We start from the raw sequence: 57671 nt of genomic DNA, 5'->3' as shown, positions 1-57671 counted from the left end.
ACGGGCGCCACGAGCAGCGCGAACGCCGCCGCGACGACCCCCGCGAGCCGGAACCGTCTCTTCCTGTGCTCAGTCATGCCACTCCACTTTGAAGACCCACGCGAGCCGACCAGCCTTCCGGGCCGCCGCGGGAACGTCGATGACCAGAGCGCCGTTGCTCACGGTCCAGTTCAGGGGCCGGCCGTGGCCGAGCATCGTCACCTTGTCGCCGGCCCGGATCGGCACCGGGGCCTCGACGGTGAGTCTGCCGCCCGGCTCGGCCAGGCTGTGGATGTAGAACGCCTTGTCCGGGCGGACGGTGAAGCGCAGGTCGTCGCCGAGCTCCGCCATCCTCGACCAGTACGTCGTCCCGTGGATCGCCTCGCCGTTGACGCGCAGCCAGCGGCCGGTCTCCCGCAGCCGGGTCTGCATGATCTCCGGGATGGTGCCGTCGGCGCGCGGCCCGATGTCGAGCAGGAAGTTGCCGTTCTTGGAGACGATGTCGACGAGGGAGTGCACGACCTCCTCCGTCGTCATGTAGGCAGAGTCGGGGGTCAGTTGGTTGTAGCCGTAGCTGCGGGGGTCGAGCCCGCGGCTGGACTCCCACTTGGCGACGACCGTGTTGTCGTACGTCGTGTACTCGGGGGTCGTGAAGTCGTGGAAGCCGATGCCCGAGCGGTCGTTGACGGTGACCTCGATCGGACGGGCCCGGTTCTTGGCGTGGTTGAAGTACTCGGCGAGGACATGGAGGCTGTCGTTCGCGCCGCCGATGTCGCACCAGATCAGCTCCGGGTCGTAGCCGTGGATCAACTCCAGCATCTGCGGGGCCTGGTAGTCCCGCACGAAGTCCTTGCCGCTGGTGTAGCCGGTGTAGGGCAGCGGCTCCAGCGTGTACGGGTTGCGCGGGGCGTGGCCCATCCACGGGTTGTCGGGGTTGAACCACTCGGGCATCGAGAAGTAGAGGCCGCGGTGGAGTTCGGGCGTGTACCGCTTGGACGCCTCGAAGAGCTCCTTGACCAGGTCGCGGCGCGGGCCCATCTTCACGGCGTTGCGGTCGGAGACCTTGGTGTCCCACAGGGCGAAGCCCTCATGGTGCTTGGAGGTCAGCACGTGGTACTCGGCACCCGCGTCCCGGAACAGTTCGACCCAGGCCCGCGGGTCGAACTTCTCGGCGGTGAAGCGCGGGATGAAGTCGTCGTACGCGAAGTCCGCGCCGTAGGTGTCCCGGTGATGGGCGTACGTGGGGTTGTTCGGGTCCTGCATCTGGTCCCAGTACCACTCGGCGTACTGGACACCGACCGGCGCCCAGGCGGGCACCGAGTAGACGCCCCAGTGGATGAAGATGCCGAACTTGGCCTTGTTGAACCAGTACGGGGCCTGGTGGCCGGCGAGGGAGGTCTCGGTGGGCTGGTAGTCGGCGACGCCGAGAGTCAACGGGCCTGTCCTGGCGGCGACTTGGGAGCCTCGGCCGCGTACGGCCACCGTGCCGTCCCGCTCGGTGCCGGGTGCCGTGCCGGTGCGGTTGCGGATGCCGACCCGTACGCGTGCCTGCTCGCCCGGGTCCAGGCGCCGTACCCGGGCGGGTTCGACGGTGCGGGCGCCCGGCACGTCCACCCGGACGGTCACGTCGTCGCCGGCCAGGATCGCGACCGTGCCCGCGTTGACGACGGTCGCCTCGACGCTCTGCGCGCCGCTGGACTCCAGGAGGGAGTTCGTGGAGTGGGCGTCCCGCAGGGTCAACGCTCTTCCCTGGGCGACCGGTTGGAGGGAGAGGGCGAAGACGTGCAGGGAGGTCTTGTTCGCCTCGGCCGGGTTGGTGACCGGCAGGGTGATCGCGACCGCCTCGCGCCGCGGGTCGGTCCACACCTCCGAGACGCCGATCCCGACGGTGTGCTGGTCCTTGCCGCCGTCCGGGGTGTAGCGGTAGGGCGCGGAGAGCGGACCGCCCGCGGAGTACCAGTCGGAGCCGCCGAGACCGCCCGTGGTGGTCGAGCCGTCGGCGTAGTGCACGGTGGCCTGCCCCGAGGCGTTGCCGTAGCTGCCGGAGGTGAGGAAGAAGGCGGACAGATAGCGGCCCTTGGGGAGTTCGACGCGCTGGCCGAGCGCGACGACGTTGTTCTTGGCGCCCGCCGTCGCGGCCGGGAAGAGGAAGGGGATGCCGTCGACCTCGATCTGGCCCGCGGGGAGTTCCTCGCCCGGGAAGGTGTAGCCGGAGCCGTCGAAGTCGCCGCCGCGTGCCGAGGCGGTGTCGATGCCGTCGTTGTCGTAGAGGGCGTCGAGCGGGACAGGGACCGCGTCGGGGACGGGGACCCAGTCCCGCCCGCCACCCGACCGATCACTGACCTGCTCGGCCGCGCCCGCCCCGGACGCGGTGGTGAGCGGGAGGGTGGCCGAGGCGGCGAGGACGGCCGCGGTGCCGAGAACCTGACGTCTTGGATACGGATTCATGAGCGGCTCCAATTCATCGGATGTCTGATGATTGGGCGAGCCCAGAGGACTGTCAATGAGGCGTGTACGTAAGGAAGTTATGTCAGTGATCGGATGATCCGCAGGTCAGCGAACGGCACGCCACCGCTGCCGCGCAAAAAGTCCAAGAAGAGCCGCCCGAATGTCCAAGAGTCGGCGCTCTCCACCGTCGAGGCGTCGGCACCCTCGACGCACGGCCCGCCCCGGGGCAGAGTGCTCCCCGTACCCTCGATCCATACTCGCGAGTAACGAACCCATCGCACCCCGAGGAGCCTCCGTGACCAGCTGGGTCGGCCGGACCGCCACCGAGATCGCCGCCGCCGTACGCGAGAAGCGGGTCACGCCCCGGGAGGTGGTGGCCGAGCACCTCGACCGGATCGATCGGCTCGACCCGCGCGTGGGCGCGTTCCGGGTGGTGCGGGCGCAGGCCGCGCTCGCCGAGGCCGACGAGGTCGCCTCCCGCGCCGACCTGACCCAACTGCCGCTGGCGGGCGTGCCGTTGGCCGTCAAGGACAACCTCGCCGTGCGCGGCGAGTCCAACCGCGTCGGCTCGGCCGCGACGCCGGACACGCCTGCCGCCGAGGACCATGTGACGGTGGCCCGGCTGCGGGCGGCCGGCGCGGTGGTCGTCGGGCTGACGAACGTGCCGGAGCTGTGCATCTTCGGCACCACGGAGGGCGTGCACGGCACCGCCCGCAACCCGTGGGACCTCACGCGCACGGCGGGCGGCTCCTCCGGCGGCAGCGCGGCCGCGGTCGCCGCGGGCCTGGTGCCGATCGCCCTCGGCAACGACGGCATGGGCTCCCTGCGCATACCGGCCGCCAACTGCGGTCTGGTCACCATCAAGCCGGGGCACGGGGTGGTGCCCGCGGATGTCGGCGAGGGCGACTGGTTCGGCATGACCGAGAACGGCCCGCTCGCGACGACCGTCGAGGACGCGCGGCTGGTGTTCGGGATCCTCGCGGAGACGGGGCCGGTACGTCCGCAGGCCCCCGCCATGCGCAAGGTCGCCGTCTCACTGCGCAGCCCTTTGTTCGGCGTCACGATCAGCAGGCCGTACCGGGAGGCGGCCCGAGGTGCGGCCGGGGTGCTGATCAAGGCCGGTCACCAGGTCCGGCGCGCGGACCCGCCCTACCCGGCATCGCTGAGCACGACCTCGCTGGCGCACTGGACGGCGGGCGCGTCCGTCGACGCGAAGGACCTGGACCCGCGCCTGCTGACCCGTCGTACCAGAGTGCACGCGGCGATCGGCCGGCGCTTCGTGAACAGCGTGCGCACCACCGACAGCCGGGACCGGCTGCGCCTGCGCCTGGAGCCGTTCTTCACCGAGTACGACATCCTGCTCACGCCCGCGCTCGCCCGCCGCTCCCCCAAGTCCGAGCCGTGGGACGAGCGGGGCTGGCTGCGCAACGTCCTCGTCAACACCAACTACTCGCCGCTGACGCCTCCTTGGAACCTCACCGGCTGGCCGGCCATGTCCGTCCCGTTCGGCACCCTGCCCTCGGGCGCGCCCTGCGCCGTACAGCTGGTGGGCCGCCCCGGCTCCGAGGCGGAGCTGCTCGCGCTGGCGGAACAGATCGAGAAGCTGCATCCGTGGCAGCGGACGGCCCCGCTGGACTGAGTACGGCGTCGGTCCCGGGGGCGGGAAAAACTGCTGGAGGCCGCGCGGCGCCCCGTGCTTGCATGGATCGCATGATGTCCACCGACCGTCTGCTCGCCTTCGCCGCGCTGTCGTTCCTGCTGATAGTGATCCCCGGCCCCAGTGTCGTGTTCGTGATCGGGCGGGCGCTCGCGCAGGGACGCAGGGCCGCGCTGACGACCGTCCTGGGGAACACGATCGGCGCCTATCTGCTGGTCGTCGCCGTCGCGTTCGGCGTCGGGTCCGTGGTGGAGCGCTCGGTCCTGGTGTTCACGGTGCTGAAGCTGGCCGGTGCCGCCTACCTGGTGTATCTCGGCGTCAAGGCGTGGCGTGCGCGGGGTTCGCTGCGGGCCGCGTTCACCGACGGCGGGGTGCGGCACAGCGGCCTGCGCACGTTCTGGGAGGGCTTCGCGGTCGGTGTCACGAACCCGAAGACCATAGTGTTCTTCGCGGCCGTGCTCCCGCAGTTCGTCGACCGCGCCCAGGGCCGCGTCCCGCTGCAGATGCTGCTGCTCGGACTGGTCTTCAACGTCATCGCCCTCGCGTCCGACAGCGTCTGGGGCCTGGTCGCGGCCACCGCTCGCGACTGGTTCGCGCGCTCGCCGCGCCGCCTGTCCATGGTCGGCGGCATCGGCGGCCTCTCCATGATCGGCCTGGGCGTGACGGTCGCCGTCACCGGCCGCAAGGACTGAAGCGGCCGCCGGACGGAGCGGACTACTGGGCCCTACAGCGCCCGGTACATCACGTGCAGCCCCACCAGCCCGTCCCGCGGATGCTCGAACGCGTCCGGGACGGTGCCGAGAATCATGAAGCCCAGGGACGTCCACAGCCGCACGGCCGGGTTGGTCTCGACGACCGCGTTGAAGACCATGCCCCGATAGCCGTCGGCCTTCGCGGTGACCAGGATGTGCTCGGCGAGGGCGCGGCCGTAGCCCCGTCCCCCCTGGTCGGGGTCGACCATGAAGCCCGCGTTGGCGATGCCCGCGGCCGGGCCGCCGTAGTTCGGGGTGACGTAGGCCGAGGCGACGACGGTGCCGGACTCGTCCTCGACCACGTGGACGCGCTTCGCCGGATTCATCCACAGGGCCCGGGCCGCCTCCTCGGAGGTGCCCGGGTCCCAGGCGTAGGTCTCGCCGGCGGCGACGATGCGGTGCCAGAAAGGCCAGATCCGCGGCCAGTCCTCGGCCACGGCTTCTCTGATCTGCATGGGCGTCAGTCTCGCACGCCCATGTGAGACCTCAGTCGACGCTGGGCAGGATGTGCGGCTCGGCGAGGTCGTCCTCGTAGCCCGCCAACCGGATCGGGGCCGACCGGGCCCACACGTCGAGGCTGCCGATGTCGCCGGGCCGGTGGCCCGCGCGCTGCGTACGTTCCTTGGGACCCTGTTCCAGATCCGTCTTCTCTGGTGTCACCGCGCACTCCTTATGTGTCGGGTCACCCTCGGGAGGTGCAGACCGCTTCACGGTCCAGCTTCTGACGTCCCGCTCGGGTGTGAGTCGAAAGCAGTTCGGACGCGGTGGCGCCGGTACCTCATGAGAGCAGGCCGCTGTGAACCGGCTTGTCCCGGGACGGACGTGGGTGTGGGTGGAACCCGCTGGTGCTGTCCGTCCGGATCAGAGTAACCAAATGAGCGGGCCCGCGCTCGATAGGGACTGAAAACAAGGTGTAACTATCCCAAGTCCACGTGCCGCCACCGCAGATGCTATGCACCGATTCGTCGTACGGCGACCGATTTTCGGTTCACCCGGACGGCCCACACCTGCGCAAGCGTCCGCGAAGAGTGGGCGGCGCAGTTCAGATCCCGTTGGCCGAATCGCAAGGCGCCCATGATCTCCTGTCGTGCGGCAACGGCTTGTCCTGCGGGAGGACTGACGCATGGAGCTGCGCAGTGTCGAAGAGCTGATGGATCTGCTGCACGCCTGCCGGGGCTCGTGGGACGCCCCGGGCCTGCGCGGCGGTCGCGTCGATCTGCACCAACACGCGCTGCAGACCGCCGCCCTGCTGCGCCGGCGCCGTCCCGCCGACAAGGAGCTCCAGCTGGCTGGCCTCGTCCACGCCATCGGCCCGCTGCTGCGCCCCGGCGATCCGAGCGCCCACGCGGACTGCGCGGCCGACGCGGTACAGGCTCTGCTCGGCGAGCGGGTCGCGCGGCTGGTGCGCACCCACCATCGCGCCGAGGCCGGCACCGACGACGATCTGCTCAGGCTGCGCCAGGCCGACGAGGAGGGCCGCAACCCTGCCTTCGACGCGGGCGTGCTGGAGGACTGGCGGACCGTGCTGGAGATCGTCGCCGCCCGCAACTCCCGTCTCGGGGCTGTCGACTGACGGATCGTCATGAGACGGTACGGCGATGACGTCGTCGTACGGACACAAGGCGCGCGAGCCGGAGGCCAGGGGTCTGGAGGGCAGGGGTCTGGAGGGCAGGGCCGCCGTCGTCACCGGTGGCACACGCGGCATCGGGCGTGCCGTCGCCGGGCAGTTGGCCGCGGCCGGGGCGCTGGTGTGCGTGACGGCGCGGGACGCGGACGGGGTGCGGGACACCGCCGCCGAGCTGGGCGGCATCGGCGTGGCGGGCAGCGTCGCGGACCCGGCCCACCTGAGGGAGGTCACGGAGCTGGCCATGGCCGAGTTCGGCCGCCTGGACATCCTGGTCAACAACGCGGCGACGAACCAGCCGTTCGGGCAGCTGATGGACGTGGACCCCGAGGCCTGGCGGGAGGCTTTTGCCGTCAACGTCGAGGCGCCGCTGCGGCTGGTCCAGTGCGCCTGGCGGGCGTGGATGCGGGAGCACGGTGGCTCGGTCGTGAACATCTGTACAGAGGGTGTCGGTCATGTGGGCCCCAATGTCGGGGCCTACGGGACCAGCAAGACGGCCCTGCTGCGCCTGACCCAGCAGCTCGCGGGCGAGCTGGCCCCGAGGGTGCGGGTCAACTCCGTCTCCCCCGGCCTGGTCCGCACCGAGATGGCGCGGTTCGTGTGGGAGCCGGGCGAGGCCGAGGTCGCCGCGGGCCTCCCGCTCGGGCGGATCGGCGAGCCGGCCGACGTGGCGCGGGCCGTCGTATGGCTGGCCTCCGACGCGGCGGAGTGGGTGACCGGGGCGGATCTGGTGGTGGACGGAGGGACCCGGGTCCGGGCGGCACGCCCGGGCGGGTACGCCGTCCACGACCGGCTGCGGTCGGCGAGGTGAGCCGGATGTGCCCGAGGTCAATGCGGTTGCGCGGTGCCCTCCGACAGGGCTACAGGCCCAGGGGTGGACCTGCATGGGGTCGAACCACGAAGTACGCGTGACCGTCGCACCGGGCACACCGGCGCACCTCCACAACGGTAGAGCGCCGGCCTCGTGACCCGCGAGCGAATAGGCGGGCCCCACCTCCTGGCATGCCCGCTGACGCTCAGCGGGCCCTCCACCGCTCAGCCGACCGCTACCACTTCCCGGGCGCGTAGTCCTTCAGGAAGACGCCGTACACGTCCTCGCCCTGCTCGCCGCGCACGACCGGGTCGTACACCCGGGCCGCGCCGTCGATCAGGTCGAGCGGGGCGTGGAAGCCCTCCTCGGCCAGGCGCAGCTTGTCGTAGTGGGGGCGCTCGTCGGTGATCCAGCCGGTGTCGACCGAGGTCATCAGGATGCCGTCGCTCTGGAACATCTCCTGGCCGCTGGTCCGGGTCACCATGTTCATCGCGGCCTTGGCGGCGTTGGTGTTCGGGTGGCCCGCGCCCTTGTAGCCGCGGCCGAAGACGCCTTCCATCGCCGAGACGTTGACGATGTACGCGCGTCCGCTCGTCGCCTGCCGGGCGGCTCCGGCCATGACCGGGCGGAGCTTGCTGATCAGGATGAACGGCGCGGTGTAGTTGCAGAGTTGGGTCTCGAGGAGCTCCACCGGGGAGATCTGCTCGATGGTCTGCACCCAGGTGTTGGTGTCGACGACGTCGGGGACCAGACCGCCCGCGTCGATGGCGGTGCCGTCGAGGTGCCGGGCGACGCTGGCGTTGCCTGCGACCAGCGCGAGGTCGGCGACCTGCTGGGCGTCGAGGTTGCTGATGCCGACGGGCAGGGCCGCGAGGCCGTCCACCGCACCGGAGTTGAAGGCGCCGATGACGTGGTGGGCGGGGAGTTCACCGGCGGGCAGCGGGGCGCTCTCGCCGTCGACCAGGGCGGCGTACGCGGAAGGCAGCCGGCGTACGGTCTGGGTCGCGTTGTTGATGAGGATGTCGAGCGGGCCCGCCTCGGCGACCTGGTCGGCGAGGGCGACGACCTGTGCGGGGTCGCGCAGGTCGACGCCGACGATCTCCAGGCGGTGCAGCCAGTCCGCGGAGTCGTCCATGGCCTTGAAGCGGCGGATGGCGTCCTTGGGGAAGCGCGTGGTGATCGTCGTGTGGGCGCCGTCGCGCAGCAGCCGCAGCGCGATGTACATGCCGATCTTGGCCCGGCCACCGGTGAGCAGGGCGCGCTTGCCGGTGAGGTCGGCGCGGGCGTCGCGCTTGGTGCGGTTCAGGCGGGCGCAGTCGGGACAGAGCTGGTGGTAGAAGTAGTCGACTTCGACGTACCGGGTCTTGCAGGTGTAGCAGGAGCGGGGCCTCTGGAGGATGCCGGCGAGCTGTCCCTCGTCGGTGCCCGAGGAGGGCAGCAGGCCCTCGGTCTCGTCGTCGATGCGCTGGGCGGAGCCGGTCGCGGTGGCCTCGGTGACCGCCTTGTCGTGGGCGGTCTTGGCGGCCCGGCGATCCTGCCGGCGGCGCTGCTTGACCGTGCGGTAGACGCCGGCGGTGGCCCGGCGCACCGCGATCGCGTCGGGGTGGTCGACCTCCAGCTTGTCGAGTTCCTCCAGCACGCTCAGGCAGACGGCGAGCCGCTCCGGGTCGATACCGGGCCCGAACACGACCTCTTCCCCGGTCGTGGGGCCTTCCTCTGTCACCGTCATCGCGCTGCCGCTTCCCTGCTGTCCCGCGTGGCGCTCCGATCGCACCCACTGTCGAACGGCGAATTTTACGGAGCGCCGGCCCGGTCCACCAAACCCGGCGGGATCAGGAGCCGCAGGCAGTGATGAGCGTCTCCACCTCCGCGGTCAGCGCGGCGGCGAACCGATCAAGGTCCGGCACGGCCTCGGCGTCGGCGACGAGCCCGTAGTGCACGTGTCCGCGGTACGTCGAGACGGCCACCGCGAGTGCCTGGCCGCGGGCCAGCGGGGCGAGCGGGTAGACCTCGGTGACCGGGTTGCCGCCGAGCTTCAGGCCGATGCTCGGCAGCGGCACGCTGGTGACCAGGATGTCGAACCATAGCCGGGCGGCCTGGCTGACCAACGGCCCGCCGAGCCGGTGCGCGAGCGGCGGCACGTGGTCGGCGAGGAGGGCGACGGCGCCCGCGCCTCGGTTGGGTCCCGCGTCCTTGTTGCGGTTCATGGCGCCGCGGACCGTGCCGAGGCGGCTGAGCGGATCGGGGTCGTCGACCGGGAGCCGTATCAGGTAGCCGGAGAGGCGGTTGCCCTGCGGCTGGGCGGTGCGCGGCCGGCGTTTGGAGACGGGGATCAGGGCGCGCGGTGCCACGCCCTCGCTGCCGTCGCCGCGTTCGTCGAGCCAGCGGCGCAGGGCGCCCGCGACGACCGCGATCAGTACGTCGTTGACGGTGCCGCCCTCGGACTTGCGGATGCGGTGCACGTCGTCGAGGTCGATGACGACCCCGGCGGTGCGGCGGGTCCCGGTGGGCTCGGCGGTGAGCGCGGCCGAGGACTGCGTGGCGATGGTGGACACGGCCACGGAGGCGCCGATGTCGAGGGCCCGGCCGACGTCGGAGAGGGCGCCCCGGACCAGTCCGGGCAGCTTGCGCACGTCGGGCAGCAGACCGGGCTTGGGCTCCTCACGGCGCGGCCGGGGCGTGGGCAGGTCCATCGGGTCCAGGACGGCGGCGGCGAGCGTCAGGGCGCGCAGCCCGTCGGCGAGGGCGTGGTGGAACTTGAACAGCACGGCGAAGGAGACCCCGTCCTCCCCCGGCAGCACATGCGCCTCCCAGGGCGGCCGGTCGCGCTCCAGCGGGCGCTCCATGAGCCGGCCCGCGACCGCGTGGAAGTCGGCGGTGGGGGCGTGCAGCCTGATGTGGTGGAGCGGGTCGAAGTCGGGATCCGCCTCACGGGCGGCGCTCCCGAAGCGCAGGGACAGCGGCTGCCACACGTCCCGGATGCGCATCCGCAGTCCGGGTACGCCGGCGGCGCGGGCGGCCAGCAGGTCGGCGGCGTGGGCGCCGGCGGTGGGCGAGTGGGCGGAGAAGACGCCGAGCGCGCCCAGGTGCATCGGGTTCCGGTCGGACTCGATGTTCCAGAACGCCAGGTCGAGTGGAGCGAGCAGGTCGGAAGTCAAAGGCTTGCCTCGCGTCGACTAGGGGTGAGCAAGCAGTCAAGCGCCGACCAGTGATTACGGTCAAGTACGATCAAGCTACGCTCAGTTAACGGCAGGTTACGTCTCGGTCCGGTCCCGCCCCTCCTGAGAGGGGCGGGACGCGTGAGACGCCTGTGATCACTTCAGTGCTGGTGGCGCCGCTTTCGGTGATGTTCCCCACTCAGACGGCTGCGGGCCGACCGTGAAGGCCAGCGAGCGCAGGGAGCGCAGATCGCCGGTCGTGAGATACGTCCGGCCGTACGCCTTCCCGTCCGCTCGGGCCGACTGGACGTACCGGTCGGTGGCCGAGGTGCCGGACGCCGTGACGGTCAGGGCGCCGCGCGGGTAGTAGCGCCGGTCCAGGGTCAGGTCGACCCGCTCGAAGACCGGCGTGGACAGGCCCCAGGTGTCGTAGCCGGGCTGCACCGGGAAGATCCCGATCGACGACAGCACGTTCCACGCGGACATCGTGCCGAGGTCGTCGTTGCCCGTCATGCCGGTCGGACCGTCCGTGAACAGGGTCAGCGCGGCATGGACGACATCGGTCGTCTTCCAGGGCTGGCCGGTGGACAGGTAGGTGTACGGGGCGATCAGGTCGGGCTCGTTCTGCGGGTTGTACTTGTCGGCGTTGTAGTAGTCGTACGGCCCGTTGACCCACACCTCGCGCGCCGTCTTCCCCGGGTCGGCCAGCAGCCGGTCGTAGGCGAAGAAGGAGTCGAGCCGGTCGTTGGCCGCCTGCTGTCCGCCGATCAGGTCGACCATGCCCGGCAGGTCCTGCGGCACCAGCCACTGGTACTGCCAGGACGTGCCCTCGTGGAAGCCCTCGCTCTTCGCCGGGTCGGCCGGCCCGACGAAGGCGCCGGAGGCGTCACGGGCGCGGAAGAAGCCGGTCGAGGGGTCGAAGACGTTCCGGTAGCTCTGCGCCCGGGCGGCATACCGCGCGGCGTCCGCGCCGTGGCCGAGGTCCCGCGCCATCTGCGCGAGCATCGCGTCCGACAGCGCGTACTCCAGGGTGGCCGAGGCCCCGTGGTCGTAGTCCGAGTCACCGGGCTTCACGTGCGGGCGATCCTTGATGTACGGCGCGTAACCACCCGCGATGTACTCCGCGTCGGCCTCCCGGCCCACGGCCGGCGAGTCGGCGGGCGGCACCCCGTCGGCGTTCTGCTTCAACGCCCGGTAGGCCCGCTCCTCGTACCCCTTCAGCAAGCCCTGCTGATAGGCGTTGGTCAGGAACGGCGTGACCGGGTCGCCGGTCATGATGTTCGTCTCGACCGTGCCGTAGCCCCACTTGGGCAGCCAGCCGCTCTCCTCGTCGATCCTGATCACCGAGATCGCCATGTCCCGTGCCTCGCGGGGCGCGAGCAGGGAGAGGAGCTGGGACTGGGTGCGGTAGGTGTCCCACAGCGACCAGTTCTGGTAGTACGTGAAGTCCTTCGCCCGGTGGATCTTCTGATCCCACCCGGTGTACCGGCCGTCGACGTCGCTGCCGATGTTGGGCGCGAGGAACGACCGGTACAGCGACGAGTAGAAGGTCCGCCGCAGACTGTCGGAACCACCCTTCGCCCGTACGTCGTCCAGCCGTTCCTCCCAGGCCCGTTGGGCTTGGTGACGAACCGTGTCGAACGAACTCCCGCCCTCCGCACGGAGGTTGAGCGCCGCCCCTTGCGCGTCGACGTAGGACAGGGCCGTGGTCGCCTCGACCGTACGGTCCTTGCTCGTGTCGAAGCGGACGTAGGCGCCACCGCTGCCGCTCTTCGAACCGGCCGTCACCGTCGAGCCGTTCCAGGTGCCGTACGTGGTGAAGGGCCGGTCGAAGCGGGTGATCGTGTAGACGGTGTACGGCTTGGTGTCCTGGCAGAAGCCGCGGCCGGTGATGGCGGTGCGCACGGTCCGGCTGTCGAGGACCTCCACCTTCGAGGTGACCCCGCTGTGCAGCGACTGGGCCGCGTTCAGCAGGACGTTGGCCTTGTCGGTGGCCGGGAAGGTGTAGCGCTGCACGCCGGTGCGCGCGGTCGCCGTCAGCTCGGCCTCGACGCCGGTCTTCAGACCGACCTGGTAGTAGCCGGGGCTCGCCTGCTCGTCGTCGTGGCTGAACTCGGCCGCGTACTGGGCGTAGTCCGTCTGTGTCACGTCACCGGTGGTCGGCAGCACGGGCAGATCGCCGCCGAGGCCGCAGCCGACGCCGGAGAGGTGGACCAGGGAGAAGCCGCGGATGTGGTTCTGGGAGTAGTCGTAGCCGGTGTTGTGGCCTGTGTCCGGCGAGAACTGCACCATGCCGAAGGGCACGGCCGCGCCGGGGTAGGTGTTGCCGTCGTTCTCGGTACCGATGAACGGGTTGACCAGGTCGGTGAGTCGACTGTCGGGCGAGGCCTGGGCGGTGGCGGGGACGGCGAACAGCGCGGACGCTGCCACCGCCCCCGCCATGCCCAGACGCAGGCGCCGGGTCCATCTCATGCGGGAAGTCCTCCGGATGCGTGGGGGGTTCAGGGAGTCGGGCACCCTGCGGGAGTCGCTTGCGAAGCGTCACGGATCAAGGCCTGTTGGGCGGCCTTCACCCGCTGCGTGTCGGGTTTGAGCACCCTTCGGTCGTACGTCAGCAGGCCGTTCAGCTCGCCCTCGACGTCCGAGATCTGGGTGTAGACGGCGCCGTTGCTCCCCTTGCAGGCCAGGGCGTGCACCTCGGCGAGCTTGGTGAGGTAGTCGTCGGTGTAGGCGGCCGGGTCGACGTCGACGTACGACTGCTGGACCGACCAGGCGTGTCCCGGCACCGCGAGCCCGAGACCGCCGTACTCACCGCTCACGAGGGCCCGTTGACCGTCGGGATGGGGTGGCAGGGCGGGACTGGGATAGCCGTGTTCGTCGATGATGTCGCCGGTGCCGCCGTCGGTCCCGAGGTTGATGCCGGACATGCTGTTGACGAGCCGGGTCGGGTCCCAGGCCTTGGCCTGGTCGGCGATCCGGGCCTCGTCGTACTGGCCCCACCCCTCGTTGAACGTCACCCACATGACGACCGACGGACTGCTGATGTGCTCGTCGATCATCTGCTTCATCTCGCGCTCGTACTCGGCCCGGGCGGCGGTGGACGGGTTCACCCCGGCGGTCATCGCCGGCATGTCCTGCCACACCATGAGCCCCAGCCGGTCGGCCCAGTAGAACCACCGGTCGGGCTCGACCTTGATGTGCTTGCGCACGGAGTTGAAGCCCAACTCCTTGTGCACCTTGAGGTCGTAGGCGAGGGCCTCGTCGGTCGGCGCCGTGTACAGGCCGTCGGGCCAGAAGCCCTGGTCGAGCGTGGCCATCATGAAGATCGGCTTGCCGTTGAGGACCGTGCGCGGGACACCGTCCACCTTCTCGACGGCGATCGAGCGCATCCCGAAGTAGCTGCCGACACGGTCCTGGCCGACGGTCACCTTCAGGTCGTAGAGGAACGGGTCGTCGGGCGACCAGAGATGAGGCTTCTTGATGGTCAGGGTCAGCGGTCCACCGGTGCGGCCACTGGCCGTGGCGACCTTGCGTTTCCCGTCGTACGCCGTCGCCGTGATCGGTACGCCGTCCCGCACTCCCTGCGCCTCGACGGCGAGTTGGCTCTTGCCGACGTCCGGCGTGAGCTTGAGGGAGTCGACATGGTCGGTGGCGACCGGCTCCATCCAGACCGTCTGCCAGATGCCCGAGGTGGGCGTGTACCAGATGCCGCTCGGATCCAGGCGCTGCTTGCCGACCGGCGGGTTCTCACCGTCGGCCGCGTCGGTGGGGTCGTACACGCCGACGATCAGTTCCTGGGTGCGGCCGGGCTTCAGCGCGTCGGTGACGTCGGCGCTGAACTTGTCGTAGCCGCCCTGGTGTTCGGTGACCTTGACGCCGTTGACGTAGACCTCGCTGCGCCAGTCGACGGCACCGAAGTTGAGCCGCAGCCGCTTGCCGGAGCCGATCTTCCAGTCGGCCGGGACGGTGAAGGTGCGCCGGTACCACATGCGGTCCTCGTGCCGTTCGAGTCCGGAGAGCTGGGACTCGACGGGGTAGGGGACGAGGATGCGCTCGGCGAGATTCCGGCCGACCGGCGGCTGTTCACCGGCTGTGGCGGCGGCGAACTGCCAACGCCCGTTGAGATTGCGCCAGTCGGCGCGGGTCAGCTGCGGACGCGGGTACTCGGGGAGGGCGTTGTCGGGGCCCACCTGGTCGGCCCACTTGGTGCGCAGCTCGTACGTGGACCGGTTGGGGCCGCTGCTCCAGAACCCATTGGTAACGTTGCCATCGGCTCGGTTCAGGCCGCCGTTTCCGTCGTAGCGGACGTCGGCGATGCCGGGTGCGGTGCCGGTCTTGTTGCCCACCACGGGTTCGTCGAGCGCGATGAGCAGGGACTTGGGGTCGGCCGGGTCCAACGTGGCCGTGCCAAGAGGCCACTTGGCGCCGCCGATCACCGCTTCGATGTGGTCGGTGAGGCCGGCCGGGGGTGCGGCGAGGGGCTGCGCGAAGTCGAGCTTCAGGGTGCGGCCGGTGCCCGTGACCGTGGTCGCGATGGCGCCGTCGTAGTCGAATCCGTCGGGCAGACGGAACGCCGACTGCGGGATCGCCTCCTTGCTGCCGCCGGGCTGGGTCCAGCGCAGGTGGAGGTTGGAGCCGCCGTAGTGCTCGAAGTACTCGACCTTGATGTCGTAGGACTGCCCTGCGGTCAACTCGACCGGGGCGGCGGTCTGTTCGCGGTCCCAGTCGTCGACCCAGTGGTCGATGAGGAGCTGTCCGCCGACCCACAGGCGGAAGCCGTTGTCGCCGATGATCGAGAAGGTGTGGGCGCCGGTCTTCTCCGGGACGATCTTTCCGGTCCAGCGGACGCTGACGTCGTCCGAGCGGCCGGTGGTGAAGGCGAGGCGGGGTTCGAGGTTGGCGAAGTCGAGGTTCGGGTCGAAGCCGGTGGCTTTGAGCTGGTCGAAGTCGAAGGCACCGGGGGCTGATTGGGTGTAGTACTCGCCCTTCAGTCCGTGGACTTCGGGCGTCTCGTCGGCTGCGGTGGCCGCCGGGACGGCGACCAGTCCGGCGAGGCCGAGAGCCACGGCGAGGAGTAACGCGAGTCGGTTTCTGAGCCGGGTGATGCGCATGCAACCTCCATGACAACGTTGGCATGGCAAACAGTTGGCATGACAACACGGATTCCGTTGCCCGTCCAGGGACATGACAACAGGGGCCGGTCGGGTCGGTTCAGAGACGGGCTCGGTGATCGTGCAGACGTTGGCGCAGTCGTCGGACCTCTGGGACGTGGTCTCCGGGTACGGCTTCCAACTCGTCCAGCCAGACCTTGAGGTCGTCGGCCCCCTCCTGATCGACGATCACCTCCAGGTTCCGGCGGGCCGGTGTCTCGATGTCGCCGCCGCGGTCCACCAGGAGCGGGCGCAGGAGGGCGGCGAAGCAGGTGATTTCCTCGTCGTCGTCCTGGTCCGCGAGGTCGAGGACGGCACGCCAGTCCTCGCGGTGGGCGTCCAGTCCGTGTTCACGGCTGTCGAGCACCACCAGTTGCAGGCGGACCTGAATATCCACGTCGTCCTTGGCCAGGAGGTGCCGCAGGTCGGCACGCGCCTGGTCCAGGCGACCGGCCGTCTGGTGGGTGAGGGCTCGCTGCTGTCGGGCGAAGTCGTAGGAGGGGTCGATCTCCAGGGCGCGGGTGAAGTCGGCGACGGCGTCGTCCTGTCGGCCGGCCAGCCGATGCGTTTCACCGCGGTACGCGAGAGCCATGTCGAGGGCGGGATCGAGTTCGACGGCCCGGTTCAGATCGGTGAGCGCCTCCTCGTACCGTCCTGCTCGCCGATGGGAGTGTCCGCGTTCGGCGAAGTCCCACGGATCCAGGGGGTTGAGCTCGATGGCGCGGGTGAAGTCGGCGACGGACTCGTCGAGGCGTCCGGCCAGTTGGTGGACGTAACCACGCTCGCCGACGGCCCAGTCGCTCTCCGGGTCGAGCTCCAACGCCCGGTCCAGATCAGGCAGCGCCTTGTCCAGACGCCTCGCCTCCCTGTGCAGCACACCACGCTGTGTGAAGGCCCATCCGAACTCCGGGTCGAGCTCCAACGCCCGGTCCAGGTCGGCCAGGGCCTCCTCCGGTCGATCCACCTCCGAGTAGGCCACACCACGCTCGGCGATGGCCCATTCGTCCTCCGGGTCCAGCTCCACAGCCCGGTTCATGTCGACCAGCGCCTCCTGCGGACGACCCGCCTGCCGGTGCACCGCACCGCGCTGAGCGAAGGCCCACCCGTCATCCGGATCCAGCTCCACCACCCGGTCCAGATCGGCCAGCGCCTCCTGCGGATGCTCCGCCACGATGTGCACAAAAGCACGCTCGCCGAGGGTCCACGCGTCGTCCGCGTTCAGGCCCACAGCGCGGTCGAGGTCGGCCAGCGCGTCCTCCAGCCGACCCGCCTCCCGATGCACCACACCCCGCTGGGCGACGGCCCAGGCGTTGTTCAGGTCCAGGGCCACGGCGAGGTCCAGATCGGCGAGCGCCTCCTCCGGACGACCCGCCTTCAGGTGCACCTGAGCACGCTCCCCAAGGGCCCAGGTGTAGTCCGGATCGATCTCCAGCGCCTGGTTCAGATCGGCCAGTGCTTCCTCCGGACGGCCCGCCGCCGCATGCACCGCACCACGCTCGGCGATGATCGATTCGTCCTCCGGGCTCAGCTCCAACGCCCGGTTCACGTCGGCCAGCGCCTCTTCCAGGAGGCCCGCCTGTCGGTGCATCTCACCGCGCCGGTTGAGGGCCCACAGGTGGCGCGGGTCCAGCTCCAGCGCCCGGTTCAGATCGGCCAGCGCCGCTTCAGTGCGCCCCTCGTCACCGTGCAGTACGCCACGTGCGGCGAGCGCCCAGTCGTCCTTGGGATCCAGCTCCAGGGCCCGGTCCAGATCCGCGAGCGCCTGAGCCGTACGCCCCGCCTGTCGGTGGATCGCACCCCGTCGGCCGAGGGCCCACCCGAACCCCGGATCCAACTCCACCGCCCGGCTCAGATCCGCGACCGCCTCGTCGAGACGTCCCGTCTGCTCATGGACCATCGCGCGTACGGCCAGCGCCACTTCGTACCCCGGATCCAGCTCCAGGGCCCGGTCGAGGTCGGCGAGCGCGGGCCCGGGGTGGCCCTCGATGAGATGCGCCAGGCCTCGCTGGCACAGGACCCAGTCGATGTCGGAGTCGAGTGCGAGGGCACGGTCGAAGGCGAGGATCGCGTCGTCGGGGCAGCCCCGCCACAACTCGACGACTCCGCTCATGGCGTGCGACCGCACCAGCCCGGGATCCAGCTCGAGCGCATCGGTCAGTTCGTGCAGCGAGTACGGGTCGAAATCGAGCCAGTGCCAGACGACGCCCCGTTCCTCAAGGGCCGCGGCATTGGTCGGATCGATGTCGATCGCACGGCCGAGTTCGGCGCTCGCGTCATCCAGACGGTCCGCGTGGTGCAGGTACCGGCCCCGGTACAGGTGAGCGCTCGCGCGGGCCGCCGGGCTCAGATCGGGAGCCGCCAGCAGGGCGGTCAGGCCGTCGTGGACGCCTTGCCCACCGGCCGCCGCCGAGGTCAGGCGACGGCCCCAGTCAGCGACGGCGGGCGCGTCGCTGTCGACGCCGGCCCTGGTGAGCAGGTCGGCCCAGCGGCGCAGGGTAGGCAGATCCTGGCCGGCCGCGTGGATCATCTCTTCGAGGGCGGCCGTGAGGTGTTGTGCGGGGTGGGCGCACAGGCGGTGGTAGGTCTCGTCGAGACGGTGACCGCGCCAAGTGCCGTCCGCCCAGCGCTTGTCGGCCGCCAGGCTCGCCTCGCGGGCCGCGCGCAAGTCGGCGAAGGCGTCCGCGAGCCGGGTGTGGTCGTCGCTCAAGTTCTGCGGCGAACTCGCCCGCCGGCGACGGAGCATGCTCGTGCGTACGACGTCGTGGTACTGGACATACCCGTCACGGCCGGTGACGAACGGCTGGGCGCGCAGCCACGCGAACAGGTCGGGCTCGGCCGCCGGGAAGGCCGTACGGAAGATCTCCTCGTCGCACCGGAGCGGCAGCGAGCAGCCGAGGACGGTGTCCCGCTGCCCGGTGTCGTCGATCCGGTCGAGGTAGCTGTCGACGGCGATGTCGACCGGCTCCCCGACCGATTCGTCCGCGGCGACGGGCGCGGGGCGGGTGCCCGCGAGCAAGTCCAGGAGGAGGGGCAGGCCCAGGGCGGTGTCCAGGACGGACGTGATCGCCGTCTCGTCGGTCGCTCCGCGGGCCGCGAGCAGGTCTCTGGCCTCGCGGTCGGTGAAGGCCTCCAGCGGCACCTCGGTCACGTGGGCGCGGAGTCGGGTCCAGTCGCTCTCGTCCAGCGGGTCCTGGCCGGCCAGCACCACGACGACGTTTCCGGGCAACGGGCCGAACCTGTCCAGCAGGAGTGCGCGCACCCACTCGTCCAGAAACTCGCCGGACCGCTCCCAGGTGTCGAAGAACAGCACCAGGAACGGCTGTTGACGGGCGAGACGGACCAACTCGGTCAGGAAAGCTGTGCTGAGCCGGGCGACCGTATCGGCGTCGTGTTCGTCGGTCCCACGTTCGCGCGGCCGTTGGTCACGCTCCGTGACACGCGCCCAGTCGACGGGCCGGCTGATCATGGCGGGGCTCGCCCTCCAGGGGACGACTGTGTCGCCCGGAGTCGGTGCGGACGCGCCCTTCGGGGACTGAGTCGGGGCCTGACCGCTTGGCGCGGGAGGTTGCTCCTCGGGGGCCACAGCCCGCCCGTCGGCCTCGCGCTGTCTCTCGTCGAGCTCCGGCCCCGCGCCGAAACCCTTCAACCGGCCCGCCGGGAAGCCGAGTTCGGCGCCGACGGCCTCCATCGCCTCCGCGACACCGCACAGCGCCGACGCGTCGACCATCGCGGTCGCTGCGCCGTGCGCACGTGCAGTGGCTTGCCAGTGCAGCAGCAGCGTCGACTTGCCCACCCCTGCGACGCCGTGCACATGGATGAGCCGTCGGGAGCCGTCCGGGCCGGGATCGCGCGCGATGCCGGCCGCGAACAGGGCGCGCTCCGCATCCCGGCCGACGAACACCTCTTGTTCGCGGTCCCTGGTCAACTCTGCGCTCGACGGCCGCTGTTCGTCCCCCTGCGACCGTCGTGCGTTCCCCCGTACCATCCGTTCCCCTCCCCCGGCGAGGAGGCTACGTCACCAACTGTCCCTTCCCCAAGGCAATTACTCCGCCCTTGGAGACGGTGTACAGCTCGCCGTCCCGCTCCGGGTTGACGCCGATCGTCGCGCCCGGCGGTACCTCGACGTTCTTGTCGAGGACCGCGCCGCGCACCACCGCGCCCCGGCCGATGTGGACGTTGTCGTGCAGGATCGAGCCCTGGACCACCGCGCCGGGGTCGACCACGACGCCCGGTGACAGGACCGACCGCGTGACCTGGCCGCGGATCAGGCAGCCCGCGCTGATGATGGACTCGCCCGCGATGCCCCCGGCGTTGAAGCGGGCCGGGGAGAGCTGGTTGGAGTGGGTGTAGATGGGCCAGCTGCGGTTGTAGAGGTTGAAGGCGGGGCGCTCGGCGATGAGGTCCATGTGGGCGTCGTAGTACGCGTCGAGGGTGCCAACGTCCCGCCAGTAGCCCTGGTCGCGGGTGGTCTCGCCCGGCACGTGGTTGGCGCTGAAGTCGTAGAGCTGGGCCTCGCCGCGGTCGGTGAGCTGGGGCAGGATCGAGCCGCCCATGTCGTGCACGGAGTGCCCGTCCTCGGCGTCCCGCTGGAGCGCCTCGATCAGGACCTTGGTCGTGAAGACGTAGTTGCCCATCGAGGCGAAGACGCACTCGGGGTCGTCCGCCAGGCCGGGCGGGTCGGCGGGCTTCTCCAGGAAGCGCTCGACGGTCAGGCCGTCCGAGCCGGGGCTGATGACACCGAAGGACGAGGACTCGGTGCGCGGGACGCGGATCCCGGCCACCGTGACGCCCGCGCCGCTCTCGATGTGCTGGGCGAGCATGTGCCGCGGATCCATGCGGTACACGTGGTCGGCGCCGAACACGGCGACGTACTCGGGCCGCTCGTCGTAGATCAGGTTCAGCGACTGGAGGATCGCGTCGGCGCTGCCCAGGTACCAGCGCGGGCCGAGCCGCTGCTGGGCCGGGACCGGGGTGACGTAGTTGCCCAGCAGGCTGGACATCCGCCAGGTCTGGGTGATGTGCCGGTCCAGCGAGTGCGACTTGTACTGCGTCAGCACGCAGATGCGCAGGATGTCCGCGTTGACGAGATTGGAGAGAACGAAATCGACGAGACGGTACGTACCGCCGAAGGTGACCGCGGGTTTCGCGCGGTCCGCGGTCAAGGGCATCAGCCGCTTGCCCTCTCCGCCCGCAAGCACGATTCCGAGCACCGAAGGACCACCCCGACGCATGGCCGCTCCCCTCACCGTGGTTGACCCATGCCTGCCCTTGAGCTGGGCGGAGTAAGCCTGTTCGAAGCCAGCTCCGTACTACTACCCCTGTTTGAGGATCTCCTCGTAAAGCCGGACCGTACGGCGGGCGACCGCGTCCCAGCCGAACTCGCCCACCGCGCGCTCCCGGCCCGCCTCGCCCATCCGCCGGGCGGCCTCCGGGTCGCCGAGGACCGAGTCCAGCGCTCGCGCGAGGTTGGGCTCGAAGTCCTCGTCCACGGTGACCAGCAGCCCGGTCTTGCCGTCGTCCACGACCTCGGGGATGCCGCCGACCCGGGAGGCCACCACGGGCGTGCCGCAGGCCATCGCCTCCAGGTTGACGATCCCGAGCGGCTCGTACACCGAGGGGCACACGAACACGGCGGCGTGCGTGAGGAGCTGGATCACCTCGGGGCGCGGCAGCATCTGCGGGATCCAGTGCACGCCCTCGCGGACGCTGCTCAGCTCCTGGTAGAGCTCGCGGAACTCGCGGTCGATCTCCGGGGTGTCGGGCGCGCCGGCGCACAGGACGACCTGTGCGGCCGGGTCGATGTCCCGTACGGCCCGCAGCAGGTGCGGGACGCCCTTCTGGCGGGTGATGCGACCGACGAACAGGACGAACGGGCGATCCCGGTCCAGGCCGATGCGGTCCAGGACGTCGGTGCCGTGGTCGGGCCGGTAGAGCGCGGTGTCGATGCCGTTGTGCACGATGTGGACCTTGGCCGGATCCAGCGCCGGGTAGCAGGTGAGGATGTCCTCGCGCATGGCCCCGGACACGGCGATCACGGCGTCGGCCGTCTCGATCGCGGTGCGCTCGGCCCAGCTGGACAGGGCGTAGCCGCCGCCGAGCTGCTCGGCCTTCCAGGGGCGCAGCGGCTCCAGGGAGTGGGCGGTCATCACGTGCGGTATGCCGTACAGCAGCTTGCCGAAGTGTCCTGCGAGGTTGGCGTACCAGGTGTGGGAGTGCGCGAGCTCGCGGCCTTCGAGCCCCGCGGCCATGGCGAGGTCGACGGAGAAGGTGCGCAGGGCGTCGTTGGCGGTGTCCAGGGCGGCCCAGGAGCGGTGGCGTACGACGCCCACGCCGCGGCCCTCGCCCCAGCAGTGCACCTCCAGGTCGACCAGGGAGCTCAACTCCCGGGCGAGGAACTCGACATGGACACCCGCGCCGCCGTACACGTCCGGCGGGTACTCCCGGGTCAGCAGTCCCACTCGCACCCACAACCCCCTGGTCTCCGCAGCCGGTTCCCACATGGTCACCCAGATGTGCCGCGCGCGGAAGAGCAACTCGGGGGCCCGCGGGAATCGGCGCCCCTTCGAACACGAAAAGTTACGGAATTTTCTTAAACATCCGATAACAGGTTTTTGTCAGCATATGCGAAACTTGGAGGTAAGGGCCGGGTACCTGTCCGGCCGTGCGTAGTACCGAGCGGACCTCGAGTGCGGTGCGGGCGGCGGTCTCGGGGGCGAGGTCCACGAAGGCCAGTAGTACCAAGGCCTCTAGGGGGTGCGGCCCCGAGGAGTCCACCCCGTGTCACCCACCCTGGGGAGGACAACGCCCGATTCGTACTCCATCGGCAGTAGGACCCAATGCCTGCTCAGGGACGACGACGGGAACAGTTCGACAGGGCATCGTGTTCGGTATGAAGGACGACCGTTCGCCGCGCCGGGCCCAGCGCCCCCGCCTCACGCAGAGGAGCAGCTCATGAATGCCCTCGCGTTGTCCGTGCTGCTGTCGCTCGTGTCCGCCGTGGCCTACGCCGGCGGCGCGATCGTGCAGGAGCACGTCGCGGTGTCCTCCCCGGACGAGCAGTACGCGCCGCTGCGCCGCCCGACCTGGTGGGCGGCGGTCGCGTTGAACGGCCTGGGCGGCATCCTGCACGTGGCGGCGCTGGCCTACGGCCCGCTCAGCCTGGTGCAGCCGCTCGGCGCCCTCACCATCGTCTTCGCGCTGCCCATGGCGGCGCTCTTCGTGGGCCGCAAGGCCGGTGCGACCGCCTGGCGGGGCGCGATCATGGCGACCGTGGGCCTGGCCGGTCTGCTCTCCCTGGTCGGCGCGTCCGACTCGCAGTCCCTCGACACCGCCCAGCGTGTGGGCGTGGCCGTGGTCACCGGCGGTGTGGTCGTGGCCCTGATGATCGCGGGCCGCGCCGCCCACCGGCACCCGGCGGTGCGCAGCATGCTGCTCGCGACCGGGTCCGGCATAGCGTTCGGCATGTCCTCGGTGTTCACCAAGACGGTGGCGGTCGACTGGAGCGGCGGTGTGACCGCCTCGGACCTGCCCTCCCTGGCCGTGATCGGTGTCTTCGCCACGGCCGGCATGCTGCTGTCCCAGGCCTCCTACCGCGGCGCGGGCCTCGCGGCCCCGCTGGCCACGCTGACCGTGGTGAACCCGGTGATAGCGGCTGCTGTGGGCATCACGATGTTCGGCGAGACCTTCCGCTACGGCACCACGGGCACGGCGCTCGCGCTGAGCTGCGGTGTGGTGGCGGCCGGCGGCCTGATCCTGCTGACGACCGAGCGCCTCTCCCGCACCACCCCGGAGACGGCCCCGGTCCTGCCCGAGCCCGCCGCCGCGGCACCCGCCGAGGAACACCTGGCGGCGCTGCCCGAGCAGCCGGTGGCCGCGCGCCACGAGAACGTGCGGGAGCGCGAGGAACTCCGTGAGGAGATCCTCGTACCGGCACAGGCTCAGGGAGCGGCCGCGGACCCGTCCTACGACGGGGACGCCGACTCCTCGTCCCCCGCCGCGGACACGAGCAGGGACGAGGACGACGAAGCGCCGGCGCCCTACGGCTTCCACGGTCCCTTCTTCGGCGGCACCTACCTGCCGTTGCCACTCGTGGATCGGCACCGGGTACGCGTCAAATCTTGACGCCACCGGCCCTGAGATACGCGAGAGGGTCGATGTCCGTACCGAATCCGGGCCCCGTCCGCACTTCGAAGTGCAGATGCGGGCCCGTGGTGTTTCCGGTGGACCCCGAGCGCCCGAGCCGCTGCCCCTCGCCCACCGACTGCCCGGCCCGCACGGAGATGGCCGACAGATGGGCGTACTGGGTGTAGCGGCCGTCGGCGTGCCGGAGCACCACCTGGTAGCCGAAGGAGCCGCCCCAGCCGGCGGTGACGACCTTGCCCGCCCCGACCGCCTTCACCGAGGTGCCGGTGGGGACGGGAAAGTCGACGCCGGTGTGGTAGCCCTTCGACCACGAGGAGCCGGTCGCGTGGTACTGGGTGCCGGTGGCCGCGTTCACCGGGGCGACGAGGGAGTGCCGGGTGCCGGCCTTCTCCTCGGTCTTCTTCTCGACCTTCTCCTCGGTCTCGGTGGACGTCTTCTTCTTCGTCTCCGTGGCCGTGCTCGCCGTGGTGTGCGTCTTCGGCGTCGCCTTCGCCCGCAGGTCGAGCCGCTGGCCCGGCATGATCAGGTCGGGGTCGGAGCCGACGGTCTTCCGGTTCGCGGCGTACAGCCGCTGCCAGCCGCCCGGGACGTGCTCGGTCTCGGCGATCTCGGAGAGGGAGTCGCCACGGACCACCGTGTACATCTCCGCCGTGCCCGCCCTGGACTGGGGCGTGGTCTGCGGCTGCACGTCCTGCACGGAGGTCCTGCCGGTCTTCTTCGTGCTCTTCTTGGCCGTCTGCTCGGCGCTCTGCCCGCCGCCGCCCGCCGGGTGGATGTCCGGGGTGTCACCGCCGCGGGTCAGCCCGGCCCGTACCGAGCACACCGGCCAGGCGCCGGGCCCCTGTCCGTCCAGGACCTTCTCGGCGACGGCTATCTGCTGGTCCTTGGTGGCCAGGTCGGCGCGCGGCGCGTACTTGGTGCCGCCGTACGCCGCCCAGGTCGACCGGGTGAACTGGAGCCCGCCGTAATACCCGTTGCCGGTGTTGATGCTCCAGTTCCCGCTCGACTCGCAGGCGGCCACCTTGTTCCAGGTGGACACGTCGGCGGCATGGGCCGAGCCGGCTCCGATGAGCGGAATCGCCATGCCGACGCTGCCCGCCGTGACGGTGAGCGAGGCGCGGTTGATCGTGTTGGGCTGATACCGGCGGTGCCGGCCGCGTACGGCCATGTCCCAAGCCCCCATCGACAGGCGTCAGGCAGGAAGGCCAAAACTAAGCGCCCCGAACAGGCCATGACAAGACGGGAAATCAGCCTCCCTGTCTCACAAGTGACCAGGAATAAACCCTCGTTGTGTTTCGGCTGAGGCAGGTGGGGTTGGCTGTACGTATCTGCGGACGGCATGTCACGCACTCCGGACGTGCGCCCCACGTACCGGCACGTCAGGATGGTCGGTGGGGCGATACTGACGGGCACGACCGGCACCACCGAAATCGGATCCTCTAGGAGCCAACCGAATGAGCACTTCAGCCCAGATCGGCGTCACGGGTCTCGCGGTCATGGGCCGCAATCTCGCCCGTAACTTCGCCCGCAACGGCTATACGGTCGCGCTGCACAACCGGACGGCGGCGCGCACGCACGCCCTGGTCGAGGAGTTCGGGAACGAGGGCGACTTCATCGCGGCCGACACCGCCAAGGAGTTCGTCGCCGCGCTGGAGCGGCCCCGGCGGCTGGTCATCATGGTCAAGGCCGGTGAGCCCACCGATGCGGTGATCCAGGAGTTCGCCCCGCTCCTCGAGCCCGGCGACATGATCATCGACGGCGGCAACGCGCACTTCGCGGACACCCGGCGCCGCGAGCGCGACCTGCGCGAGCAGGGCATCCACTTCGTCGGCATGGGCGTCTCCGGCGGCGAGGAGGGCGCGCTGCACGGCCCGAGCATCATGCCGGGTGGCCCGAAGGAGTCGTACGACTCGCTCGGCCCGATGCTGGAGAAGATCTCCGCGAAGGCCGCGGACGAGGCGCCCTGTGTCACGCACGTGGGCCCCGACGGCGCCGGGCACTTCGTGAAGATGGTCCACAACGGCATCGAGTACGCCGACATGCAGCTGATCGGCGAGGCGTACCAGCTGCTGCGCGATGTCGCCGGGTACTCCCCCGCGCAGATCGCCGAGATCTTCCGCACCTGGAACACCGGCCGGCTCGACTCGTACCTGATCGAGATCACCGCCGAGGTGCTGTCCCACGTGGACGCGGACACGGGCAAGCCGTTCGTGGACGTGGTCGTCGACCAGGCCGAGCAGAAGGGCACCGGCCGCTGGACGGTCCAGATCGCCCTCGACCTCGGCGTCCCGGTCTCCGGTATCGCGGAGGCGGTCTTCGCCCGCTCCCTCTCCGGTCACGCGGCGCTGCGCGAGGCCTCGCGCGGTCTGGCCGGACCGACGGCGTCGCCGCTGGGCGAGGCCGAGGCGGCGGCCTTCGCCGACCAGGTCGAGCAGGCGCTGTACGCGTCGAAGATCGTGTCGTACACGCAGGGCTTCCACGAGATCTCGGCGGGCAGCGACGAGTACGACTGGAACATCGACCTCGGCGCGGTCTCCTCGATCTGGCGCGGCGGCTGCATCATCCGCGCGGCCTTCCTGGACCGCATCCGCGAGGCCTACGACACCCGTCCCGACCTGCCGAGCCTGCTCTCCGACGAGACGTTCGCGCGGGAGATCGCGGCGGCGCAGGACGACTGGCGCGAGGTGCTGATCGCCGCGACCCGCCAGGGCGTGGCGACCCCGGGCTTCGCCGCGGCCCTCGCCTACTACGACGGCCTGCGCGCGGAGCGCCTGCCCGCCGCGCTGACGCAGGGCCAGCGCGACTTCTTCGGCGCGCACACCTACCGGCGCACGGACAAGGACGGCTCGTTCCACACGCTGTGGGGCGGGGACCGCTCGGAGGTCACCGCGTAGCGCTCGCGCGCGGCGGCAAGCGGGAAAAGACAAGGAGACGGTGGTCGGACGCCCTCGACGGGCGTCCGACCACCGTCTCTTCGTGCGTGCCCGCTCAGGTCAGCGGTGAGCCCGGTTCCGGGGCCGGCATCGGGTCCGGGCGGACCGGATCGGGGGTCGGTGCCGGACCCGGCGGTGCCGGCGCCGGGGGCGGCGGGGTGGGGGTCGGCGGCGGCGGGCTCGGCGTGGGGGCCGGGCCTGGAGGCGCCGGCTCGGGGCCCGGGGAAGGGTACGGGTCCGGCACGGGGGCCGGTCCGGGTGTGGGGCTGGGGTAGGGCTCGGTCATCGAGGCCTCCTCGGTGCGTGCGGGTGGATGTCTGCTCTGGACTACTCCCCCCGCGTACCCGACACCCGCGTTCACACTCGCGCTCCCGTGTGACGGTACGAGGACCAAGTGGGCCGAGGGGCGGTCAGAACCGTCCGGGGTGCGCCACCAGCCACTCCTTCGCCGCGCGCAGCAGCTCCGGGTCGGACGGCGGGGCGACCTCGGGGTGGCGGGCGGCCCATTTGACGACGTACGGGCAGAGCGGGGCGACGACGATGCCCTCGCGCTCGGCGATGGCGTACACCTCGCGTGCGAGCCGGCCCGCGATGCCCTTTCCCTCGTGGGCCTGCTCCACGATCGTGTGGACCGGGACCAGGGCGCGCTCGGGGGATTCGAGGACGAAGTACTGGATGTGGCCGACGACTTCGCCGTCCGCGCCGCCGTCGCCGAAGGCCTCCAGGCGGCCCGCCGCCCGGTCGTCGCGGATCTCGATGTCGCTCATGAACACGCTCCTGGGAATCGGCGGATCAGGCCGGTACGGCCGGCGTCGGTCTCCCGAGCGTAACGGACGATGATCACTCGATCACAAGGAACCCGGGATGGGCGACGGCCGCCCGGCGAGGGGTCCCGCCGGGCGGCCGTCGGCACCGAAGTCCCGCTACTGAGCCGGGCTCCCCGGTACGGGAAGCGCGGGCAGAGGCAGGGGCGGGAGCGCCGGCAGCGGCGGCACCGCGCTGCCCAGGACGCCGGTGACCAGGGAGAGCACCGGCGACAACAGGCCGGTGACCGCGCCCAGTACCGCGCCCAGGTCGAGGGAGGACAGTGCCGAGACCAGCTTGTCGACCGCCGACTGGAGCTGGGCCACGGCGTCGGAGATCGGGTCGGCGGCCAGGGCCGTCGCACTGTCGGGGGCGGCGGGCCGCTCCTGCACGCGCTGCCTGAGCGAGGCGTACGCGGTCTCGACGGCCTTGGTGTACGCGGCGGCCTCCGTCGCGTCGAGGGGCCGGCCGGTGCGGTCGGTGAGGTCGCTCAGCACGCCGAGCAGGGGGTCGGCCGCGGCGGTACCGCGGACCTCCCGCAGGTCGTCGAGCCATACGCCGAGGTCCTGCGCCCCGGCGGCCGTGGACGCCCCGGGGACGGACGACTGCGCGGAGGCGGTGCCGACGACGGGGCCGAAGACCAGCGCGGCGCAGAGGAGGGACGGCAGGAGCAGTCCACGGGAAACCAGGGGGGACATGCACATTCCTTTCGGGGGCTGTCAGGTGCAGCTCTCTAGGGCTCACCGTGAGAACCCCGTCGGCACCCCGCAACCGGCCGCGCGCCGGGCTCCCCGCCCCCTTGTGCCTTCGAGAAAGCGCCTACCTGCGGGTTCTCGCCCACGCACACCGTCTTCCGTACCGCCCGCGCATTCGGCCGTCAGGGTACGGGCCGCTTCACGCGGCCGCCTCACGTGAGGTGTCCGCGACCGCGTCCTCCGGCTGCCGCGCGAACTGCGTCCGATACAGCTCGGCGTACCGTCCACCCGCCGTCAGCAACTCGTCGTGCGTGCCGCGTTCCACGATCCGGCCCGACTCGACGACCAGGATCTGGTCGGCCGAGCGGACGGTGGAGAGGCGGTGGGCGATGACCACCGCGGTGCGGCCCGACAGTGCCTCGGTCAGCGCCTCCTGGACGGCGGCCTCCGAGGTGTTGTCGAGGTGGGCGGTGGCCTCGTCGAGGATGACCACGCGCTGACGGGCCAGCAGCAGCCGGGCGATGGTCATGCGTTGGCGTTCGCCGCCGGAGAGGCGGTAGCCGCGCTCGCCGACCACCGTGTCGAGGCCGTCGGGCAGGGACCGTACGAGATCGTCGAGGCGGGAGCGGCGCAGGGCGTCCCACAGCTCGGCCTCGGTCGCGCCGGGCCTGGCCAGTTGGAGGTTGGCGCGGACGGTGTCGTGGAAGAGGTGGCCGTCCTGGGTGACCATGCCGAGCGTGGCGCGCAGGGAGGCACCGGTCAGGTCGCGGACGTCGGTGCCGCCGATGCGTACGGCGCCCTCGTCGACGTCGTAGAGGCGCGGCAGGAGTTGGGCGATGGTCGACTTGCCCGCGCCGGAGGAGCCGACGAGGGCCACGGTCCGGCCGGGTTCGGCGCGGAAGGAGATGCCGTGCAGGACCTCGGCGCCGCCGCGGGTGTCGAGGGAGGCGACCTCCTCCAGGGAGGCGAGCGAGACCTTGTCGGCGGACGGGTAGCCGAAGCGGACGTTCTCGAACTCGACGGCGACCGGGCCCTCGGGCACCTCGCGGGCGGTCGGTTTGTCGGTGATCAGGGGCTCCAGGTCCAGTACTTCGAAGACGCGCTCGAAGCTGACCAGCGCGCTCATCACCTCGACCCGGGCGCCGGCCAGCGAGGTGAGCGGCGCGTACAGACGGGTCAGGAGGAGGGCGAGGGAGACGACCGCGCCCGGCTCCAGGGTGCCGCGCAGGGCGAACCAGCCGCCGAGTCCGTAGACCAGGGCGAGCGCCAGGGACGAGACGAGGGTCAGGGCGGTGATGAACGCCGACTGGGCGGTCGCGGTGCGGACGCCGACGTCACGGACCCGGCGGGCACGGGCCGCGAACTCCTCGGACTCCTCCTCCGGGCGCCCGAAGAGCTTGACGAGGGTGGCGCCGGGGGCCGAGAAGCGCTCGGTCATCCGGGTGCCCATCGCCGCGTTGAGCGTGGCCGCCTCGCGCTGCATGCCGGCCATGCGGCTGCCCATCCGCCGGGCCGGGATCACGAACACCGGGAGCAGCGCCAGCGCGAGCAGGGTGATCTGCCAGGACAGGGTGAGCATGACGGCGAGGGTCAGCAGCAGCGTGACCAGGTTGCTGACCACTCCGGACAGGGTGTTGCTGAACGCGCGTTGGGCGCCGATGACGTCGTTGTTGAGACGGGAGACGAGCGCGCCCGTACGAGTACGTGTGAAGAACGCGACGGGCATGCGCTGCACATGATCGAACACAGCCGTCCGCAGATCGAGGATGAGCCCTTCCCCCAGGGTCGCCGAGAGCCTTCGGCCGAGGATGCCGAGCGCCGCCTCCAGAACCGCCATCAAGGCGATGAGCAGGGCGAGGCGTACGACCGTGCCCTCGTCGCCGCCCGACACGATCGCGTCCACGACGCGTCCGGCCAGGACGGGGGTGGCGACGGCGAGCAGTGCGGTCACCACCCCGAGCACCACGAACCGGGCGATGCGCGCCCGGTGCGGACGGGCGTAGGCGCCGATGCGGCGCAGGGTGGCGCGGGCGAAGGGGCGGCTCTCCTGTTGGGCGTTCATGACACTCTGCAGCTGTGTCCACGCCGTGGTCTCCATGCTCATGGGAGAGAACGTAGAACCTCAAGCATCCTTGAGGTCAAGGCGCCTTCGAAGCCTCCGCTCCCCAGGAACCCCCACGCCCCCCATTCCCTCAAGGACTCCAAGGACCCCATGACAGCCCCTCCCCAGCCGCTGTCCGTCTGTAAGCCTCTGGCCGTGATTCAGCCACCCGCCGTTGGCGCGGTGCGGAGACCCTCTTCAGATGTGACCACGGTTCAGCTCCCCGAAGGACCACTCCCCAAAGGACGATTCCCCCGACGCGTCCCGGTCCGCCAGATCCTGTGTCTGCTTCCGCTCCTGCTGGTCGTCGCCGTCGCCGTGCAGCACTGGTCGGTGCTGGCCGAGGGCTTCGGCCATCTCCGGGAGGCCCAGTTGCCCTGGCTGCTGGCCGCGGTCGGCGCCACCTGTCTGACCTGGGTGGCGGCCGCCTTCACCCGGCAGGGCGCGGTCGTCGACCGGCTGCCCCGACGGCGGCTGCTGGCCACGCAGTTCGCGGCCGGCTCCGCCAACCACCTCCTGCCCACCGGCCTCGGCGCGAGCGCCGTCAATCTGCGGTTCATGTCGGTCTGCGGGATCCCGCTCGCCCGCTCCTCGGCCGCGCTCGCCCTGTATCTGCTGGCGGAGTGCGTCGCCAGGGTGGGCCTGCTGGTCGCTCTGCTGCTGGTGTTCCCGGGTGCGCTGCGGTTCGGTGAGCTGCTGCCCGAGGGTGCGATCGGCCCGCTGCTGATCGCCGTCGGCGGCGTACTGCTCGTGGCGGGTGCGGTGTTCGCGTTCGTACGACGGCTGCGGACGGCCGCGCTGTCCTTCCTCCGTACCGCGCTGGGCGAACTGCGCTCGGTGCACACCCGGCCCTCCCGCGCCCTCGCCCTGTGGGGCGGCTCGCTCGCCTTCCCCGCGCTCCAGGCGGCCGGGCTGGTCCTGGTCGGACAGGCGCTCGGCCTGTCGGTGCCGCCCGCGCACATGGCGGTGGCCTATCTGGCGGCGACGGTCGCGGTCGCGCTGGTCCCGACACCGGGCGGTATCGGCTCCGTGGAAGCGGCGCTGATCGTGGCGTTGGTGGCGGCGGGCGGCCCGGCGGCCGTGGCGACGGCGGTGGTGCTGGCGTATCGGATCATCACGGTGTGGCTGCCGTTGCTGCCGGGGGCGTTGACGCTGGGTGCGTTGGTGCGGTTGAAGGTGATCTGAGCCCGGTCGGCCTGATCGGGTGGTGTCACCAGGGGACCGGCTTGCCGTCCCGGAAGAAGCCGCCGGTGGGCCCGTTGTCGGGCAGGGTGGCCGCCCAGACGATTCCGGCGGCGCCGTCGGCGACGGGCCGGCCACCGCCACCGCCCATGTCGGTGGCGACCCAGCCGGGGCAGATGGCGTTGACGAGGACGCGCTGCCGGCGCAGTTCGCCGGCGAGCAGGCAGGTGAGGGCGTTGAGCGCGGCCTTGGAGACGCCGTAGGCGGGGGTGCCGCCGCTCATCGAGTGCAGGGAGGCGGCCTCGCTGCTGACCATGACCACCCGTGGATGCGGGCTGCGCCGCAGCAGCGGAAGCAGCGCTTGGGTGACCCGCCAGGCGCCGAACAGGTTGGTGTCCAGGGCGCGTTGGACCTCGGCCAGATCCGCGGACCGGGCCTGGGCCCAGGTGTCGTAGAGGATCGCGGCGTTGTTCACGACGACGTCGACGCGCCCCACCTCCCGGGTGACCCACTCGCCCATGGCGGTCACGCTCGCCGCGTCGGAGACGTCGAGCTGGACGGCGGTCACGCGCTCGCCCCGCGGGTCGATGCGGGCCGCGGCGGCACGGCCCTTGGCGAGGTCACGGGAGCCGAGCAGTACCCGATGCCCTCGGTCGGCGAGCTGCCGTACGACCTCGTATCCGATGCCTCGGTTGGCGCCGGTCACGAGGGCGACCGGCGGGGCCGTGCGCTCGGCTGCCATCGGCACTCCCTCGGTATGGGACCAGCACGGGATCAGTACGGGACCTTCAGCCTCGCACAGCGGGTGGATCAACGGACCGCCGATCAACTCCACGGGGTGGACTGTGCGAGATCGGGGGTGTTCATGACCGGCCGATCGGGGCCGTTCACGGCCGGCCGACCGTCACCTCGACCGGACCGCCCTCCGAATCGACCGCGCCCGCCCAGCCGGCGGCGAGCCGCACCGTGCGGTTCGGGACGGCCGTCCAGACGCGCTGGCGGTGCAGCAGGCGGCCGTCCTGGGTGACGTGCAGGAGGGGGCGGTTGAGGAGGGTGGTGGTGCGCAGGACGTACGGGTGACGGTCGGTCGGGGTGACACGGTTCGGGGCGATCCACCGCAGGGGCGGGGCGACGGTGAGGGGGACGCCGGTCGGCCAGGTCGTACCCGTGAGCCACTCCCGGACGGCGCGGGCCGTGTGCGTCCCCTCTTCGGCCGCCGTGGCCGCGCTCTCCACGGCGTGCAGCAGACTGCCGGCCGCGAAGACGCCGGGGCTGGAGGTGCGCAGGGCGCCGTCGACGGCGGGGCCGCGGGTGCCGGGGTCCAGGTCGATGCCGCCGCGTCGGGCGAGTTCGTGGTCGGGGACGAAGTCGCCGGTGAACACGACGGTGTCGCAGGGCAGTACGGCCGTACGGCCCGCCCGGTGCCGCACCCGGACGCCCGACAGACGCCCGTGGCCGAGGAGTTCGACGACGGTCGTGTCGGTCAGGAGTGGGACGCGGTGGCGGAGTCGGGTGGTCTGGGCGCGGACCGGCATGGACTGGGAGTACGGCAACTCCGTGACCATGGCGACGACATCGGCTCCGGCCGCCACCACCGTGTCGGCGGCGGCGTAGGAGACGTCCTCCGCGCCGACGACCACCGCTCGGCTGCCGATCCGCTGTCCGTGGAGGTGGACGGCCTGCTGGAGTTCGCCGGTGGTGAGGACGCCGGCGGGCCGGGTGCCGGGTACCAGCCGGGCGGCGCGGGGGCGTTCGCGGGCGCCGGTGGCCAGGACGATCGCACGGGCGCGGAGGGTCTCGGGGCCGTCGGGACTCACGGTGGTGAGCGACAGGGGGCCCACCCAGTCGAGGGCGGTCACTCCCGTGCGGACGACCGCGCCCGCGCGTGCCGCCGCCGTGGTGAGCAGGCGGGCGTAACCGGGGCCGGTGAGCGGATGCAGCCACGTACCGAAGCCGCCGTGGGCGCAGTGCCGCGGCACTCCCCCGGCCCTCAACTCACGGTCCAGCACCTCCACTTGCCCCACACCGGCCACGGCCAGGCACGCGGCGACCGCGAGGCCGGCCGGGCCGGCGCCCACGACGAGGACATCGACGTCCCTCATGCGCGGGCCCCCTCGAAGGCGGCGGTGAGCTGGCGGGCGCGGGCCAGGCGGAGAAGCAGGCGCGGCTGATTCTCAAGGCCGCCGGGCACGCGATGCCTCCGTGCTTCCGCGGCCCGCGACTCCCGGTCCGGGACCTCGACGCGACCCGCGCCCGCCACCGCCGGGCGAGTGGTGGCCGCCGGGCCGGTATCCATCATGAGCACCTCCACCGCCGTCACCCCCGCGCCCCCTCGAACAACGCCCGTACCGCCGCGCCGCAGTGGAAGCCCTGGCAGCGGCCCGAGCGGGCGCGGGTGCGGCGGCGCAGGCCGTCGACGGAGTGGGGCGCGATCGTGCTGGTGAGGGCGTCGCGGATCTCGCCGCGGGAGACGCGTTCGCAGTGGCAGACGAGGGTGCCGTACTCGGGGTCCTGGGCGATGAGTTCGGGGCGTTGGTAGGGGCGGGGGAAGGCCTCGCCGAGGTTGGGCATGTGGATCGGGGTCAGGTCGCGGGGTGGGGTCAACTCAAGGCCGGTGTCGGCCAGTAGGGCGGTGACGTGGTCCGCGATGGCGAGGGAGGCGGTGAGGCCGGTGGAGCGGATGCCGCCGACGGTGACGGTGGCCTGCTCGGGGTGGGCGAGGATGCGGTAGTCCTCGTGCTCGGTGGCGGCGCGCAGTCCGGCGTAGACGGCGGTGACCTCCTCGTCGAGCAGGTCGGGCAGGATGCGGCGGCCCTGTTCGCGCAGGCGGGACAGGGCGTCGGCGGTGGAGCCGGTGGCGTGCTTGTCGTGCAGGTTCTCGGCGGTCGGGCCGAGCAGGACGTTGCCGTAGACGGTGGGGGCGACCAGGACGCCTTTGCCGAGGGCCGTGGGAACGGGCAGCAGGATGTGGTGGACCAGGGCGCGGGCGAACTTGTCGAAGACGAGGAGTTGGCCGCGGCGGGGGGTGACCGCGAAGTCGTCGTGGCCGAGCCGTCGGTCGAGGGTGTCGGCGTGCAGCCCGGCCGCGTTGACGAGCCGGCGGGCGCGAAGTGGGCCGCGGGTGGTGCCGAGGCGGTGGACGCCGCCCTCCCGACCGACCTTCTCCACCCGGGAGTTGAGGTGCAGGTCGACTCCGTGCCGGACCGTCTGGGTGGCGTACGCCAGAGTCGTCGTCCAGGGGCAGATGATGCTCTCGCCGGGGATGTGCAGGGCCCCGAGGGCGCCGGGGCCCAAGTGCGGTTCTCGTGCGTAGAGTTCGGCGGGTCCGAGCTGGCGGGCGTCCGCGTAGGCGTTGCGTTCGGCCTTCTCGGCCAGGCCCGGCAGGGCGGCGAGCTGTTCCTCGTCCCAGGCGACCAGCAGCGCGCCGACCGGTTCGACGGGGATGCCCGACTCGGCTGCGTAGAGCGCGAGTTGGCGAGAACCCTCCCGGACCAGCCGTGCCTCCAGCGAGCCGGGGACCGCGTCGAACCCGGTGTGCAGGATGGCGGTGTTGGCCTTCGAGGTGCCCTGGCCGACATCGTCCTGGGCCTCGACGAGGGCGATCCGGAGATCCGCGTGGCGGGCCAGCCGGCGGGCGATCGCGCAGCCGACGACTCCGGCGCCGACGATCGCGACGTCGTACACGGTCCGGGGCAGCAGCCCGCTCGCGGTGACCGTCACGCGGGGGCCCGGTCCAGCAGTGCGGCGACCTCGCGGCGGAAGCCGGCCAGGCGTTCGGCGGCCTCGTCGGCGGTGATGCGCGGCTCGTAGACGGCGGCCGGCTTCCAGTCCGGCAGTGCGTCGGCGACCGTGAGCCCGGGCCGGGCGCCTATGCGGGCCAGGGTGCCGACGCCGAGCGCGGTGGCGTCGGGCAGGGCGGACACCTCGACGGGGCGTTGCAGCAGGTCGGCCTGGGTCTGCATGAGCAGGGCCGAGCGGGTCAGACCGCCGTCGACGCGCAGTTCCCGAAGGGGTTCCCCGAGGTCGGTGGCGGCCGCGTCGGCGAGTTCGACGACCTGGGCGGCGAGGCCTTCGCACAGGGCGCGCACCAGGTGCCCGGGGGTGGTGTCGAGGCCGAGTCCGGTGAGCGAGCCGCGCAGGTCGCCGCGCCACCAGGGGGCGGCGAGCCCGGCGAGGGCCGGTACGAAGGTGACGCCACCGCTGTCGGGAACAGCGCCGCCGACCGTGTCGAGGTGGCCCGCGCCCTTGATCACGCCGAGGTCGGTGAGCCAGCGCACCGCGGAGGCGGCCGTGTAGACCTGGCCGTCGAGGCAGTAGCCGGTGCGCCCGACCACCCGCCAGGCGACACAACTGACCAGTCCCGAGGTGCCGTGCCGTGGTGCGTCGCCGGTGTGGGCGAGGAGGAACGCGCCTGTGCCGTAGGTGCACTTGGCGCTGCCGGGGGCGGTGACGCGCTGGGCGAGCAGGGCGGCCTGTTGGTCGACGGCGAGGCCGGTGAGCGGCAGCTCCGGCCCCAACTCGCGTGTGATGCCGACCGGTTGGGCGTTGTCGACGATCTCGGGGAGCCGTTCGTCCGACAGCCCGTAGAGGTCCAGCGCGCGCGGCGACCACCGTACGCGGTCGAGGTCGAGGAGTTGGGTGCGCCCCGCGGTGGCCGCGTCGGTGACGAAGGCGCCGGTGAGGCGGTGCACGAGCCAGGTGTCGCTGGTGGTGACGACGCCCTCTCGGGTGAGGTGGCGGCGGATCCAGGCCATCTTGGGGGCTGCGAAGTACGGGTCCAGGGGCAGGCCGGTCAGGGCGCGCAACTCGTCGGCGTGCGCGGCGAGTTCGGCGCAGACGCTCTCGGCCCGGCGGTCCTGCCAGACCAGGGCGTCGGTGAGCGGGCGGCCGGTGTCCGGGTCCCAGGCCAGGACGGTCTCGCCCTGGTTGGCCAGGCCCATGGCCACGACGGGTTCACGGGCCTCGGCGAGGGCGCGGGAGCCGGCGTCGAGCACCGAGCGGTACAGCTCCTCCGGGTCGACCTCCACCAGGCCGCCGGGCAGATGGCGGGGGTGCACGGCGGCGAACCCGGTGCCGATGACGCCGCGTTCGGGGCACAGGACGAGCGCCTTGGTGCCGGACGTGCCCTGGTCGACGGCGAGTACCGCACCTGTCATCGCTGCGTCTGCCAACGAAGTCTCCTGTCCCGACGAAATCCCTTGCACATCCCGAAAAGACAGAACGCCCGGTATCCCGAACCCCTTCGACTCCCCCGTCCCGGTTCCTTCGTCTCGGCTCCCGGCTCAGCTCTCCCGGCGATCACTGCGCGCCAGACTGCCGCCGCGCCGCCTGCCGCGTCAAGCAACGCTGACAACTGGTCAACTCCCTTTGGACACACGGGTATACGCCAGCATCAGGGAAACCGGTGGAGCGAGGGGACCCGCACCCCTACAGTGGCCGCCGTCCGATCGCACACCCCTCGATCGTCGCCCGCAGGAGGGCTGTTTGTTACTCCACTCCGCCAGGCCCCGCCCCCACCACGGGGCGGGCGGCTGAATGGCCCGAGAAGGAGCACGTCCCACCTACGACCCCGCCGGGCACGACCCGGCCCTGCGCGCCGCCCTCCAGGACCTGCGCACCGGACGCTGGATGTCCATGCGCGGTCTGCTCGCCGACACCACCACGTGGTGGCGGTGGACACAGCGCACCCAGGTGCTCGCCACCGCGGCGGCCAGCACCGACGTCGTGCGGACCTGGCTCGACGAGGAACCGCACAGTGTCCCGGCCCTCGTGATGCACGCCCGGGTCGCCGTGGAGCGCGCGCTGCGGGCACACCGGGAGGACCACGGCCGCACGCGTGAACTGTGGCGGGAGGCCTGGCAGTCGTGCGACGCGGCGGCCCGGGCCGCACCGCAGGACCCGGTCCCCTGGGTGTGTCTGCTGGCCCTCGCCCCGCTCGACCGGGAGCAGTTACGGCCCGAGCACCGGGTGGCGCCGCCCGAGGCGATGCTGCCGCCGGGGCCGTGGGGGCTGCTGGCGGAGGCCGGCAAGCGGGACCCGTACAACCGCGAGGCGTACCACCGCATGCTGCAGTTCCTGTACGCGCGCGGCCCCGCCGGACGCCTCGCGGAGGCGACCGGGTTCGCCCAGTGGGCCGCGGACACGGCACCGCCGGGGTCCGCCCTGCACGTCCTGCCGCTGTACGTACGCGTCGAGCGCTATCGGCGCACCGGCGCCCGGGACGCCGCGCTGGATCTGCACTGGGTCGCCGAGGACGCCGGCCGGGAGACCCGGCAGGTCCTGCACTCCTGGTTCGAGGTCACCCGCAGCGACGAGCGCTCCCCGCTCGACCTCAACCATCTCGCCCACGCCTTGTGGGGCGCCCTCCAATTCCCTGACGCGGCCCGGGTGTTCGACGCGCTCGGCCCGTACTGGACGCCCGTCCCGTGGATCCATCGCGCCGCCGACCCCGGCGACCGCGCCCAGGCGCTGGAGGTCTTCCTCCAGGCCCGGACGCGCAGTTCGGCGGCGCGCAAGCAGTCCTGACCGTCCTTCCCCCGGAGGTTTCCGCATGTCGAGCACGAGCAGTCCCCACCCGCACGACGAAGAGGAGCGCCTCCGCGAACTCGGCTACCGGCCGGTGCTGGCCCGCCGGATGGGCGGCTTCGGCAACTTCGCGATCAGCTTCTCGGTGATCTCGATCCTGTCCGGCTGCATGACCCTGTACGGCTTCGGCATGGGCGCCGGCGGCCCCGCCGTGATGCTGTGGGGCTGGGCTGGCGTAGGCCTGTTCGTGCTGTGCGTGGGGCTCGCACTGGCCGAGGTCACCAGCGCGTACCCGACCTCCGGCGCCCTGTACTACATGGCCGACCGGCTCGGCGGCCGGCGCTGGGGCTGGTACACGGGGTGGCTGAATCTGCTCGGTCTCTTAGGTGCGATCGCCGGCATCGACTACGGGGCCGCCCTGTTCACGGGCGCGTTCGCGAGCATCCAGTGGGGCTTCGAGCCGACACCGGGCAAGATTATGCTGATCTTCGTGGCGATCCTGCTGCTGCACGGCGTGCTGAACCTCTTCGGGGTCCGGCTGGTCAGCGTGCTCAACTCGATCAGCGTGTGGTGGCACCTGGCCGGAGTCGCCGCCATAGTCGGCGCGTTGGCGATCGTCCCCGACCACCACCAGTCGCCGTCCTTCGTGTTCACCGAGTTCGTGAACGACACCGGCTGGTCCAACCCCCTCTACGTGGCGGCGATCGGCCTCCTCCTCGCCCAGTACACCTTCTCCGGCTACGACGCCTCCGCCCACCTCTCCGAGGAGACCTCCAACGCCTCGGTGTCGGCGGCGAAGGGGATCGTGCGCTCCATCTGGGTGTCCTGGATAGCGGGCTTCGTGCTGCTCGCGGGCCTCACCTTCGCCATCCAGGACTACGCCGCCACCCGCGCCAGCGACACCGGGGTGCCGCCCGCGCAGATCCTGCTCGACGGTCTGGGCACCGACGGCGCGAGCGCGCTGCTGCTCGTGGTGATCGTGGCCCAGCTCTTCTGCGGCAACGCCGAGGTGGCCGCCGCCAGCCGCATGGTGTTCGCCTTCAGCCGGGACGGCGCCCTGCCCGGTTCCGGCCTGTGGCGCAAGGTCAGCATCCGCACCCAGACCCCGGTGGCGGCCGTCTGGCTGGCCGTGGTGGTGGCCGGCCTGCTCGCCCTGCCGTCCCTGTACTCGGCGACGGCGTACGGCGCGGTCACTGCCATCAACGTCATCGGCATCACCCCGGCGTACGCCATCCCCGTCCTGCTGCGGCTGCGCGCGGGCGACCGATTCACGCCCGGGCCCTGGCAGTTGGGCCGGTGGAGCAAACCGGTCGGCTGGGTCGCCGTGGTGTGGGTGGCCTGCGTGACGGTGCTGTTCTGTCTGCCGCAGTCGTCGCCGGTGACGGTCGACTCGATGAACTACGCGTCCGTCGCGCTCGCCGTCGTACTCGTCCTCGCCACTGTGTGGTGGTATGTCGCCCGCCGTTCGTACGGAACGCCCAGGACGGCCGCGTACGGATCGGACCACGAGCAGGCCGAACTCGCGGAGGGCATTGTCTGATCCGCGCTGGTCAGGTACGAACTGCCGTGCGGGATAGGGCACGATGAACGCTCGCACTTCCCGTATCGAGCAGGTGGCAACGTGACGACACTTCACATCCGGTTCCCGGCGGCAACTCGCGCCGCGCACGCGCTGGTCGGAGGTGACCGGTGACCCGAGGGCTCACCCTGGACGACTGGGTCCATGCCGGAATCGCCCTGGCCGCCGGTCTGTTGACCGCGTTCCTGTTGCGCATGCTGCTGCGGTGGCTCGGTCGGCACGCCGACCGCACCCGCTGGAGCGGCGACGACGTCATCGTGGAGGCGCTGCGCACGGTCGTGCCGTGGGCGGCGTTCCTCGGCGGGGTCGCGTCGGCGGGTGCCGCGCTGCCGTTGACGAAGTCGGTCCAGCACCACGTCAACCAGACGCTCACCGTGGTGCTCATCTTCGTCGTCACGCTGGCGTCGGCCCGGGTGATCGCCGGTCTGGTGCGGGCGGTCACCCAGTCCCGCTCCGGGGTCGCCGGGTCGGCCACGATCTTCGTGAACATCACCCGGGTGCTGGTCCTGGCCATCGGCTTCCTGGTGGTCCTGCAGACGCTGGGCATCTCGATAGCCCCGATGCTCACCGCCCTGGGCGTCGGCGGTCTGGCGGTCGCGCTCGCCCTCCAGGACACCCTGGCGAACCTCTTCGCGGGCATCCACATCCTCGCCTCCAAGACCGTGCAGCCCGGCGACTACATCAAGCTGAGCAGCGGTGAGGAGGGCTATGTCGAGGACATCAACTGGCGTCAGACGACGGTCCGGGCGCTGTCCAACAACCTGGTCGTGATCCCCAACGGGCAGCTCGCGAAGACGAACATGACCAACTTCATGCGTCCCGAGCAGGACCTGACGATCCTGGTCCAGGTCGGGGTCGGCTACGACAGCGACCTGGAGCACGTCGAGCGGGTCACCCTGGAGGTCGTCGCGGACGTGATGACCGGGATCAGCGGCGCCCTTCCGGAGCACGAACCGGCGGTCCGCTTCCACACGTTCGGGGACTCCCGGATCGGCTGCACGGTGATCCTGGGCGTCGGCGAGTTCAGCGACCAGTTCCGCATCAAGCACGAGTTCATCAAGCAGCTGCACCGGCGCTACCGCGACGAGGGCATCCGGATCCCGGCGCCCACGCGGACGGTGGCACTCCAGCAGGGCTCGCTGTCGATTCCGCAGCAGCGCAGCTCGACGGAGGTGGGCGACATGACTGCCGCCCACCCCGAATGAGCTAGGTGACCTACAGGGTCGCCGAGTTGTCGTGGTGCCCGCTCGTCCGCTTGCGCGGCGCGAGCGAGGAACTCACGGGCGTGACCGTCCAGTCCGGGTGACCGGGCATCCGGGGGGTCTTCGTGCCGTAGAGCCAGTCGCGCAGGAAGCCCGACAGGTCCTGGCCGGAGACCTCCGAGGCGACGGCGATGTAATCGTCCGTCGTCGCCGAGGAGTTGCGGAAGCGGGCCAGGAAGGTGCTCTCGATGTTCGCGAAGACGCTCTCGCCGACCAGCTGGCGCAGGGCGTACAGCACCAGCACACCACCGAGGTAGCGCTGGCTGTCGAACAGGTTGGCCTCGTTGGGCGCGGCCACCGGCCCAGAGTCACGGCGCCACTGGTCGCCGAGCGCGTAGGTGTTCTTCATCCGGGCTTCCATCGTGGTCAGGCCGATGGAGTCGGCCCAGCCGCGCTCGTAGCGGTACAGCAGCCCGTAGAAGTCGGCGTGTCCCTCGTTCAGCCACAGGTCGGCCCAGCTGCCGGGGCTGACGAGGTTGCCGAACCAGGAGTGGACCAGCTCGTGCATCATGTGCGAGCCGATGGCCTTCTCCGCCTGGAGCAGGAAGTTCGGCTTGTACAGGGTGAGGGTCTGCGTCTCCAGGCCGGTGAAGTCGAAGGCGTCCCCCTTGTCGGTGTTGGCCGGCAGCAGGCCGTACGTCTCGAACGGGAAGGCGCCCAGGCGCGCTTCCAGCCACTGGACCAGGTTCGGGGTGAGCGCGAGCGCCGGTTCGAGGGCGGCGGCGCGAGCGGCCGGGACGACATCCCGCAGAGGCAGGCCGTTCGGGCCCTGCCGGTCCTTGATGACGTAGTCGCCGACGGTGATCTGCGCCAGCTCGGTGGCCATCGGCTCGCGGGACTTGTACGAGTACGCCGTGCGGCCGTCGGCCAGCGCCTCGGTGCCGGTGAGCAGGCCGTTGGCGACACCGCGCGTTCCCGCGGGAGCGGTGACGCGGAAGGTGAAGTCCGCCTTGTCCGACGGGTGGTCGTTGCACGGGAAGACCGTGTGCGCCGAGTTGGGCTGCGGGCAGATCGCGAAGCCGTCCGGGGTGACGACCCAGGCGGTGTGCGCGAGGGCGCGGGCCGGGTCGGCGCCGTACTCGACGCAGATCGTCGTGCGGGCCTTCGTGGGCAGCGGGCGGGCGGGGGTGATCCGCAGCTTCTCGCCCACCTGCTCGAAGGTGGCGGCGCGGCCGCTGACGCGGACGGCGCGTATGTCCAGGCCCAGGGCGTCCAAGGAGAGCCGGCTGAGGGCCTGGGTGGTGGTTATCTTCAAGGTCGCCTTGCCCTCGACCAGCTTGGTGGTCGCGTCGTAGGCGAGGTCGAGGTGGTAGGCGGAGACCCGGTAGCCGGCGTTGCCGAGGCTCGGGTAGACGGAGTCCCCCAACGTCTCGGGCCCGGGCGTCCCCCCGCCCGTGGCGCCCCCGTCCCTGGTGGCCGCCGAGGCCTGGGTGCCGATGGTCATGGCTGCGGCGGTGCCGATCAGGGCGGCAGCCGGGGCGGTCACTCTGGTGCGATATCTCATGATCCGCTTTCGCTCGGGCGGCCGGGTGGTCGGTCCGGCCGTCGGATGAGTCGTGCGCTGGCGTCGCACGACCCGGGTCATCCACCCGAGTTGTGCGATCACCCCTCTATGACTCCAAGATCGTGCGCGGAGGTTGCATCGCGAGAGCAGGATGTTGTCCGGACGTCGGGAGCGGGATGTTGTCCGGAAGTCCGGACGGACCGCTGTCGAGCCGACGTCGGTCACGAGATATCTTGATGTCGAGCAATGTTGCAGACGTGGAGCGGAGCACCCGGTGACTGACTCGACCATCTTCTATACGCACACTGACGAGGCCCCTGCCCTGGCAACGTATTCCTTCCTGCCGGTGGTCCAGGCGTACGCCTCGCAGGCGGGGGTCGCCGTGGAGACGCGGGACATCTCGCTGGCCGGGCGGATCATCGCCCTGTTCCCGGAGTACCTGACCGAGGACCAGCGGATCCCGGACGCCCTCCATGAGCTCGGCGAGCTGGCCAAGACGCCCGAGGCCAACATCATCAAGCTGCCGAACATCTCAGCGTCCATCCCGCAGCTCAAGGCCGCCGTCGCCGAGCTGCAGAGCCAGGGCTACGCGCTGCCGGACTACCCGGACGACCCCAAGACCGACGAGGAGCGGGACGTCCAGTCCCGCTACGACAAGGTCAAGGGCTCCGCCGTGAACCCGGTGCTGCGCGAGGGCAACTCCGACCGGCGCGCCCCCGCCTCGGTCAAGAACTACGCCAAGACCCACCCGCACCGCATGGGCGCCTGGACCCCCGAGTCCAGGACCAACGTGGCGACGATGGGTGTGGACGACTTCCGCTCCACCGAGAAGTCCGCGGTGATCTCCGAGGCGGGCTCGCTGCGGATCGAGCTGGTCGGCGACGACGGCTCCACCACGGTGCTGCGCGAGTCGGTACCGGTCCTCGCGGACGAGGTCGTCGACGCGTCCGTGCTGCACGTGGCGCCGCTGCGCGAGTTCCTCACCGCGCAGATCGCCCGCGCCAAGGCCGAGGGCGTGCTGTTCTCCGTGCACCTCAAGGCCACGATGATGAAGGTCTCCGACCCGATCATCTTCGGTCACGTGGTGCGCGCCTTCTTCCCGAAGACCTTCGCCGCGTACGGCGAGTCGCTCGCCGCGGCCGGCCTGACCCCGAACGACGGTCTGGGCGGTATCTACAAGGGCCTGGAGGCGCTGCCCGAGGGCGCCGCGATCAAGGCCTCCTTCGACGCCGAGCTCGCCGAGGGTCCGGCCCTCGCCATGGTCGACTCCGACAAGGGCATCACCAACCTGCACGTGCCGTCCGACGTGATCGTCGACGCCTCGATGCCGGCCATGATCCGCACCTCCGGCCACATGTGGGGCCCGGACGGCGCCGAGGCCGACACCCTCGCGGTGCTGCCGGACTCCTCGTACTCCGGCGTCTACCAGGTCGTGATCGACGACTGCCGCGCCAACGGCGCCTACGACCCGTCCACGATGGGCTCGGTCCCGAACGTCGGTCTCATGGCGCAGAAGGCCGAGGAGTACGGCAGCCACGACAAGACCTTCGAGATCCCGGCCACCGGCACGGTCCGCCTCGTCGACCAGGCGGGCAACGTGGTGATCGAGCAGGCCGTCTCGGCCGGCGACATCTTCCGCGCCTGCCAGACCAAGGACGCGCCGATCAAGGACTGGGTGAAGCTCGCCGTCACCCGCGCCCGCGCCACCGGCAGCCCGGCCGTCTTCTGGCTGGACGAGACCCGCGCGCACGACGCCAACCTGATCGCCAAGGTCAACGCCTACCTGACGGAGCACGACACCGAGGGCCTGGACATCCGGATCCTCAACCCCGTCGAGGCGACCAAGCTGTCGGTGGAGCGCATCCGCCGCGGCGAGGACACCATCTCCGTCACCGGCAACGTGCTGCGCGACTACCTCACCGACCTCTTCCCGATCCTGGAGCTGGGCACCAGCGCCAAGATGCTGTCGGTGGTCCCGCTGATGGCGGGCGGCGGTCTGTTCGAGACGGGCGCCGGCGGCTCCGCGCCCAAGCACGTCCAGCAGCTGGTCAAGGAGGACTACCTGCGCTGGGACTCGCTCGGCGAGTTCTTCGCGCTGGTCCCGTCCCTTGAGCAGTACGCCGAGTTCACGGGCAACGCGCGGGCGAAGGTCCTCGCCGACACCCTCGACCGCGCCACGGCGACCTTCCTCAACGAGGACAAGTCCCCGACCCGTCGCGTCGGTGGCATCGACAACCGCGGCAGCCACTTCTTCCTCTCCCTGTACTGGGCGCAGGAGCTGGCCGCGCAGACCGACGACGCCGACCTGGCCAAGGCCTTCGCGTCGCTGGCCGAGACGCTCGCCGCCAACGAGGAGAAGATCGTCGGCGAACTGCTCGCCGTCCAGGGCTCCCCGGTCGACATCGGCGGCTACTACCAGCCCGACCCGGCCAAGGCGGCCAAGGTCATGCGCCCCTCGACCACGTGGAACGAGGCGCTCGCGTCCCTGTGACGCCCGCTTGATCTCGTACGCCGCCCCGGCCGGGTTCTCCCGCCCGGGGCGGCTGCGTTGCGGCCCCCGGGCCCGACCACCGTGCTGGATCACCAAAGCCCCGTACCGGTTCATGAAGGCTCTGTGTCACGCGCGGCGAGACGCTGGTCCGCGCCGATCATCCGTGGTTCGCTCGTCGTATGACGGTGCTCGTGACCCGGCGCCACGTCGACTACGTGCGCGTGACCACCACTGCGTGTAGTGCCGTGAGCTGACGCTCCCCTCCGGCCCTTCCCCCGCCTTCCGCTGCCGTGCTCCCGCGTGTCCGCACGCGTACGCCGGCATGCCCCTTTGCACGAGGAGCAGCACCATGAGCCAGCCCATCGACTCCGTCACCGCCGGTCACACGCCCGAGGACGAACCCGCGGGCCCCGACACCTCGGCCTGGTCCTTCGAGACCAAGCAGATCCACGCGGGAGCCGCGCCCGACCCGACCACCGGTGCCCGCGCGACGCCGATCTACCAGACCTCGTCATTCGTCTTCCGGGACACCCAGCACGCCGCCGACCTGTTCTCGCTCGCCGAGCCCGGCAACATCTACACCCGCATCCACAACCCCACCCAGGACGTCTTCGAGCAGCGCGTTGCCGCGCTCGAGGGCGGTGTCGCGGCCGTGGCGCTGGCCTCCGGACAGGCCGCGGAGACTCTGGCGATCCTCACGCTGGCGAGCGCGGGCGACCACCTCGTCTCCAGTACGTCGCTGTACGGCGGTACCTACAACCTGTTCCGGCACACCCTGCCGAAGCTGGGCATCGAGGTCTCCTTCGTGGACGACCCGGACGACATCGAGGCCTGGCGGGCCGCGATCCGGCCCAACACCAAGGCGCTGTTCGCCGAGACACTGGGCAACCCGCGCGGCAACGTGCTCGACGTCCGGGCGGTCGCGGACGCGGCGCACGAGGCGGGCGTACCGCTGATCGTCGACAACACCGTCCCGACTCCCTTTCTCCTGCGGCCCATCGAGCACGGCGCGGACATCGTCGTGCACTCGGCGACCAAGTTCCTCGGCGGGCACGGGACGACCATCGCGGGGGTCGTCGTGGACGGCGGCACCTTCGACTTCGGAGCCCACGCGGAGCGGTTCCCGGACTTCACCGAGCCCGACCCGAGCTACCACGGCCTCCAGTACTGGCCGGCGCTCGGCCCGGGCGCCTTCGCGATCAAGCTGCGGGTGCAGCTGCTGCGCGACCTCGGCCCGGCGCTCTCCCCGCACTCCGCGTTCCTGCTGCTCCAGGGCGTGGAGACGCTGAGCCTGCGCATCGAGCGGCACTCGTCGAACGCCCAGGCGCTGGCCGAGTGGCTGGAGCAGCGGGACGAGGTGGCGGCCGTCCACTACCCGGGCCTGCCGTCCAGCCAGTGGTACGACGCCGGGCAGAGGTACCTTCCGCGCGGGGCCGGCGCCGTCGTCTCCTTCGAGCTGCGGGACGGCGTCGAGGCGGGCAAGCGGTTCGTGGACGCCGTGGAGCTGTTCAGCCACCTGGCCAACATCGGTGACGTCCGCAGCCTGATCATCCATCCGGCATCCACGACCCACAGCCAGCTGGACGAGGGGCAGTTGGCCGCCACGGGGACCTCGCCGGGCCTGGTGCGCCTGTCGGTCGGCATCGAGAACCTCGCCGACCTCAAGGCCGACCTGGAGGCCGGATTCCGCGCGGCCAAGGGCGCGTAGGTGCAGGCGGCCGCCACCGCTGCTGCTGGTCCCCTCCCGCCGGCCACCGGGGCCTGGCGGGAGGGGGACCCGCCCGGGCGGCGCCGGTGGCACACCCCGGAGAAGCCGCTCCCGCTGGCGGCGGGCGGTGAACTGCCGGGCGCGCGGCTGGCGTTCGAGACCTGGGGACGGCTCGCGCCGGACCGCGCCAACGCCGTCCTCGTCCTGCACGCCCTCACCGGCGACAGCCATGTCGTGGGCCCCGCCGGGCCCGGGCACCCGACCGCCGGCTGGTGGGACGGGCTGGTCGGCCCCGGGCTCGCGCTCGACACCGACCGCTGGTTCGTCGTCGCCCCGAACGTCCTGGGCGGCTGTCAGGGCAGTACGGGACCGGCGTCGACGCGTCCGGACGGGCGCCGGAGCTGGGGCGGCTCCTTCCCGTTCCTGACCCAGCGCGACCAGGTCGCCGCCGAGGCCGGGCTCGCCGACGCGCTGGGCGTCGAGCGGTGGGCGCTCGTCGTCGGCGGGTCGATGGGCGGGATGCGGGCCGTGGAGTGGGCGGTGTCCCACCCCGAGCGCACCGGGGCGCTGCTGCTGCTCGCCACCACGGCGGCGGCGAGCGCGGAGCAGATCGCCTGGTCGAACATCCAGGTGCACGCCGTCCGTTCGGACCCGCACTGGCAGGGCGGCGACTACCACGACACCGCCCACGGACCGCGCACCGGCCTGGGCCTCGCCCGCCGACTCGCCCACGTCACCTACCGCAGCGAACCCGAACTCCGGCTCCGCTTCGGCCGCACACCCCAGGGCACCGAGGATCCCTGGAACGGCGGCCGCTACCAGGTCGAGTCCTACCTCGACCACCACGCCGCCAAGCTGGTCCACCGCTTCGACGCGGGCAGTTACGTGGTCCTGTCCGAGGCCATGAACGCCCACGACGTCGGCCGGGACCGCGGCGGCACTCGGTCAGCGCTGAGCAGGGTCACCGCACGCACGCTGGTCGCGGGCGTCGACTCCGACCGCCTCTACCCGCTCGCCCAGCAGGCCGAGTTGGCCGCGCTGATCCCGACCGCCGACCGGTTGCGGGTGATCGAGTCGCCGTACGGGCACGACGGGTTCCTGATCGAGACGGAACAGGTCGGGGAGCTCGTACGGGAACTCCTGGGCCCCGCCTGACAGTTGGCGCCGACTCGCGGGCCCGGCTGTTGTCCCGGGCCGGCTGCCGCTCCGGGCCGCCCACTCACCAGTCCCGCGTGCCGATCAGCTCCTCCACGTCCGCGTTCTCGAAGCCGTAGGTCTTCGCGACGAACCAGAAGTCCTCGGCTATCTCCTCGCGGGCCACGGTCTCGATCTCGCTGCCGGCCTCCTCGAAGGCGGTCTCGAGGTCGTTGAACTCGTCGGTGGCGGCCTGGGTGAGGACGTACAGCGCGTCCAGGTCGGCGGGCCGCTCGGTCTCGATGCGCTCGCACAGCCGCAGCAGGATGTCCCGGCCCCGGTCCACCACGTGGTCGGGGTAGTAGGCGTCCCTGTACAGCGCCTTGAGAAACGCGTGTGCGGCCGCCTGCTGGTTGCTGATGGGCATGGTGCTCCCCCGGGTTCGTGCCCACGGACGTCTCGCGGACGTCCGTGCCTGTCGATGTGGCACCTTTGATGCTGCCACGCACCACTGACAACGCCCCTTCCACGTCTCTTGGAGCAGCCAGTGCCGCCCGCGCCGTTCGAGCTTCTGCCCGGCCCCGCCGACTCCCCCGTGATCCTGCACGTACCGCACTCCTCACGGGTCGTTCCGGCCGAGGTGCGCGCGGGGATCGTGCTGGACGACGCGGCGCTGGAGCAGGAGTTGGACCACATCACCGACGCGCACACCGCCGAACTGGCCGAGCTCGCGGCCGGGTTGGCGGCCGTCACGCCCTGGCGGTTCGTCAACCGGCTGTCGCGGCTGGTCATCGATCCGGAGCGGTTCCCCGACGAGCGGGAGGAGATGCTGTCGGTCGGGATGGGCGCGGTGTACACGCGGACCACGCACCGGGGCGAGCTACGGCCCGCGGACAGCGACCCCGAGCCGCTGATCGACCGCTGCTTCCGGCCGTACGCGCAGGCGATGACGGACGCGGTGGCCGACCGGCTGGCCGCCACCGGGCGGGCCGTCGTCATCGACGTCCACTCCTATCCGTCCGCCGCGCTGCCGTACGAACTGCACGGCGACGGCCCCCGGCCGCCGGTCTGCCTGGGCACCGACCCCTTCCACACACCTCCCGAGCTGCTGACGGCCGCGCGGGAGGCGTTCGCCGGGTGCGGGGAGACGGGGGTGGACAGCCCGTTCCGCGGGGCGTACGTACCGCTGGAGTTCTACGGGAAGGATCCGCGGGTGGCGGCCCTCATGGTGGAGATCCGCCGGGATCAGTACATGGCCGAGCCGGGCGGGCCCGCCGGCCCCGGGCTGACCCGGCTGGCGACGGCGCTGGCCGCCCTCGTGGACGCCGTACCGCGCTGATCTCCTCGTGGCGCCTCACTCCGGCCTCCGGCTGGAGCACTCCCGCGCGACAGGCGGCCGGGGGCCGGTGAGGGTGGGGGCATGACCGAGGATCCCACCCTGCTGACCGCCCAGGCACCGCCCCCGGTGCGCGACTGGCCCGCGCTCGACCTCACCGGTCCCGACGACTTCGACCCGGTGCTCGCGGAGCTGATGCGCGAGGGCCCGCTGACCCGCATCCGGCTGCCGCACGGCGAGGGCTGGGCGTGGCTGGCCACCCGGTACGACGACGTGAAGGCGATCACCAACGATCCGCGGTTCGGCCGCGCGGAGGTCACCCGCCGTCAAGTGACGCGACTGGCCCCGCACTTCAAGCCGCGTCCCGGTTCGCTCGCCTTCGCCGACCAGCCCGACCACAACCGGCTGCGCAAGCCGGTCGCCGGGGCCTTCACGGTCGGCGCGATGAAGCGGCTGCGGCCGCGGGCGCAGGAGCTGCTCGACGAGCTGGTGGACGGGGTCGTACGCGACGGGCCGCCGGCCGATCTGATCGAGCGGGTCCTGGAACCCTTCCCGCTCGCCGTCGTCAGTGAGGTGATGGGCGTGCCCGTCGAGGACCGGGAGCGGGTGCACTCCTGGACCCGGCAGATCATCTCCACCTCGGGCGGCGCCGAGGCCGCCGACCGTGCCAAGAACGGCATGTACGGGTGGATCACCGACACCGTCCGGGCCCGCGCGGACAGCACCGGCCAGGACGTGTACTCGCTGCTCGGCGCCGCGGTCGGGCGGGGCGAGATCAGCGAGGAGGAGGCGGTCGGGCTCGCCGGGCCGCTGCAGATCGGCGGCGAGGCCGTCACCCACAACTGCGGCCAGATGCTGTTCCTGATCCTCACCCGGCCGGAGTTGAGGGAGCGGATGCGGGAGCCGGAGGCTCGGGGACCCGTCCTCGACGAGCTCCTGCGCCACATCCCGCACCGCACCTCGGTGGGCCTCGCCCGTATCGCCCTGGAGGACGTGGAGCTGCACGGCCACCGCATCAGCGCGGGCGACCCGGTGTACGTGTCCTACCTGGCCGCCAACCGGGACCCGGCCGTCTTCCCGGACCCGGACCGCATCGACCCGGACCGCGACCCCAACCCGCACCTGGCCTTCGGGAACGGATCGCACTACTGCACCGGCGCCGTCCTGGCCCGGATGCAGACCGAGCTGCTGGTCGGCACGCTCCTGGACCGGCTGCCGGACCTGCGTCTGGCGGTCCCCGCCGATCAGGTGGTCTGGCGCCGCCGGACGATGATCCGGGGACCTCAGAACCTGCCCGTCACCTGGTGACCGGCGCCGGATAGCCGGTAGCCGGCGGGCAGCCTCGGGCGTCCGGTGAGCGGTGTCGGGCACCTGGTGAAGGCGCCCGACCGCTCAGGCCGTCAGCCAGTCCGTGACGACGGTCCCCTCGTCGGTCCGCAGCCGCAGGGCGAACGGGCCGGCGGGGGGCTCCACGGAGGTGAAGCGGCCCATGTCGTCCGTCGTCAGCGCGGAGCCGACCTGCGGTCCTCTCAGGACCTCGATCCGGGCCGTCTGCGGTGGCAGCACCTGACCCATCAGGCCCTGCGCGGTCAGTTCCACGTCGACGGTCAGCCCGCCCACGTGGAAGGTCAGCATCCGCGGAACGTCCACCGCTCCCCTGACCGGAATGGCGTCGGTGACCGAGTCGAAGGTCAGCTCGGCGATCCGGGCGTCGAGGTCGTGCAGGGCGAAGGCCTCGACGGCGAGCTGCTGGAGCTGCGCGGGGATCGGGTCCAGGATGCCCGCGGCCCGGCGCAGTTCCTCCTCCAGCAGGTCGAGATCGAAGTCGTCGTCGTGGGCGTCGTCGCCGCTCATGTCGTCCAAGCCGTCCAGGTCGTCCATGTCGTCCATGTCGTCCGGGCCACCCGTGCCGTAGTTGTCCGTCACACCGCACCTCGTGCTTCGAGTCGTGCCCGCAGGCGGCGCAGACAGCGCTGACGCAGCGGTCCGATGCTGCCGACGGCGATGCCCAGCGAGGCGGAGACCTCCTGGTAGCTGGGCGGCTGCGTGGCCATCAGGACGCGCAGCAACTGCCTGCACCGGTCGCCGAGTTCGGCGAACTCCTGCCAGAGGTGGCGGACGCGCTCGCTCTGGGCGGCGGCCTCCTCCGAGTCCAGCAGGGACTGCTCGGGCGTACTGTCCTCGCTGACCCGGTCGAGGAGCTGCGGATCGTCCGTCGGGGTCAGCCTTTTCAGGCTCCTGATGACCTTCAGGCTCTCGTGCCGCGCGGTGCTCGCGAGCCAGGAGCCGGCCTTCTCCGGTTCCCGGATCCGGCCCAGGTGCTGGGCGAAGCGGAACCACACGGTCTGGTAGACCTCGTGCGCGTCGGCGTCGGAGAGCCGGTACGCGCGCACGACGGACCACACCAGTGGGCTCAGCCCTTCAACGAGCGCTTTCCAGGCCGCCGCATCACCGTCGACGGCGGACTGGACCAACGCGCCGACATCTGCTCGGTCCACGGCTCCACCCCTCGTGTACGGCATGTCATCGTACGCCGTGAGAGGGGTGGCCCTGGACCGTGACCTCCAGTGGATCGCGTTCATACCGACGTGGTGGGGATCGCGCGCCACGTGGGTGGCCGGAGCGCCGGGACGTGCGCCCCCCGCACCTCCGCGATCTCCGTGTTGGCGGCGAGCAGCAGCCGCGCGGCGGCGCGCGGGTCCTGCTCCTTGTGCGCCGTCATGTAGGAGGCGACCAGGCCCGCGGCGACGGGCGTGGCGAAGGACGTGCCGCTCCACTGCGCGAACCCGTCGAAGAGCACCTGGTCCGGCGTGGGGTGGGAGCCGTCGTCGCTCAGCACGCCCGCGTGGCTCGGGTACTGGCAGGTGCAGTGGTAGGTGAAGCCGAAGCGGCAGGCGTCGTAGGTGGAGTGCTGGTAGATGTACGGGACGGGCACGTCGAAGCCGGTGAGGGCGCTGGTGAGGCGCTCACCGGGGGCGAAGACCTTCACCCAGGCGCCGTGGTTGCTGAAGCAGGCGCCGAACTCGCCGTCGCTGCGCAGCGCGCCGACCGACAGGACCGCGTCCGCGTAGTCGGGCAGGGAGGCGTAGGCGGCGGGCCAGAACGGGGTGGCGCTGGCGTTGTTGCCGGCCGCGGCCACCAGCAGGGTGCTCTGGTCGAGCAGGGCGGACATGAACCCGTCCAGGCCCAGCAGGCCGTCGACGCGGCCGTTGGAGGTGCCGGCGGAGAGGCTGAGGATGTCCGGCCAGCCGTCCCGCTCGACGGCGTCGAAGAGCAGCTCGCCGAACTCGGACTCCAGGACCGCGCCGGCGTCGTTGAGCGTGTTGCGCACGGTGATGTCGGTGTTGGGCGAGACGGCCGCGAGGAGTCCGGCGATGAACGTGCCGTGTCCGACGTACTGCTGGAGGATCCCGTTCGCGTCGGTCTCCTGGAGCTGCGGGTCGCCCTGGGTGTTCGCCAGCAGCGGGTACGCGGCGAAGTCGTGCGTGAGGCCGTTGTCTATCACCAGGACACGGACGGCGGTGTCCTCGTGGGACTCCTCGGCCGCGGCCGGGTTGGGCGGCTGGGTGAGGGGGGCGGGCACGGGCTCGTCGCCGGGGCAGGAGTTCACCGCGATGGACACGATGTGGTTACGGCTGACCAGGCGGCGTCCCTGGCGTCCCTCCTGTTCCCGCAGCGCGCGCAGGGCGCCCGCGACCGCGCGGTCACCGCGGCCGTCGTCGTGGCCGGGGTCGCCGACCTGGATGCGGGTGATGCCGGAGCGGTTGGTCTGCGGGCTCACACGCTGCACCCGGTCCGCGACCAGCCCCGTGGTCCGGTCGAAGTGGGTGCGTACGGTGTCCTCGACGAGCTGGGCCTCCTCGCCGTCCCGGGCGAGGACGACACCCTTCTCGTAGATGAACTCGGCCGCGTCGTCCGGGCCGAGGGCGAGCGGGGTGTCGGGCATCGAGCGTTGGATCTGGTCGAACTGCTCGTGGAAACGCTGAGGTGCCATGGCGTGTCCTCCTCCACTGAGGCGGTGGTCGTCAGTCAGAGCCGCCGGGTCGTCGTTTGATACAGCGCCAAACCGGTGTGGTGTGCAACCGGGACCACTACCATCCTTTGAGTGACAGCGGGAAGCGACGCGGTCCTGGAACTGCTGCCCATGGTGTTCGCCGCCCCTCAGGACGCGCTGGCGAGGGCGGAAGGTGTGCTCGACGCCGATCCGTCGCTGCTGCACGCCTCCGTCGCCCACCAGGTGATCGGCATCTGGCAGCGGGACTGGGGCGACATGAAGATCGCCCTCTATCACCTGCGGCGGGCCCGGGATCTCGCGGCGCGCGCCGATTCGGCCGACCGGGAGGCGGATGTCCTGGCCGCGCTCGGGGTCGCGTTGGTGCACTCGGGGCGCACTCAGCAGGGTCTGGCCGCGCTGGAGCGCGGAGTGGAGCGCGGCACCGGCCACACCCGCGCGCGCGTGCTGTTCCGGCGGGCCTACGCCGGCTGGGTGCTGGGCCGGCACCGGGAGGCCCTGGAGGACGTACGCAAGGCGATTCCCGTGCTGCGGCAGGCGGAGGACACCATCTGGGTGGCCCGGGCGCTGACGCTGCGGGCGACCGTGCATCTGGCGCTGGGCGCGGTGGACCGGGCGGACGCCGACTTCACGGCGGCCGAGACGCTGTGGGACACCACCGGCCAGGAGCACGACAAGGCCGACATCGTGGAGAGCCGGGGGCTGGCCGCGTTCCGGTCGGGCGACATCCCGGTGTCGCTCCGGCTGTTCGACGAGGCCGAGGAGCGGTACGCCAAGCTCGGTACGCCGTCCTTCATGCTCTACATCCGGCGCTGCGAGGTCCTGATGGCGGCCGGGCTCGCCCCGGAGGCGCTGGCGGAGGCGGACGCGGCGATCGGGGTCCTCGACGGCATTGGCGGTCAGGCCACCCGTAAGGCGGAGCTGCTGCTGGTCGCGGCCCATGCGGCCCGGCGGGCGGGCGATCCGCATACGTCGATCGCGCGCGCGGAGCTGGCGGTGCGGCTGTTCGCCGGGCAGCGGCGGCCCTGGTGGGAGGCGCACGCCCGGCTGGTGCTGATCCAGGCGCGGGTGGCCGCGGGGCGGGGCTCGGGGCGACTGGTCGCCGACGCGGCCGCGGTCGCCGAGAAGCTCGCGTCCTTCGGCGCTCCGGTCGCGCCGGAGGCCTCCCTCCTCGCGGGCCGGATCGCGCTGGGTCTGGGCTGGACGGCGGACGCGGAACGGCATCTGGCGGTGGCCGCCCGCAGCCGGCACAGCGGGCCGCCGCTGGCGCGGATGACGGGCTGGGCGGCGCAGGCGCTGCGGGCCAGGTCCGCCGGTTCGAGCCGGGGTGTCCTCGAGGCCTGCCGGCGCGGCCTCGACGTGCTGGACGACCACCGGATGACGCTCGGCGCCTCGGAGCTGCGGGCCCGCGCCACCGAACAGGGCGCGGAACTGGCCGCGTTGGCGCAGCAGGCCAGCGTGGAGTCCGGCGGGCCGCGCCGACTGCTGGTGTGGAGCGAGCGCTGGCGGGCCACCGTGCTGTCCGCACCGCCGACCCGGCCGCCGGCCGATCCGGGGCTGCTCGGCGATCTCACCTCGTTCCGGGTGATCGCCGCCCAGGCGGAGGAGGCCCGTATGGAGGGCCGTCCGCTGCCCGCCCTGGAGCGCGAACAGCGGCGCCTGGAGCGGGAGATCCGCTCCCGCACCCTGCACATGCGCGGCGACGCCCCCGGCGACGAGACCCGCTTCGACCCCGCCCGCCTCCTGGCCCGCCTCGGCGAGGTGCGGCTGGTGGAACTGGCCGTGCTGGACGGGCGGGTCCAGGTGCTGCTGTGCGCGGAGGGCCGGGTCCGGCGGTTCGAGGCGGGACTGGTCGCCGACGCCGAGCGCGAGGCCGAACACGTCCAGGCGGGCCTGCGGCGGCTGGCCCATCCCGGGGCGGATGCCCGGCTTCCGGTGGTCGAGGCGATGGGACACCGGCTGGAGGAACTGCTGCTGGGACCGGCGGCCGCACACCTGGGCTCCGGACCCGTGGTCGTCGTACCGCCCGGGCGCCTGCACCGCGTGCCGTGGGCCCTGCTGCCGTCCCTGCGCGAGCGGGTGCTCAGTGTGTCGCCGTCGGCGAGCAGTTGGCTGCGCGCCCGGGAGACCGAGCCGCCGCCGGGCGGACGCCATGTGCTGGTACGAGGTCCCGGTCTGGCGACCGGTGGTGCCGAGGTGCCCGAGCTGGCCGACCGGTACGGCAGGCCGATCCTGCTGGAGCACGACGACGCGCGCGTGCCGCGGGTGTTGCGGGAGTTGGACGGCGCGGCGCTCGCGCACATCGCCGCGCACGGGGTCTTCCGCGCCGACAGCCCGCTGTTCTCGTCGTTGCGGATGGCCGACGGTCCGTTGATCGTGCACGACTTCGAACGCCTGGACCGGAGCCCTTACCGGATCATCCTGTCCAGCTGCGACACCGCCCGCCTCGCCTCGGTCGGCGCGGACGAACTGCTCGGCCTGGTCACGGCGTTGCTGCCGCTGGGCACGGCCGGGGTGGTGGCGAGCAGCGCGCCGGTCAACGACGCGGCCGTGGTCCCGCTGATGCTCGCCCTGCACAAGGGCCTCAGCGTCGGCCTCTCGCTGGCGGAGGCCCTGCGCGACGCCCGGGCCTCACTGCCGGGCGACGCGATGCACCAGGCGACGGGGTGGGCGTTCGCGGCGTTCGGGGCGGCCTGAGCGGAAGAGACCGGTCGCGGGTTGTCCCTCCGGCGGCCGAACTACCGCACCGCAGCACGGAGTTCACGAAGACGATGCCGGGCGCGGAAAAGCGGCCTGACCCCTCCCCCGAATACTGGGGGTCAGACCGCTGCTCCGGTGTGCGGCTCAGGCCGGCTGGGCGTCCGGTACCGCCGTGAGCCAGGGCAGCGCCCCGCGGTCGCTGGCGCCGAGCCGGGCGTACGCGCTGTAGAGGTGGTTGCCCACGGTGCGGATGGACAGGGTGAGCTGTTCCGCGATCTGACGGTTGCTCAGTCCGGCGGCCGCCAGGGTGACGATCTGCCGCTGGCGGGCGGTGAGTTCACCGAGGACCAGGCCGGACAGGGCCGGAGTACGGGCGCCCTGGCAGCGGCGGGCGAGGGCGACGGCACGGGTGCGTGAGGTGCGGGCGGCGCGCGGGTCGCGGTGGGCCCGTACCGCCTGGGCGTGCGCCTCGGCGGCGAAGAGCAGCAGGCCGCGCCGCTCGAGCGCCTCGGCCGCCCGGTCCAGATCGGGACCGTCGCCGCGGGCGAGCGCGTCGGCGTGCAGGGCGAGGACACCGTCGGCGGGCAGCCGGTCGACGACCGCCTCCGGGGCGCCGAGACGAACGGCCTCGTACAGTTCGTACGAATCTCCCGCTCCGATCGTCTCGAGCGCCCCGTCGACGTCCCCCCCGGACACCGCCAGCCACACGGCCGCGCCGCCCCCGAGCGGTCCCCCGGCGGCCGTGCGAGCGGTGCCCGTCTCCCCCGACTGGGCGGTGGCCAGGGCGAGTTCGGTACGGCAGGACAGATCGCCCCCGTCGTCCCGCAGTCCCTCCCTCGCCCAGGCCGCCGCCTCGCGCAGCTCCCCCCGGAGCCGCGCATACCGGGCGCGTACGGCGGCGTACCCCGCCGGCACCGACGCGCCCTCTTCGACCAGCCAGTCCCCCACCGGCGTGGTCGTGGTCCTGACGTCCGCCCGCTCGATCCGCCCGGTCAGCTCGGCGGCCTCGGCGTCGAGGGCCGGCCGCCACTGCTCGGGCCGCCGGGCCAGCCGCCGCGCCCGCAGCCGACCGGCCGCGGCGCGCAGCACCGGGCCGTACAGGGGGTGGGCGAGGCGGACGGTGGTGGGGCCGGCGGGAGTCTCCTGGTGCTCGTCGATACGGACCAGGCCCTCGGCCTCCAGGTGTTCGAGGACATGGAGGTCGAAGTCGTCCAGGTCCTGCCCCAACGGCTCCCCGAAGGCGAGGCGTTGCAGGGTCTCGTGTTCGTCCGCGTGCGGCCGGTCGAGCACGCGCGCGGCGCGCTCACGGACGGTGGTCGTGACGGGCAGCGGGCCGCGCCAGGACCAACTCTCCGTGTCCGGGCGGCGGTCGAGCAGTCCGCGCTCGCGCACCGCGTCCACCAGGTCGCGCAGCAGGCGCAGGTCGCCGCCGCACAGGCGGAGCAGTCGGTTGAGGGTGAGCGGCTCCGGGTCCGCGCCGAGGCCGGCCGCCAGGAGCTGTTCGGTGTCCTCGCGGGGCAGCGGCTCCAGGGCGAGGCGGGGCAGCAACTCGCCTGTCCACAGGCGGGAGATCGCGCCGGGTACCGGCGTCTCGTCGGCCGCGACGACGACCAGGCGGGTGCGGCCGTGCACGGCGAGCTGGTGCACGAGGGCGGCCGAGGCGTCGTCGAGCAGGTGGGCGTCGTCGACCAGCAAGAGCCGTATGCCGGACAGGAGTTGGACCGCCCGGTGCAGGGAGACCGTCTCGGGCAGGAGGTGCGCGAACGCGGCGAAGGAGAGGTGACGGGTCTCGGGTGTTCCGGCCGCGCGGGCCCGGTCGCTGCCCCGCAGTGCCTCGGTGACCAGCCGGGTCTTGCCCGAGCCCGCGGGGCCGGTGACCACGATGCCGTGGTGGCTCGCGGTCAGGGACCGGCGGATCAGCTCGAGCTCGTCCTCTCGTCCGGTGAACGGCCAGGGCAGTTCAAGGGTCTTCGCCTCGCGTTCG

Annotated in this window: 42 protein-coding genes (2 of these 42 running past the window's edge); 16 read left to right on the top strand and 26 right to left on the bottom strand. The window is 71.7% G+C overall.

Going from position 1 to position 57671, the window contains the following annotated elements:
• Positions 1-77 carry the 5' portion of a family 20 glycosylhydrolase gene (locus tag ACWD5F_RS25265; RefSeq protein ID WP_451257544.1) on the bottom strand. The gene continues 1768 nt to the left of window position 1, outside the view, so only the first 77 of its 1845 coding nucleotides appear in the window; it begins with the start codon at positions 75-77; the stop codon falls past the left edge of the window.
• The gene (locus ACWD5F_RS25260; protein WP_451257542.1) at positions 70-2427 is read right to left on the bottom strand and encodes an alpha-L-fucosidase; all 2358 of its coding nucleotides are present in this window, start codon (positions 2425-2427) and stop codon (positions 70-72) included. Before ACWD5F_RS25260 ends, ACWD5F_RS25265 begins: the two co-directional genes overlap by 8 nt.
• 295 nt (positions 2428-2722) lie before the next feature.
• Between ACWD5F_RS25260 and ACWD5F_RS25255 the strand changes: the two genes are divergently transcribed.
• Both ACWD5F_RS25255 and ACWD5F_RS25250 read left to right on the top strand, forming a co-directional pair.
• Entirely contained in the window at positions 2723-4066 is a 1344-nt protein-coding gene (locus ACWD5F_RS25255) for an amidase (RefSeq protein WP_451257540.1), read from the top strand.
• Between the two features lie 71 nt (positions 4067-4137).
• Entirely contained in the window at positions 4138-4776 is a 639-nt protein-coding gene (locus tag ACWD5F_RS25250; RefSeq protein WP_451257586.1) for a LysE family translocator, read from the top strand.
• A gap of 32 nt (positions 4777-4808) precedes the next feature.
• Here the strand turns inward: ACWD5F_RS25250 and ACWD5F_RS25245 are convergent, their stop codons facing one another.
• Positions 4809-5291 (bottom strand): N-acetyltransferase family protein, encoded by a 483-nt coding sequence (locus tag ACWD5F_RS25245; protein WP_451257538.1) that lies wholly within the window; start codon positions 5289-5291, stop codon positions 4809-4811.
• A 31-nt stretch (positions 5292-5322) separates the two neighbouring features.
• Positions 5323-5496, bottom strand: coding sequence for a hypothetical protein (locus ACWD5F_RS25240; RefSeq protein ID WP_401711622.1), 174 nt, complete (start codon positions 5494-5496; stop codon positions 5323-5325).
• 463 nt (positions 5497-5959) lie between these two features.
• Here ACWD5F_RS25240 and ACWD5F_RS25235 point away from each other — a divergent pair, with 463 nt between their 5' ends.
• Together ACWD5F_RS25235 and ACWD5F_RS25230 are read left to right on the top strand one after the other, a co-directional pair.
• Entirely contained in the window at positions 5960-6409 is a 450-nt protein-coding gene (locus ACWD5F_RS25235; protein ID WP_451257536.1) for a hypothetical protein, read from the top strand.
• A 25-nt stretch (positions 6410-6434) separates the two neighbouring features.
• Positions 6435-7271: an SDR family oxidoreductase gene (locus ACWD5F_RS25230; protein ID WP_451257534.1), complete on the top strand. Its 837-nt coding sequence runs from the start codon at positions 6435-6437 to the stop codon at positions 7269-7271.
• A gap of 235 nt (positions 7272-7506) precedes the next feature.
• On the opposite strand, the gene ACWD5F_RS25225 is transcribed toward ACWD5F_RS25230, so the two are convergent.
• The 7 genes from ACWD5F_RS25225 to glgA form a co-directional block, all read right to left on the bottom strand.
• Positions 7507-9000, bottom strand: coding sequence for an SDR family NAD(P)-dependent oxidoreductase (locus ACWD5F_RS25225; protein WP_451257532.1), 1494 nt, complete (start codon positions 8998-9000; stop codon positions 7507-7509).
• A gap of 103 nt (positions 9001-9103) precedes the next feature.
• Positions 9104-10429, bottom strand: coding sequence for a wax ester/triacylglycerol synthase family O-acyltransferase (locus ACWD5F_RS25220; protein ID WP_451257530.1), 1326 nt, complete (start codon positions 10427-10429; stop codon positions 9104-9106).
• Between the two features lie 156 nt (positions 10430-10585).
• The gene (locus ACWD5F_RS25215) at positions 10586-12901 is read right to left on the bottom strand and encodes a GH92 family glycosyl hydrolase (RefSeq protein ID WP_451257528.1); all 2316 of its coding nucleotides are present in this window, start codon (positions 12899-12901) and stop codon (positions 10586-10588) included.
• Between the two features lie 29 nt (positions 12902-12930).
• Positions 12931-15540: a PA14 domain-containing protein gene (locus ACWD5F_RS25210; protein WP_451257526.1), complete on the bottom strand. Its 2610-nt coding sequence runs from the start codon at positions 15538-15540 to the stop codon at positions 12931-12933.
• A 100-nt stretch (positions 15541-15640) separates the two neighbouring features.
• Positions 15641-19504 carry a tetratricopeptide repeat protein gene (locus ACWD5F_RS25205; RefSeq protein ID WP_451257524.1) on the bottom strand — a complete coding sequence of 1288 codons (3864 nt, stop codon included), beginning with the start codon at positions 19502-19504 and terminating at the stop codon, positions 15641-15643.
• 85 nt (positions 19505-19589) lie between these two features.
• Positions 19590-20810 (bottom strand): glucose-1-phosphate adenylyltransferase, encoded by a 1221-nt coding sequence (gene glgC, locus ACWD5F_RS25200; RefSeq protein ID WP_451257522.1) that lies wholly within the window; start codon positions 20808-20810, stop codon positions 19590-19592.
• An 81-nt stretch (positions 20811-20891) separates the two neighbouring features.
• On the bottom strand, positions 20892-22043 hold the full coding sequence (gene glgA, locus ACWD5F_RS25195; RefSeq protein WP_451257520.1) for a glycogen synthase: 1152 nt from the start codon (positions 22041-22043) through the stop codon (positions 20892-20894).
• Between the two features lie 487 nt (positions 22044-22530).
• Here glgA and ACWD5F_RS25190 point away from each other — a divergent pair, with 487 nt between their 5' ends.
• On the top strand, positions 22531-23700 hold the full coding sequence (locus ACWD5F_RS25190) for a DMT family transporter (protein ID WP_451257518.1): 1170 nt from the start codon (positions 22531-22533) through the stop codon (positions 23698-23700).
• On the opposite strand, the gene ACWD5F_RS25185 is transcribed toward ACWD5F_RS25190, so the two are convergent.
• Positions 23690-24889, bottom strand: coding sequence for a transglycosylase family protein (locus ACWD5F_RS25185; RefSeq protein WP_451257516.1), 1200 nt, complete (start codon positions 24887-24889; stop codon positions 23690-23692). The two genes, ACWD5F_RS25190 and ACWD5F_RS25185, sit on opposite strands and share 11 nt — an antisense overlap.
• A gap of 286 nt (positions 24890-25175) precedes the next feature.
• Here ACWD5F_RS25185 and gndA point away from each other — a divergent pair, with 286 nt between their 5' ends.
• Positions 25176-26615, top strand: a complete 1440-nt coding sequence (gene gndA / locus ACWD5F_RS25180; RefSeq protein WP_401711654.1) for an NADP-dependent phosphogluconate dehydrogenase — start codon at positions 25176-25178, stop codon at positions 26613-26615.
• Between the two features lie 449 nt (positions 26616-27064).
• Here gndA and ACWD5F_RS25175 read toward each other — a convergent pair whose 3' ends face one another.
• The 3 genes from ACWD5F_RS25175 to ACWD5F_RS25165 form a co-directional block, all read right to left on the bottom strand.
• Positions 27065-27421, bottom strand: coding sequence for a GNAT family N-acetyltransferase (locus ACWD5F_RS25175; RefSeq protein ID WP_451257513.1), 357 nt, complete (start codon positions 27419-27421; stop codon positions 27065-27067).
• Positions 27422-27577: 156 nt separating this feature from the next.
• Entirely contained in the window at positions 27578-28156 is a 579-nt protein-coding gene (locus ACWD5F_RS25170; protein WP_451257511.1) for a hypothetical protein, read from the bottom strand.
• 196 nt (positions 28157-28352) lie between these two features.
• Complete coding sequence (locus ACWD5F_RS25165) at positions 28353-30251, bottom strand: ABC transporter ATP-binding protein (RefSeq protein ID WP_451257584.1); 1899 nt, start codon at positions 30249-30251, stop codon at positions 28353-28355.
• 207 nt (positions 30252-30458) lie between these two features.
• Between ACWD5F_RS25165 and ACWD5F_RS25160 the strand changes: the two genes are divergently transcribed.
• Positions 30459-31439: a lysylphosphatidylglycerol synthase transmembrane domain-containing protein gene (locus ACWD5F_RS25160; protein WP_451257509.1), complete on the top strand. Its 981-nt coding sequence runs from the start codon at positions 30459-30461 to the stop codon at positions 31437-31439.
• A gap of 25 nt (positions 31440-31464) precedes the next feature.
• Here ACWD5F_RS25160 and ACWD5F_RS25155 read toward each other — a convergent pair whose 3' ends face one another.
• From ACWD5F_RS25155 to ACWD5F_RS25135, 5 genes are all read right to left on the bottom strand, one after another.
• Positions 31465-32178, bottom strand: coding sequence for an SDR family oxidoreductase (locus tag ACWD5F_RS25155; protein WP_451257507.1), 714 nt, complete (start codon positions 32176-32178; stop codon positions 31465-31467).
• A gap of 145 nt (positions 32179-32323) precedes the next feature.
• Positions 32324-33538: an NAD(P)/FAD-dependent oxidoreductase gene (locus ACWD5F_RS25150; RefSeq protein ID WP_451257505.1), complete on the bottom strand. Its 1215-nt coding sequence runs from the start codon at positions 33536-33538 to the stop codon at positions 32324-32326.
• Entirely contained in the window at positions 33535-33735 is a 201-nt protein-coding gene (locus ACWD5F_RS25145; RefSeq protein ID WP_451257503.1) for a hypothetical protein, read from the bottom strand. The genes ACWD5F_RS25150 and ACWD5F_RS25145 overlap by 4 nt, the downstream gene beginning before the upstream one ends.
• A gap of 17 nt (positions 33736-33752) precedes the next feature.
• On the bottom strand, positions 33753-35156 hold the full coding sequence (locus ACWD5F_RS25140) for an FAD-dependent oxidoreductase (protein ID WP_451257501.1): 1404 nt from the start codon (positions 35154-35156) through the stop codon (positions 33753-33755).
• Positions 35153-36592 carry an FGGY family carbohydrate kinase gene (locus ACWD5F_RS25135; protein WP_451257582.1) on the bottom strand — a complete coding sequence of 480 codons (1440 nt, stop codon included), beginning with the start codon at positions 36590-36592 and terminating at the stop codon, positions 35153-35155. The genes ACWD5F_RS25140 and ACWD5F_RS25135 overlap by 4 nt, the downstream gene beginning before the upstream one ends.
• A 379-nt stretch (positions 36593-36971) precedes the next feature.
• Between ACWD5F_RS25135 and ACWD5F_RS25130 the strand changes: the two genes are divergently transcribed.
• From ACWD5F_RS25130 to ACWD5F_RS25120, 3 genes are all read left to right on the top strand, one after another.
• The gene (locus ACWD5F_RS25130) at positions 36972-37961 is read left to right on the top strand and encodes a hypothetical protein (protein ID WP_451257499.1); all 990 of its coding nucleotides are present in this window, start codon (positions 36972-36974) and stop codon (positions 37959-37961) included.
• 25 nt (positions 37962-37986) lie between these two features.
• The gene (locus tag ACWD5F_RS25125) at positions 37987-39501 is read left to right on the top strand and encodes an amino acid permease (protein ID WP_451257498.1); all 1515 of its coding nucleotides are present in this window, start codon (positions 37987-37989) and stop codon (positions 39499-39501) included.
• A gap of 149 nt (positions 39502-39650) precedes the next feature.
• Positions 39651-40745 (top strand): mechanosensitive ion channel family protein, encoded by a 1095-nt coding sequence (locus tag ACWD5F_RS25120; protein ID WP_451257496.1) that lies wholly within the window; start codon positions 39651-39653, stop codon positions 40743-40745.
• A 10-nt stretch (positions 40746-40755) separates the two neighbouring features.
• Here ACWD5F_RS25120 and ACWD5F_RS25115 read toward each other — a convergent pair whose 3' ends face one another.
• Positions 40756-42306, bottom strand: a complete 1551-nt coding sequence (locus tag ACWD5F_RS25115) for a M1 family metallopeptidase (RefSeq protein WP_451257494.1) — start codon at positions 42304-42306, stop codon at positions 40756-40758.
• Positions 42307-42580: 274 nt separating this feature from the next.
• Here ACWD5F_RS25115 and ACWD5F_RS25110 point away from each other — a divergent pair, with 274 nt between their 5' ends.
• The 3 genes from ACWD5F_RS25110 to metX all read left to right on the top strand — a co-directional run bounded on the left by ACWD5F_RS25110 (position 42581) and on the right by metX (position 47660).
• On the top strand, positions 42581-44797 hold the full coding sequence (locus ACWD5F_RS25110) for an NADP-dependent isocitrate dehydrogenase (RefSeq protein ID WP_451257492.1): 2217 nt from the start codon (positions 42581-42583) through the stop codon (positions 44795-44797).
• 349 nt (positions 44798-45146) lie between these two features.
• On the top strand, positions 45147-46505 hold the full coding sequence (locus tag ACWD5F_RS25105) for a bifunctional o-acetylhomoserine/o-acetylserine sulfhydrylase (protein ID WP_451257490.1): 1359 nt from the start codon (positions 45147-45149) through the stop codon (positions 46503-46505).
• Positions 46506-47660: a homoserine O-acetyltransferase MetX gene (gene metX / locus ACWD5F_RS25100; protein WP_451257488.1), complete on the top strand. Its 1155-nt coding sequence runs from the start codon at positions 46506-46508 to the stop codon at positions 47658-47660.
• A gap of 64 nt (positions 47661-47724) precedes the next feature.
• Here metX and ACWD5F_RS25095 read toward each other — a convergent pair whose 3' ends face one another.
• Complete coding sequence (locus tag ACWD5F_RS25095) at positions 47725-48066, bottom strand: DUF5713 family protein (protein WP_451257486.1); 342 nt, start codon at positions 48064-48066, stop codon at positions 47725-47727.
• Positions 48067-48186: 120 nt separating this feature from the next.
• On the opposite strand from ACWD5F_RS25095, the gene ACWD5F_RS25090 reads away from it, so the two are divergent.
• Both ACWD5F_RS25090 and ACWD5F_RS25085 read left to right on the top strand, forming a co-directional pair.
• The gene (locus ACWD5F_RS25090; RefSeq protein WP_451257484.1) at positions 48187-48978 is read left to right on the top strand and encodes an N-formylglutamate amidohydrolase; all 792 of its coding nucleotides are present in this window, start codon (positions 48187-48189) and stop codon (positions 48976-48978) included.
• Between the two features lie 81 nt (positions 48979-49059).
• Positions 49060-50283, top strand: a complete 1224-nt coding sequence (locus tag ACWD5F_RS25085) for a cytochrome P450 (RefSeq protein WP_451257482.1) — start codon at positions 49060-49062, stop codon at positions 50281-50283.
• Between the two features lie 84 nt (positions 50284-50367).
• Here ACWD5F_RS25085 and ACWD5F_RS25080 read toward each other — a convergent pair whose 3' ends face one another.
• From ACWD5F_RS25080 to ACWD5F_RS25070, 3 genes are all read right to left on the bottom strand, one after another.
• Entirely contained in the window at positions 50368-50865 is a 498-nt protein-coding gene (locus ACWD5F_RS25080) for a hypothetical protein (protein ID WP_451257580.1), read from the bottom strand.
• Positions 50866-50897: 32 nt separating this feature from the next.
• Complete coding sequence (locus ACWD5F_RS25075; protein ID WP_401711703.1) at positions 50898-51473, bottom strand: RNA polymerase sigma factor; 576 nt, start codon at positions 51471-51473, stop codon at positions 50898-50900.
• Positions 51474-51553: 80 nt separating this feature from the next.
• Positions 51554-52969, bottom strand: coding sequence for a S8/S53 family peptidase (locus ACWD5F_RS25070; RefSeq protein ID WP_451257479.1), 1416 nt, complete (start codon positions 52967-52969; stop codon positions 51554-51556).
• A 150-nt stretch (positions 52970-53119) separates the two neighbouring features.
• Between ACWD5F_RS25070 and ACWD5F_RS25065 the strand changes: the two genes are divergently transcribed.
• Positions 53120-55684: a CHAT domain-containing protein gene (locus ACWD5F_RS25065; RefSeq protein WP_451257578.1), complete on the top strand. Its 2565-nt coding sequence runs from the start codon at positions 53120-53122 to the stop codon at positions 55682-55684.
• 147 nt (positions 55685-55831) lie between these two features.
• On the opposite strand, the gene ACWD5F_RS25060 is transcribed toward ACWD5F_RS25065, so the two are convergent.
• Positions 55832-57671, bottom strand: partial view of a LuxR family transcriptional regulator AbsR2 gene (locus ACWD5F_RS25060; protein WP_451257477.1) — the 3' portion only. Its footprint extends 11 nt past the window's final position; 1840 of the gene's 1851 nt are visible here — the last part of the coding sequence; its start codon lies off the right edge, out of view; its stop codon occupies positions 55832-55834.

Source organism: Streptomyces sp. NPDC002499 (assembly GCF_053595415.1).
Note: the sequence above shows the minus strand (reverse complement) of the source record. Positions and strands in the feature narration are given on the sequence as shown.

What these genes read in the sequence shown, in the direction of transcription:
- ACWD5F_RS25260 (WP_451257542.1), bottom strand. Translation starts at nt 2,427, where the DNA reads ATGAATCCGTATCCAAGACGTCAGGTTCTCGGCACCGCGGCCGTCCTC.
- ACWD5F_RS25250 (WP_451257586.1), top strand. Translation starts at nt 4,138, where the DNA reads ATGATGTCCACCGACCGTCTGCTCGCCTTCGCCGCGCTGTCGTTCCTG.
- ACWD5F_RS25245 (WP_451257538.1), bottom strand. Translation starts at nt 5,291, where the DNA reads ATGCAGATCAGAGAAGCCGTGGCCGAGGACTGGCCGCGGATCTGGCCT.
- ACWD5F_RS25235 (WP_451257536.1), top strand. Translation starts at nt 5,960, where the DNA reads ATGGAGCTGCGCAGTGTCGAAGAGCTGATGGATCTGCTGCACGCCTGC.
- ACWD5F_RS25230 (WP_451257534.1), top strand. Translation starts at nt 6,435, where the DNA reads ATGACGTCGTCGTACGGACACAAGGCGCGCGAGCCGGAGGCCAGGGGT.
- ACWD5F_RS25225 (WP_451257532.1), bottom strand. Translation starts at nt 9,000, where the DNA reads ATGACGGTGACAGAGGAAGGCCCCACGACCGGGGAAGAGGTCGTGTTC.
- ACWD5F_RS25215 (WP_451257528.1), bottom strand. Translation starts at nt 12,901, where the DNA reads ATGAGATGGACCCGGCGCCTGCGTCTGGGCATGGCGGGGGCGGTGGCA.
- ACWD5F_RS25210 (WP_451257526.1), bottom strand. Translation starts at nt 15,540, where the DNA reads ATGCGCATCACCCGGCTCAGAAACCGACTCGCGTTACTCCTCGCCGTG.
- glgC (WP_451257522.1), bottom strand. Translation starts at nt 20,810, where the DNA reads ATGCGTCGGGGTGGTCCTTCGGTGCTCGGAATCGTGCTTGCGGGCGGA.
- ACWD5F_RS25190 (WP_451257518.1), top strand. Translation starts at nt 22,531, where the DNA reads ATGAATGCCCTCGCGTTGTCCGTGCTGCTGTCGCTCGTGTCCGCCGTG.
- ACWD5F_RS25185 (WP_451257516.1), bottom strand. Translation starts at nt 24,889, where the DNA reads ATGGCCGTACGCGGCCGGCACCGCCGGTATCAGCCCAACACGATCAAC.
- gndA (WP_401711654.1), top strand. Translation starts at nt 25,176, where the DNA reads ATGAGCACTTCAGCCCAGATCGGCGTCACGGGTCTCGCGGTCATGGGC.
- ACWD5F_RS25175 (WP_451257513.1), bottom strand. Translation starts at nt 27,421, where the DNA reads ATGAGCGACATCGAGATCCGCGACGACCGGGCGGCGGGCCGCCTGGAG.
- ACWD5F_RS25170 (WP_451257511.1), bottom strand. Translation starts at nt 28,156, where the DNA reads ATGTCCCCCCTGGTTTCCCGTGGACTGCTCCTGCCGTCCCTCCTCTGC.
- ACWD5F_RS25165 (WP_451257584.1), bottom strand. Translation starts at nt 30,251, where the DNA reads ATGGAGACCACGGCGTGGACACAGCTGCAGAGTGTCATGAACGCCCAA.
- ACWD5F_RS25155 (WP_451257507.1), bottom strand. Translation starts at nt 32,178, where the DNA reads ATGGCAGCCGAGCGCACGGCCCCGCCGGTCGCCCTCGTGACCGGCGCC.
- ACWD5F_RS25150 (WP_451257505.1), bottom strand. Translation starts at nt 33,538, where the DNA reads ATGAGGGACGTCGATGTCCTCGTCGTGGGCGCCGGCCCGGCCGGCCTC.
- ACWD5F_RS25145 (WP_451257503.1), bottom strand. Translation starts at nt 33,735, where the DNA reads ATGATGGATACCGGCCCGGCGGCCACCACTCGCCCGGCGGTGGCGGGC.
- ACWD5F_RS25135 (WP_451257582.1), bottom strand. Translation starts at nt 36,592, where the DNA reads ATGACAGGTGCGGTACTCGCCGTCGACCAGGGCACGTCCGGCACCAAG.
- ACWD5F_RS25130 (WP_451257499.1), top strand. Translation starts at nt 36,972, where the DNA reads ATGGCCCGAGAAGGAGCACGTCCCACCTACGACCCCGCCGGGCACGAC.
- ACWD5F_RS25125 (WP_451257498.1), top strand. Translation starts at nt 37,987, where the DNA reads ATGTCGAGCACGAGCAGTCCCCACCCGCACGACGAAGAGGAGCGCCTC.
- ACWD5F_RS25115 (WP_451257494.1), bottom strand. Translation starts at nt 42,306, where the DNA reads ATGAGATATCGCACCAGAGTGACCGCCCCGGCTGCCGCCCTGATCGGC.
- ACWD5F_RS25105 (WP_451257490.1), top strand. Translation starts at nt 45,147, where the DNA reads ATGAGCCAGCCCATCGACTCCGTCACCGCCGGTCACACGCCCGAGGAC.
- ACWD5F_RS25095 (WP_451257486.1), bottom strand. Translation starts at nt 48,066, where the DNA reads ATGCCCATCAGCAACCAGCAGGCGGCCGCACACGCGTTTCTCAAGGCG.
- ACWD5F_RS25085 (WP_451257482.1), top strand. Translation starts at nt 49,060, where the DNA reads ATGACCGAGGATCCCACCCTGCTGACCGCCCAGGCACCGCCCCCGGTG.
- ACWD5F_RS25080 (WP_451257580.1), bottom strand. Translation starts at nt 50,865, where the DNA reads ATGGACGACATGGACGACCTGGACGGCTTGGACGACATGAGCGGCGAC.
- ACWD5F_RS25070 (WP_451257479.1), bottom strand. Translation starts at nt 52,969, where the DNA reads ATGGCACCTCAGCGTTTCCACGAGCAGTTCGACCAGATCCAACGCTCG.
- ACWD5F_RS25065 (WP_451257578.1), top strand. Translation starts at nt 53,120, where the DNA reads ATGGTGTTCGCCGCCCCTCAGGACGCGCTGGCGAGGGCGGAAGGTGTG.